At 60.8% G+C, this 57,042-nt stretch carries 55 protein-coding genes and 1 tRNA gene (2 of these 56 running past the window's edge); 45 read left to right on the forward strand and 11 right to left on the reverse strand.

The features are described from left to right. The 24 genes from GTP46_RS17530 to GTP46_RS17645 form a co-directional block, all read left to right on the forward strand. Positions 1-563, forward strand: the 3' portion of a protein-coding gene (locus tag GTP46_RS17530) for an NAD(P)H-quinone oxidoreductase (protein WP_161007931.1). Its footprint begins 418 nt before the window's first position; 563 of the gene's 981 nt are visible here — the last part of the coding sequence; its start codon lies off the left edge, out of view; the stop codon is at positions 561-563. Between the two features lie 126 nt (positions 564-689). Further along, on the forward strand, positions 690-1,448 hold the full coding sequence (gene tpiA / locus GTP46_RS17535; protein ID WP_161007932.1) for a triose-phosphate isomerase: 759 nt from the start codon (positions 690-692) through the stop codon (positions 1,446-1,448). A 62-nt stretch (positions 1,449-1,510) separates the two neighbouring features. Next, positions 1,511-1,885: a preprotein translocase subunit SecG gene (gene secG / locus GTP46_RS17540; RefSeq protein ID WP_161007933.1), complete on the forward strand. Its 375-nt coding sequence runs from the start codon at positions 1,511-1,513 to the stop codon at positions 1,883-1,885. Positions 1,886-2,059: 174 nt separating this feature from the next. Beyond that, positions 2,060-2,144: transfer RNA gene (locus tag GTP46_RS17545), tRNA-Leu, on the forward strand. A 158-nt stretch (positions 2,145-2,302) separates the two neighbouring features. Then, positions 2,303-2,662, forward strand: coding sequence for an NADH-quinone oxidoreductase subunit A (locus GTP46_RS17550; protein WP_161007934.1), 360 nt, complete (start codon positions 2,303-2,305; stop codon positions 2,660-2,662). A gap of 3 nt (positions 2,663-2,665) precedes the next feature. Continuing rightward, positions 2,666-3,142: a NuoB/complex I 20 kDa subunit family protein gene (locus GTP46_RS17555; RefSeq protein WP_008450353.1), complete on the forward strand. Its 477-nt coding sequence runs from the start codon at positions 2,666-2,668 to the stop codon at positions 3,140-3,142. A gap of 17 nt (positions 3,143-3,159) precedes the next feature. Next, on the forward strand, positions 3,160-3,750 hold the full coding sequence (locus GTP46_RS17560) for an NADH-quinone oxidoreductase subunit C (protein WP_161007935.1): 591 nt from the start codon (positions 3,160-3,162) through the stop codon (positions 3,748-3,750). Between the two features lie 4 nt (positions 3,751-3,754). Beyond that, positions 3,755-5,008 (forward strand): NADH-quinone oxidoreductase subunit D, encoded by a 1,254-nt coding sequence (locus GTP46_RS17565; RefSeq protein ID WP_161007936.1) that lies wholly within the window; start codon positions 3,755-3,757, stop codon positions 5,006-5,008. 18 nt (positions 5,009-5,026) lie between these two features. Then, positions 5,027-5,506 carry an NADH-quinone oxidoreductase subunit NuoE gene (gene nuoE, locus GTP46_RS17570; protein WP_160991431.1) on the forward strand — a complete coding sequence of 160 codons (480 nt, stop codon included), beginning with the start codon at positions 5,027-5,029 and terminating at the stop codon, positions 5,504-5,506. Continuing rightward, the gene (gene nuoF / locus GTP46_RS17575; protein ID WP_161007937.1) at positions 5,503-6,798 is read left to right on the forward strand and encodes an NADH-quinone oxidoreductase subunit NuoF; all 1,296 of its coding nucleotides are present in this window, start codon (positions 5,503-5,505) and stop codon (positions 6,796-6,798) included. Before nuoE ends, nuoF begins: the two co-directional genes overlap by 4 nt. A gap of 22 nt (positions 6,799-6,820) precedes the next feature. Further along, entirely contained in the window at positions 6,821-9,139 is a 2,319-nt protein-coding gene (gene nuoG / locus GTP46_RS17580; RefSeq protein WP_161007938.1) for an NADH-quinone oxidoreductase subunit NuoG, read from the forward strand. Continuing rightward, positions 9,139-10,224: an NADH-quinone oxidoreductase subunit NuoH gene (gene nuoH, locus GTP46_RS17585; protein ID WP_161007939.1), complete on the forward strand. Its 1,086-nt coding sequence runs from the start codon at positions 9,139-9,141 to the stop codon at positions 10,222-10,224. Before nuoG ends, nuoH begins: the two co-directional genes overlap by 1 nt. 12 nt (positions 10,225-10,236) lie before the next feature. Then, positions 10,237-10,725, forward strand: a complete 489-nt coding sequence (gene nuoI / locus GTP46_RS17590; RefSeq protein ID WP_161007940.1) for an NADH-quinone oxidoreductase subunit NuoI — start codon at positions 10,237-10,239, stop codon at positions 10,723-10,725. 75 nt (positions 10,726-10,800) lie between these two features. Further along, positions 10,801-11,442 (forward strand): NADH-quinone oxidoreductase subunit J, encoded by a 642-nt coding sequence (locus GTP46_RS17595; RefSeq protein WP_161007941.1) that lies wholly within the window; start codon positions 10,801-10,803, stop codon positions 11,440-11,442. Continuing rightward, positions 11,439-11,747, forward strand: coding sequence for an NADH-quinone oxidoreductase subunit NuoK (gene nuoK, locus GTP46_RS17600; RefSeq protein WP_161007942.1), 309 nt, complete (start codon positions 11,439-11,441; stop codon positions 11,745-11,747). The genes GTP46_RS17595 and nuoK overlap by 4 nt, the downstream gene beginning before the upstream one ends. 36 nt (positions 11,748-11,783) lie before the next feature. After that, the gene (gene nuoL / locus GTP46_RS17605; RefSeq protein WP_161007943.1) at positions 11,784-13,871 is read left to right on the forward strand and encodes an NADH-quinone oxidoreductase subunit L; all 2,088 of its coding nucleotides are present in this window, start codon (positions 11,784-11,786) and stop codon (positions 13,869-13,871) included. A gap of 31 nt (positions 13,872-13,902) precedes the next feature. Then, the gene (locus GTP46_RS17610; RefSeq protein WP_161007944.1) at positions 13,903-15,402 is read left to right on the forward strand and encodes an NADH-quinone oxidoreductase subunit M; all 1,500 of its coding nucleotides are present in this window, start codon (positions 13,903-13,905) and stop codon (positions 15,400-15,402) included. Between the two features lie 19 nt (positions 15,403-15,421). After that, positions 15,422-16,936 carry an NADH-quinone oxidoreductase subunit NuoN gene (gene nuoN, locus GTP46_RS17615; RefSeq protein ID WP_161007945.1) on the forward strand — a complete coding sequence of 505 codons (1,515 nt, stop codon included), beginning with the start codon at positions 15,422-15,424 and terminating at the stop codon, positions 16,934-16,936. After that, on the forward strand, positions 16,936-17,241 hold the full coding sequence (locus GTP46_RS17620) for a DUF2818 family protein (RefSeq protein WP_161007946.1): 306 nt from the start codon (positions 16,936-16,938) through the stop codon (positions 17,239-17,241). Before nuoN ends, GTP46_RS17620 begins: the two co-directional genes overlap by 1 nt. A 33-nt stretch (positions 17,242-17,274) precedes the next feature. Then, positions 17,275-17,826, forward strand: a complete 552-nt coding sequence (locus tag GTP46_RS17625; protein ID WP_161007947.1) for an NUDIX domain-containing protein — start codon at positions 17,275-17,277, stop codon at positions 17,824-17,826. After that, positions 17,823-18,509, forward strand: coding sequence for a hypothetical protein (locus tag GTP46_RS17630; protein WP_161007948.1), 687 nt, complete (start codon positions 17,823-17,825; stop codon positions 18,507-18,509). Before GTP46_RS17625 ends, GTP46_RS17630 begins: the two co-directional genes overlap by 4 nt. Positions 18,510-18,517: 8 nt before the next feature. Then, complete coding sequence (gene ispD, locus GTP46_RS17635) at positions 18,518-19,225, forward strand: 2-C-methyl-D-erythritol 4-phosphate cytidylyltransferase (RefSeq protein ID WP_161007949.1); 708 nt, start codon at positions 18,518-18,520, stop codon at positions 19,223-19,225. 2 nt (positions 19,226-19,227) lie between these two features. Beyond that, positions 19,228-19,716 (forward strand): 2-C-methyl-D-erythritol 2,4-cyclodiphosphate synthase, encoded by a 489-nt coding sequence (gene ispF, locus GTP46_RS17640; RefSeq protein WP_161007950.1) that lies wholly within the window; start codon positions 19,228-19,230, stop codon positions 19,714-19,716. 193 nt (positions 19,717-19,909) lie between these two features. After that, complete coding sequence (locus GTP46_RS17645; RefSeq protein WP_229258999.1) at positions 19,910-20,215, forward strand: hypothetical protein; 306 nt, start codon at positions 19,910-19,912, stop codon at positions 20,213-20,215. On the opposite strand, the gene GTP46_RS17650 is transcribed toward GTP46_RS17645, so the two are convergent. Beyond that, entirely contained in the window at positions 20,212-21,456 is a 1,245-nt protein-coding gene (locus tag GTP46_RS17650; RefSeq protein ID WP_161007951.1) for an MFS transporter, read from the reverse strand. The two genes, GTP46_RS17645 and GTP46_RS17650, sit on opposite strands and share 4 nt — an antisense overlap. Before the next feature lie 100 nt (positions 21,457-21,556). Between GTP46_RS17650 and GTP46_RS17655 the strand changes: the two genes are divergently transcribed. Then, positions 21,557-22,153: a TetR/AcrR family transcriptional regulator gene (locus GTP46_RS17655; protein WP_161007952.1), complete on the forward strand. Its 597-nt coding sequence runs from the start codon at positions 21,557-21,559 to the stop codon at positions 22,151-22,153. 108 nt (positions 22,154-22,261) lie between these two features. Continuing rightward, a complete protein-coding gene (locus GTP46_RS17660; RefSeq protein ID WP_161007953.1) occupies positions 22,262-22,885 on the forward strand; it encodes an FxDxF family PEP-CTERM protein in 624 nt (207 codons plus the stop codon). Here GTP46_RS17660 and GTP46_RS17665 read toward each other — a convergent pair. From GTP46_RS17665 to GTP46_RS17680, 4 genes are all read right to left on the reverse strand, one after another. Then, entirely contained in the window at positions 22,882-23,880 is a 999-nt protein-coding gene (locus GTP46_RS17665) for an FHA domain-containing protein (protein ID WP_161007954.1), read from the reverse strand. The genes GTP46_RS17660 and GTP46_RS17665 overlap by 4 nt on opposite strands. Further along, positions 23,877-25,247 carry a S1 family peptidase gene (locus GTP46_RS17670; RefSeq protein ID WP_161007955.1) on the reverse strand — a complete coding sequence of 457 codons (1,371 nt, stop codon included), beginning with the start codon at positions 25,245-25,247 and terminating at the stop codon, positions 23,877-23,879. Before GTP46_RS17670 ends, GTP46_RS17665 begins: the two co-directional genes overlap by 4 nt. A 15-nt stretch (positions 25,248-25,262) precedes the next feature. Next, positions 25,263-25,901, reverse strand: coding sequence for a GTP cyclohydrolase II (gene ribA / locus GTP46_RS17675; protein ID WP_161007956.1), 639 nt, complete (start codon positions 25,899-25,901; stop codon positions 25,263-25,265). A gap of 99 nt (positions 25,902-26,000) precedes the next feature. Continuing rightward, entirely contained in the window at positions 26,001-26,702 is a 702-nt protein-coding gene (locus GTP46_RS17680; RefSeq protein ID WP_161007957.1) for a pirin family protein, read from the reverse strand. 109 nt (positions 26,703-26,811) lie between these two features. Here GTP46_RS17680 and GTP46_RS17685 point away from each other — a divergent pair, with 109 nt between their 5' ends. The 7 genes from GTP46_RS17685 to GTP46_RS17715 all read left to right on the forward strand — a co-directional run bounded on the left by GTP46_RS17685 (position 26,812) and on the right by GTP46_RS17715 (position 33,962). After that, complete coding sequence (locus GTP46_RS17685) at positions 26,812-27,729, forward strand: LysR family transcriptional regulator (protein ID WP_161007958.1); 918 nt, start codon at positions 26,812-26,814, stop codon at positions 27,727-27,729. Between the two features lie 69 nt (positions 27,730-27,798). Next, the gene (locus GTP46_RS17690; protein WP_161007959.1) at positions 27,799-28,785 is read left to right on the forward strand and encodes an EAL and HDOD domain-containing protein; all 987 of its coding nucleotides are present in this window, start codon (positions 27,799-27,801) and stop codon (positions 28,783-28,785) included. Beyond that, a complete protein-coding gene (locus GTP46_RS17695; protein WP_161007960.1) occupies positions 28,778-30,934 on the forward strand; it encodes a putative bifunctional diguanylate cyclase/phosphodiesterase in 2,157 nt (718 codons plus the stop codon). Before GTP46_RS17690 ends, GTP46_RS17695 begins: the two co-directional genes overlap by 8 nt. 153 nt (positions 30,935-31,087) lie before the next feature. Continuing rightward, on the forward strand, positions 31,088-32,269 hold the full coding sequence (locus tag GTP46_RS17700; RefSeq protein WP_229259000.1) for a hypothetical protein: 1,182 nt from the start codon (positions 31,088-31,090) through the stop codon (positions 32,267-32,269). Beyond that, entirely contained in the window at positions 32,214-32,996 is a 783-nt protein-coding gene (locus GTP46_RS17705; protein WP_161007961.1) for an Ig-like domain-containing protein, read from the forward strand. The genes GTP46_RS17700 and GTP46_RS17705 overlap by 56 nt, the downstream gene beginning before the upstream one ends. A 20-nt stretch (positions 32,997-33,016) precedes the next feature. After that, positions 33,017-33,589: a BPSL1445 family SYLF domain-containing lipoprotein gene (locus tag GTP46_RS17710; protein WP_161007962.1), complete on the forward strand. Its 573-nt coding sequence runs from the start codon at positions 33,017-33,019 to the stop codon at positions 33,587-33,589. Positions 33,590-33,596: 7 nt separating this feature from the next. Continuing rightward, positions 33,597-33,962: a glutaredoxin gene (locus GTP46_RS17715; protein ID WP_161007963.1), complete on the forward strand. Its 366-nt coding sequence runs from the start codon at positions 33,597-33,599 to the stop codon at positions 33,960-33,962. On the opposite strand, the gene GTP46_RS17720 is transcribed toward GTP46_RS17715, so the two are convergent. Both GTP46_RS17720 and GTP46_RS17725 read right to left on the reverse strand, forming a co-directional pair. Next, the gene (locus GTP46_RS17720) at positions 33,959-34,264 is read right to left on the reverse strand and encodes a protealysin inhibitor emfourin (RefSeq protein WP_229259001.1); all 306 of its coding nucleotides are present in this window, start codon (positions 34,262-34,264) and stop codon (positions 33,959-33,961) included. The genes GTP46_RS17715 and GTP46_RS17720 overlap by 4 nt on opposite strands. A gap of 10 nt (positions 34,265-34,274) precedes the next feature. Then, the gene (locus GTP46_RS17725; RefSeq protein WP_161007964.1) at positions 34,275-35,300 is read right to left on the reverse strand and encodes a M4 family metallopeptidase; all 1,026 of its coding nucleotides are present in this window, start codon (positions 35,298-35,300) and stop codon (positions 34,275-34,277) included. Positions 35,301-35,555: 255 nt separating this feature from the next. Here GTP46_RS17725 and GTP46_RS17730 point away from each other — a divergent pair, with 255 nt between their 5' ends. Continuing rightward, positions 35,556-35,735: a hypothetical protein gene (locus GTP46_RS17730; protein WP_161007965.1), complete on the forward strand. Its 180-nt coding sequence runs from the start codon at positions 35,556-35,558 to the stop codon at positions 35,733-35,735. A gap of 101 nt (positions 35,736-35,836) precedes the next feature. Then, entirely contained in the window at positions 35,837-36,475 is a 639-nt protein-coding gene (locus GTP46_RS17735; protein ID WP_161007966.1) for a hypothetical protein, read from the forward strand. Here GTP46_RS17735 and GTP46_RS17740 read toward each other — a convergent pair. Further along, on the reverse strand, positions 36,472-36,678 hold the full coding sequence (locus GTP46_RS17740; protein WP_161007967.1) for a DUF3820 family protein: 207 nt from the start codon (positions 36,676-36,678) through the stop codon (positions 36,472-36,474). The genes GTP46_RS17735 and GTP46_RS17740 overlap by 4 nt on opposite strands. Positions 36,679-36,786: 108 nt before the next feature. Between GTP46_RS17740 and GTP46_RS17745 the strand changes: the two genes are divergently transcribed. The 5 genes from GTP46_RS17745 to sppA all read left to right on the forward strand — a co-directional run bounded on the left by GTP46_RS17745 (position 36,787) and on the right by sppA (position 42,893). Beyond that, the gene (locus GTP46_RS17745; protein ID WP_161007968.1) at positions 36,787-37,044 is read left to right on the forward strand and encodes a hypothetical protein; all 258 of its coding nucleotides are present in this window, start codon (positions 36,787-36,789) and stop codon (positions 37,042-37,044) included. Between the two features lie 32 nt (positions 37,045-37,076). Next, entirely contained in the window at positions 37,077-38,174 is a 1,098-nt protein-coding gene (locus GTP46_RS17750; protein WP_161007969.1) for an aromatic ring-hydroxylating dioxygenase subunit alpha, read from the forward strand. Between the two features lie 85 nt (positions 38,175-38,259). Further along, positions 38,260-39,471, forward strand: coding sequence for an MFS transporter (locus GTP46_RS17755; RefSeq protein WP_161007970.1), 1,212 nt, complete (start codon positions 38,260-38,262; stop codon positions 39,469-39,471). A gap of 46 nt (positions 39,472-39,517) precedes the next feature. Further along, entirely contained in the window at positions 39,518-40,975 is a 1,458-nt protein-coding gene (locus GTP46_RS17760; RefSeq protein WP_161007971.1) for a sodium:solute symporter, read from the forward strand. 19 nt (positions 40,976-40,994) lie between these two features. Beyond that, the gene (gene sppA / locus GTP46_RS17765; RefSeq protein WP_161007972.1) at positions 40,995-42,893 is read left to right on the forward strand and encodes a signal peptide peptidase SppA; all 1,899 of its coding nucleotides are present in this window, start codon (positions 40,995-40,997) and stop codon (positions 42,891-42,893) included. A gap of 5 nt (positions 42,894-42,898) precedes the next feature. On the opposite strand, the gene GTP46_RS17770 is transcribed toward sppA, so the two are convergent. The 3 genes from GTP46_RS17770 to GTP46_RS17780 are packed head-to-tail and all read right to left on the reverse strand — an operon-like array spanning position 42,899 to position 45,334. Next, positions 42,899-44,152 carry a sensor histidine kinase gene (locus GTP46_RS17770; protein WP_161007973.1) on the reverse strand — a complete coding sequence of 418 codons (1,254 nt, stop codon included), beginning with the start codon at positions 44,150-44,152 and terminating at the stop codon, positions 42,899-42,901. After that, entirely contained in the window at positions 44,152-44,880 is a 729-nt protein-coding gene (locus GTP46_RS17775; RefSeq protein WP_161007974.1) for a response regulator, read from the reverse strand. The genes GTP46_RS17770 and GTP46_RS17775 overlap by 1 nt, the downstream gene beginning before the upstream one ends. Positions 44,881-44,893: 13 nt before the next feature. Beyond that, a complete protein-coding gene (locus GTP46_RS17780) occupies positions 44,894-45,334 on the reverse strand; it encodes a Spy/CpxP family protein refolding chaperone (RefSeq protein ID WP_161007975.1) in 441 nt (146 codons plus the stop codon). Positions 45,335-45,575: 241 nt separating this feature from the next. Between GTP46_RS17780 and GTP46_RS17785 the strand changes: the two genes are divergently transcribed. The 5 genes in view from GTP46_RS17785 to GTP46_RS17805 are tightly spaced (at most 52 nt apart) and all read left to right on the forward strand, a layout consistent with a single transcriptional unit that may run on beyond the window. Next, on the forward strand, positions 45,576-46,910 hold the full coding sequence (locus tag GTP46_RS17785; protein WP_161007976.1) for an efflux RND transporter periplasmic adaptor subunit: 1,335 nt from the start codon (positions 45,576-45,578) through the stop codon (positions 46,908-46,910). Next, entirely contained in the window at positions 46,907-50,017 is a 3,111-nt protein-coding gene (locus GTP46_RS17790) for an efflux RND transporter permease subunit (RefSeq protein ID WP_161007977.1), read from the forward strand. The genes GTP46_RS17785 and GTP46_RS17790 overlap by 4 nt, the downstream gene beginning before the upstream one ends. Then, positions 50,014-53,277 carry an efflux RND transporter permease subunit gene (locus tag GTP46_RS17795; protein ID WP_161007978.1) on the forward strand — a complete coding sequence of 1,088 codons (3,264 nt, stop codon included), beginning with the start codon at positions 50,014-50,016 and terminating at the stop codon, positions 53,275-53,277. The genes GTP46_RS17790 and GTP46_RS17795 overlap by 4 nt, the downstream gene beginning before the upstream one ends. Next, positions 53,274-54,707, forward strand: a complete 1,434-nt coding sequence (locus GTP46_RS17800) for an efflux transporter outer membrane subunit (RefSeq protein WP_161007979.1) — start codon at positions 53,274-53,276, stop codon at positions 54,705-54,707. The genes GTP46_RS17795 and GTP46_RS17800 overlap by 4 nt, the downstream gene beginning before the upstream one ends. Before the next feature lie 52 nt (positions 54,708-54,759). Continuing rightward, positions 54,760-57,042 carry the 5' portion of a chemotaxis protein CheB gene (locus GTP46_RS17805; RefSeq protein WP_229259002.1) on the forward strand. Its footprint extends 273 nt past the window's final position, so the window shows 2,283 of its 2,556 coding nt (coding positions 1-2,283); it begins with the start codon at positions 54,760-54,762; its stop codon lies beyond the right edge, outside the window.

The raw sequence follows: 57,042 nt of genomic DNA on the forward strand, positions 1-57,042 counted from the left end.
GCGAGACTTTATTGGTGCAGGGCGGCAGCTCTGGCATCGGGGTGACGGCCATCCAGTTGGCCGCCGCTTTGGGGCACCGCGTGTTCGCCACCGCCGGCACCGATGACAAGGTTGCGGCCTGCGTGGCGCTCGGCGCTGAGCGCGGCATCAACTATAAAACCGAGGACTTCGGCGTCGTCGTGAAGGAACTCACTAACGACCGTGGCGTCGATGTAATTTTGGACATGGTGGCCGGAGACTACCTGCCACGCGAGGTTTCCTGCCTTGCGGACGATGGCCGCATCGCCATTATCGCCACGCTGGGCGGCGGCAAAGCCACGCTCGACATGGGCCAGGTGCTGCGCCGCCGCCTGACCGTGACCGGCTCCACGCTGCGTCCGCGCTCGGCCGAATTCAAAGGTGAGATCGCGCGCAAGCTGAAAGAAAAAGTGTGGCCGCTGATGGCTGAACGCAAACTGAAACCTGTCATCCACACCGTTTTCCCGTTGGAACAGGCCGCCGCCGCGCATGCGCTGATGGAGTCCAGCGGCCATGTCGGAAAAATCATGTTACAGGTGATTTGATAGGCAATCCGTTGTAAAATGCGTAGTAAATTTACGGTTTTAGCTAGCCGGGGATTCGCTTTGCCTGTTTGACCCTGCCTTTTCGGGCGCGGTAAAATGGCGGGTTGATTAATTATTAGGCTAGCTATGCGTCGCAAACTCGTAATCGGTAACTGGAAAATGAACGGCAACCGCGCCGGTAACACGGCACTGTTGTCCGGCATCGTTGCCGGTTTGAACGACGCAGTTGGCAAGCCTTGTGCTGATTGTGCGGTATGCGTGCCGGCTCCTTACCTGGCCCAGTGCCAGGCTGAGCTGGAAGGCACACCGGTGGCGTGGGGCGCGCAAGACCTGTCGGTACACGCCGCAGGCGCGTACACTGGCGAAGTGTCGGCACAAATGCTGGTGGACTTTGGTTCGACCTACGTGCTGTGCGGTCACTCGGAGCGTCGCGCTTACCACGCTGAGAGCAGCGAGCTGGTGGCGCAGAAAACTGTGGCAGCATTGGCGGCCGGCTTGACTCCTGTAGTATGCGTCGGTGAAACGCTGGCGCAGCGCGAAGCAGGGCAGACCGAAGCAGTCATCTGTGGTCAGCTGCAAGCGGTGTTGGATGTGTTGACGGTAGAGCAGGTTGCTAAACTAGTACTGGCTTATGAGCCAGTCTGGGCAATCGGCACCGGCAAGACTGCCACGCCGGAAATTGCACAAGCGGCGCACGCTTTCCTGCGCGCCCGCCTGGCGCAGAAAGATGCAGCGGTAGCACAAGGAATGCAGATTCTCTACGGTGGCAGCATGAAGCCGGAGAATGCAAAAGAATTGATGGCGCAGCCGGATATCGACGGCGGCCTGATTGGCGGTGCAGCGTTAAAGGCGACTGATTTCCTCGGGATTATCCAGGCCGTTTAAAGCACTGAATTTAAGCAGTAGAAACAAAACGATACAAAACTTTTATTTTGGAATGGAATAACATGGGCAGCTTGTTCAATCTGGTTATCGTAGTGCAGGTGGTTTCCGCAATCGCCATTATTGGTCTGGTGCTGCTGCAGCACGGCAAGGGCGCCGACATGGGCGCGGCCTTTGGTTCCGGCGCGTCCGGCAGTCTGTTCGGTGCTACCGGCTCCTCGAACTTCATGTCGAAGTCGACCGGCGTAGCGGCGGCGATCTTCTTCAGCGCCACCCTGGCACTGTCCTTCATCACCACCCACCAGACTAACAATGTCAGCGGCGGCGTGATGGATAAAGCAGTATCGGCAGCCCCAGCTGCAGCACCTGCTGTTGCACCGGCCGCACCTGCGGCACCAGCCGCTTCGACCCCGGCTCCTGCAAACTCGATCCCAAAGTAATATAATTACTGTCGTTATTTAGTGATGTTGGTATTTTTTTAAGTTGTTTGCTCATTGTTTTGGCAGTATCTTAGTGGTCAGCAAAATAATTAAAAGATTTATCGAGTTTCTTCTTGTTTTGACGCAATACGGGATTAACAACCGCGTGAAAACGAAGTAAAATAACGGCCTTATGCCGACGTGGTGAAATTGGTAGACACGCTATCTTGAGGGGGTAGTGGCGCAAGCTGTACGAGTTCGAGTCTCGTCGTCGGCACCAGAATATAGGCCAGCAAGGGTGGTACCAAGCTGGCTTTTTTACGAGGATGTGTCGTTCGATCCTGGTCTTCAGTAATACGATTGGGGCGAACGTTAAGCGCACCGCAAAACACCGCGATGTGTCCTTTCAACTGACCGTTCAACATAAGCTCATCAATCGTGAACCTCGAAAATTATCTCCCCGTTCTCTTATTTATTCTCATCGGTCTCCTCGTGGGTATCGGTCCCCAAGTCCTGGGTCACATCCTGGGTCCAAAAAAGCCCGATGCGGCCAAGCTCTCCCCGTATGAATGCGGCTTCGAAGCCTTCGAAGACGCGCGCATGAAATTCGACGTACGTTACTACCTCGTCGCAATTCTCTTTATTTTGTTCGATCTGGAAACGGCATTCTTCTTCCCGTGGGGCGTATCCATGCGCGAACTGGGCTGGCAGGGTTTCGTGACGATGATGGTGTTCATCGCCGAATTCGTGGTCGGTTTTTGGTATATCTGGAAGAAAGGTGCCCTTGATTGGGAATAAGCCATGGCTATTGAAGGCGTATTAAACGAAGGTTTCATCACCACCTCGGCCGACAAGCTGATCAACTGGGCGCGTACGGGTTCGATGTTCCCGATGACGTTCGGTCTGGCCTGCTGCGCAGTCGAAATGATGCACGTGGGCGCAGCCCGTTACGACATGGACCGCTTCGGCGTGGTGTTCCGTCCATCGCCACGTCAATCCGACGTGATGATCGTGGCCGGCACGCTGTGCAACAAGATGGCCCCGGCACTGCGCAAGGTCTATGACCAGATGCCAGAGCCGCGCTGGGTGATCTCGATGGGTTCCTGCGCCAACGGCGGCGGCTACTATCACTACTCTTACTCCGTGGTTCGCGGCTGCGACCGCATTGTGCCGGTCGACGTGTACGTGCCAGGCTGTCCTCCAACTGCTGAAGCCCTGTTGTACGGCATCATGCAGCTGCAGAACAAGATCAAGCGCACCAACACCATCGCACGCTAACGGGGGCGCTACAAGAAATGACTACTCATCTGGAAAAACTCCAAACCGCCCTCGGCACTGCCCTGGGCGATCGCGTTACTACGGTCGTTGCGCTGGGCGAAATCACGGTCACCGTGAAAGCCGCTGACTACTATGGCGTCATGCAAACGCTGCGCGATGATGCAGCGCTGGGCTTCGATCAAGCGATCGACCTGTGCGGCGTTGACTATCTGAGCTATGGCGAAGGTACTTGGGATGGCCTGCGTTTCGCAGTGGTCGTCCATTTGCTGTCGGTGAAGCACAACTGGCGCGTCCGTGTACGCGCGTTCTGCGCTGACGACGACATGCCGCTGCTGCCATCCGTGACCCCGCTGTGGCGTGCGGTCAACTGGTACGAGCGCGAAGCCTTCGACATGTACGGCATCCTGTTCGAGAACCACAACGACCTGCGCCGCATCCTGACCGACTACGGTTTCATCGGCCACCCGTTCCGCAAAGACTTCCCGGTGTCGGGCTATGTCGAAATGCGCTACGACCCCGAGCAGAAGCGCGTGATCTACCAGCCGGTCACCATCGAGCCGCGTGAAAACGTGCCTCGCGTGATCCGCGAAGAAAACTACGGGAAGTAAGAACATGGCAGAAATTAAGAACTACACCCTGAACTTCGGTCCGCAACACCCGGCCGCGCACGGCGTGCTGCGCCTGGTGCTGGAGCTGGACGGCGAGGTGATCCAGCGTGCTGACCCGCACATCGGCCTGCTGCACCGCGGCACCGAGAAGCTGGCGGAGCAGAAGACCTACCTGCAGTCGGTTCCCTATATGGACCGCCTGGACTACGTGTCGATGATGTGCAACGAGCACGCCTACGTCATGGCCATCGAAAAAATGCTGGGTATCGACGTGCCGCTGCGCGCGCAATACATCCGCGTGATGTTCGATGAAATCACCCGTATCCTGAACCACCTGATGTGGCTCGGTGCGCACGCGCTGGACGTTGGCGCCATGGGCCCGTTCCTGTACTGCTTCCGCGACCGCGAAGACCTGTTCGACTGCTACGAAGCCGTATCCGGCGCGCGTATGCACGCAGCGTACTTCCGTCCGGGCGGCGTGTACCGCGACCTGCCGGATGCCATGCCGCAGCACAAGCCGTCGATCATCCGTTCGGCCAAGGCCATCGACAAGCTCAACGAAGACCGTCAAGGTTCGATGCTGGACTTCATCGAGTCCTTCACCAACCGTTTCCCGACCTACGTCGACGAATACGAAACCCTGCTGACCGACAACCGTATCTGGAAACAGCGTACCGTCGGCATCGGTGTGGTGGCGCCTGAAGATGCGCTGGCCATGGGCTTCACCGGCGCCATGCTGCGCGGTTCGGGCATCCAGTGGGACTTGCGCAAGCACCAGCCGTACGAAGTGTACGACCTGATGGACTTCGACATCCCTATCGGCACCAACGGCGACTGCTACGACCGCTATCTGGTTCGTGTAGAAGAACTGCGCCAGTCGAACAAGATCATCAAGCAGTGCGTTGAATGGCTGCGTAACAATCCAGGTCCAGTCATGACCAGCAACCGCAAGGTTGCCCCGCCTAACCGCGTGGACATGAAGACCAATATGGAATCGCTGATCCACCACTTCAAACTGTTCACCGAAGGTTTCCACGTACCGCCAGGCGAAGCCTACGCGGCCGTAGAACACCCGAAAGGCGAGTTCGGTGTCTACATTGTGTCGGACGGCGCCAACAAGCCATACCGCGTGAAACTGCGCGCTCCAGACTATGCACACTTGCAGTCGCTGGATGAAATGGCGCGTGGCCACATGATTGCCGATGCCGTCACCATTATTGGTACGCAGGACATCGTGTTCGGCAGTATTGACCGCTAAGTGCGAGAGGCAAAAAGAATGTTGTTATCTGAGCAGTGCTACAAAAAAATCGATCGCGAGCTGGCCAAGTACCCAGACGATCAGCGCCAATCGGCCGTGATGGCCGCGCTGGCCCACGCCCAGGTTGAACTGGGCTGGATCTCGCCTGACACCATGCAGGAACTGGCTGACTATATCCGCATGCCGGCCATCGCCGTGCAGGAAGTCGCGACCTTCTACAATATGTACAACCTGAAGCCGGTGGGTAAGCACAAGATCACCGTGTGCACCAACTTGCCTTGCGCCCTGTCGGGTGGCGAGCGCGCGGCGCATCACCTGAAACAGAAGCTGGGCATCGACTACCGTGACACCACGGCAGACGGCGAGTTCACGCTGATGGAAGGCGAGTGCATGGGCGCCTGCGGTGACGCACCGGTGCTGCTGGTGAACAATCACCGCATGTGCAGCTTTATGTCGAACGACAAAATTGACTCCCTGGTGGAGGAACTAAAGAAATGACGTCACTCCACGACCGACACATTGATCCAGTCATTCTCGCCGGCCTCGACGGCGAGAATTGGCATTTGGAAGATTACGTCAAGCGCGGTGGCTACAGCGCGCTGCGCCGTATCATCGAAGAGAAAATCACCCCGGAACAAATCATCGCCGACCTCAAAGCGTCGTCGCTGCGCGGCCGTGGTGGCGCGGGTTTCCCTACCGGCCTGAAGTGGAGCTTCATGCCACGCCAGTTCCCGGGCCAGAAGTACCTGGTATGTAACTCAGATGAGGGCGAACCAGGCACTTTCAAGGACCGCGACATCCTGCGCTACAACCCGCATTCGCTGATCGAAGGCATGGCCATTGGCGCCTACGCGATGGGCATCACCGTGGGCTACAACTACATCCACGGCGAAATCTTCGACGTCTACACCCGCTTTGAAGAAGCGTTGGAAGAGGCACGTGCTGCTGGCTTCCTGGGCGACAAGATCATGGGCAGCGAGTTCAGCTTCCAGCTGCACGCGCACCACGGCTACGGCGCCTACATCTGCGGCGAAGAAACCGCGCTGCTGGAATCGCTGGAAGGCAAAAAAGGCCAGCCGCGCTTCAAGCCGCCGTTCCCTGCGTCGTTCGGCCTGTACGGCAAGCCGACCACCATCAACAACACCGAGACCTTCGCTGCCGTCCCGTTCATCTTGAACATGGGCCCGGAGAAGTACTTGGCGATTGGCCGTCCGAACAACGGCGGCTCGAAGATCTTCTCGATCTCGGGCGACGTTGAGCGTCCAGGCAACTACGAAGTCCCACTGGGCACGCCGTTTGCCAAACTGCTGGAACTGGCAGGCGGCATGCGCGGCGGTAAAAAGATCAAGGCAGTCATCCCTGGCGGTTCGTCCGCTCCAGTGGTGCGCGGCGAGATCATGATGCAAACCGACCTCGACTACGATTCGATCGCGAAAGCGGGTTCGATGCTGGGTTCGGGCGCGGTCATCGTCATGGACGAAACCCGCTGCATGGTCAAGGCGATGGAACGCCTGGCGTACTTCTACTTTGAAGAGTCGTGCGGCCAGTGCACCCCATGCCGTGAAGGCACCGGTTGGATGTACCGCATGATCCACCGCATCGAAAACGGTCAAGGCCGCAAGTCGGACCTGGACGTGCTGAACTCGATCTGCGACAACATCCAGGGCCGCACGATTTGCGCGCTGGGCGACGCGGCAGCAATGCCTATGCGTGCGTTCATCAAGCAATTCCGCGAAGAATTTGAACACCATATCGAGCACAAGCAATGCTGCGTGCCCGCATATATCTAAGCTGCGTCAGGTAACGATCATCATGGTTGAAATCGAAATAGACGGCAAAAAAGTCGAAGTCCCTGCTGGTAGCATGGTGATGGACGCCGCCAACAAATTGGGAACCTACATTCCGCACTTCTGCTATCACAAGAAATTGTCGATCGCTGCAAACTGCCGTATGTGCCTCGTCGAAGTGGAAAAGGCGCCTAAGCCTTTGCCAGCATGCGCCACGCCAGTATCGGCAGGCATGATTGTGCGCTCCGCTTCCGACAAGGCCGTACAGGCACAGAAGTCGGTGATGGAATTCCTGCTGATTAACCACCCACTGGACTGCCCGATCTGCGATCAGGGCGGCGAGTGCCAGCTGCAGGATTTGGCAGTCGGCTACGGCAAGGGCGATTCGCGCTACGAAGAAGACAAGCGCGTGGTAGCTCCTAAAGACGCCGGCCCGCTGGTCTCGATGCAAGAGATGGCGCGCTGCATTCAGTGCACCCGTTGCGTACGTTTCGGCCAGGAAGTGGCCGGCGTGATGGAACTGGGCATGATCGGCCGTGGCGAACACTCGGAAATTACCGCCTTCGTCGGCCAGACCGTGAATTCGGAAATGTCCGGCAATATGATCGACCTGTGCCCAGTTGGCGCACTGACCTCGAAGCCGTTCCGTTACAGCGCACGTAGCTGGGAACTGTCGCGTCGTAAATCGGTCTCGCCGCACGACGGCCTGGGCGCCAACCTGATCGTTCAGGTTAAAGGCGGCAAGGTCAAGCGCGTACTGCCACTGGAAAACGACGCCGTCAACGAGTGCTGGATTTCCGACAAGGACCGCTTCTCGTACGAAGGCCTGGACACCGCTGACCGTCTGACTCAGCCGATGCTGAAGCAGGGCGGCGAGTGGAAAGAAGTCGATTGGCAAACTGCGCTGGAATACGTGGCGCACGGCCTGAAAAACATCAAGCACGAACACGGCGTCAACGCACTGGCATCGGTCGCTACCCAGCACTCGACGCTGGAAGAGCTGCACCTGCTGCAAAAGCTGACCCGCGCCATGGGTTCGGACAGCGTGGAAACCCGTCTGCGTCAAAGCGATTTCTCGCTGGACGTAACGCCTTGGCTGGGCATGTCGATCACCGAATTCGGCGCACTGAACCGCGCTTTTGTGATCGGCTCGTTCCTGCGTAAGGATCACCCGCTGCTGGCCACCCGTCTGCGTACCGCAGTGAAGGGCGGCGCCAAGCTGTCGATCCTGCACGCAACCGACGACGACCTGCTGATGAACGTAGCGAACAAACTGATCGTTGCTCCATCGGAGTGGCTGTCGGCGCTGTCGCAAGTTGTAGTGGCCGTAGCGAAAGCCAAAGAAGTGGCAGCTCCTGCCGGCTTCGACGGCGTGCAAGTTTCGGACGCGGCGACCGCGATCGCTGCTTCGCTGCTGTCGGGCGAGAACAAAGCCGTCTTCCTGGGCAACGCTGCAACCCAGCACCCACAAGCTGCCGCGCTGCACGCAGCCGCACAGTGGATCGCTGAACAAACCGGCGCCAAGCTGGGCTACCTGACCGAAGCAGCCAACACCGTTGGTTCCTACATCGTCAACGCCAACGCCGGCAAGGCAGCTGCCTTCACCGAGCCGAAGCAAGCCTACCTGCTGCTGAACGCCGAGCCAGAACTGGACGCGTACAACCCACAAGCTGCCGTCGCCGCGCTGAAAAAAGCCGAGATGGTGGTTGTGATGTCCGCTTACAAACACGGCCAGGACTACGCTGACGTGCTGCTGCCGATTTCGCCATTCAGCGAAACTTCGGGCACCTTCGTCAATGCTGAAGGCCGCGCACAAAGCTTCAACGGCACCGTCAAGCCGCTGCTGGAAACCCGCCCTGCGTGGAAAGTCCTGCGCGTGCTGGGTAACGTACTGGGCCTGCCGGGCTTCGACTACGACACCTCGGAAGCGATCCGCGACGAAGTGCTGGGCGCCGGCGTGACCGACGTTTCGGCCAAGCTCAACAACGTATCGAAACTGGCTCTGACCGCTGCTACCGCAGTGTCGACCGGCACCGAACGTATTGCCGACGTACCGATTTACTTTGCCGACGCCGTGGTGCGCCGCGCCGAGTCGCTGCAGAAGATGGCCGACGCGGCTGCGCCGCAAGCGCACCTGTCGAGCGCTCTGGCACAGCAACTGGGTGTAGCCGCTGGCGACAAGGTCAAAGTATCGCAAGGTTCCGGCAGCGCGATTCTGGTCGCCGCTGTTGACGCCAAACTGCCAGCCAACGCCGTGCGCGTGGCCGCTGCTCACGCATCGACCGCAGCACTGGGCGGCATGTTCGGTTCCATCACTGTAGAAAAAGCAGGAGAGGTGAAATAATGGCTCTGCCTGAATTCGTCACATCGCTGTACACGCTGGGCGAGACCAGCGTGCTGGCGCCAGTCTGGCCTGTGCTCTGGGCACTGATCAAAGTCCTGTGCGTGCTACTGCCGCTGATGGGCCTGGTTGCTTACGCCACCCTGTGGGAACGTAAGTTCATCGGCTGGATCCAGATCCGCGTCGGTCCTAACCGCGTTGGTCCATTGGGCCTGCTGCAACCAATCGCTGACGCGCTGAAGCTGCTGTTCAAAGAGATCATCACCCCGGCCAAGGCTAACCCTGGCCTGTTCGTGATCGGTCCGATCATGACCATCATGCCGGCACTGGCGTGCTGGTCGGTGGTGCCGATGGGCCCGCAAGCTGTGATCGCTAACGTCAACGCCGGTCTGTTGCTGCTGATGGCGATTACTTCGATGGAAGTCTACGGCATCATCATCGCCGGCTGGGCGTCGAACTCGAAGTACTCCTTCATGGGCGCGATGCGCGCTTCGGCACAGATGATCTCCTACGAAATCCCGATGGGCTTCGTACTGGTGGTGGTGCTGATGGTGTCCGGTTCGCTGAACTTCATCGACATCGTTCAGGGTCAAGAGCGCGGCATGTTCGCTGCCCAAGGCCTGAACTTCCTGTCGTGGAACTTCATTCCGCTGCTGCCGCTGTTCGTGGTCTACCTGACCTCCGGCCTGGCCGAGTGCAACCGTCACCCGTTCGACGTGGTGGAAGGTGAGTCCGAGATCGTTGCCGGTCACATGGTGGAATACTCGGGTATGGCCTACGCCATGTTCATGCTGGCCGAATACGCCAACATGATCCTGATCGCCACGCTGGGTTCGATCATGTTCCTGGGCGGCTGGTCGGCGCCGTTTGCCTTCCTCGAATTCTGGGGCGGTTTCGGTGGCTTCTTCTGGTTGTTCGCTAAAGCGTTCTTCCTGGTCTCCGTCTTCATCTGGGTGCGCGGTACTTTCCCACGCTACCGTTACGACCAGATCATGCGTCTGGGCTGGAAAGTGTTCATCCCGCTGACTCTGGTGTGGCTGGTGCTGGTTGCCGGCTGGATGCAGACCTCCTGGAATATCTGGAAGTAAGGAATAAAGATTATGGAACGTTTAAAAGATTTCGTCGGCAGCTTCATGCTGACCGAGCTGATCAAAGGGATGGCGCTGACGGGCAAGTACATGTTCTCGCGCAAAATCACCGTGCAGTATCCGGAAGAGAAGACGCCGATGTCGCCTCGCTTCCGCGGTCTGCACGCGCTGCGCCGCTATCCAAATGGTGAAGAGCGCTGTATCGCTTGCAAACTGTGCGAAGCAGTGTGCCCGGCGATGGCCATTACCATCGAATCGGAACAGCGCGACGACGGTTCGCGCCGTACCACGCGTTACGACATCGACCTGACCAAGTGCATCTTCTGCGGTTTCTGCGAAGAGTCGTGCCCGGTTGATTCGATCGTTGAAACGCACGTGCTGGAATACCACGGCGAAAAACGCGGCGATCTGTACTACACGAAAGAGATGCTGCTGGCCGTAGGCGACCGTTATGAAGACGATATCGCCGCAGCCCGCGCAGCGGACGCTCCTTATCGCTGACGAAACGCGGGCCGAACTTCGGTGAGGCCCGCAACAGCGATTTGATCAACAAACTGTACGTCTCTTGGGTTAGTTATGGAATTTAAAACTATTTTGTTCTACGTCTTCGCGGCCATCATGGTATTGGCCTCGACGCGCGTAATTACGGCCCGTAATCCGGTGCATGCGGCACTGTTCCTGGTGCTGGCGTTCTTCAACGCCGCCGGCATCTGGATGCTGCTGGAGGCCGAGTTCCTGGCCATCGTGCTGGTACTGGTCTACGTTGGCGCCGTGATGGTGCTGTTCCTGTTCGTGGTGATGATGCTCGACATCGACACCGACAAGCTGCGCGAAAACTTCTGGGGCTACCTGCCGGTTGCCTCGCTGGTTGGCGTGGTAATCGTGCTGGAAATGGCTGCTGTGCTGTGGCGCTCCTTCCTGTCGTTCGACCAGCAGGCAGTCAATGCCGGCAATATCGGCGGCACCAAGGAACTGGGCCTGCTGATCTACACCAAATACATCTACGGCTTTGAAATCGCCGCCGCCATCTTGCTGGTCGCGATTATTGCTGCTGTAGCGCTGACCCTGCGCAAGCGCAAGGACACCAAACACTTCGACCCAGCCGACGCTGTCCGCGTCAAGCGTAATGACCGCCTGAAGATCGTCAAGATCGACCCGGTCAGCGCGCGCGCAGCAGGCGCGGCTGACTCGAATTCAGAAGTTAAGGAGGCACCATGACTTTATCCCTGGCTCACTACCTCGTCCTGGGCGCGATCCTGTTCGCGATCTCGATCGTTGGTATTTTCCTGAACCGCAAGAACATCATCGTCCTGCTGATGGCCATCGAACTGATGCTGCTGGCAGTGAATATGAACTTCATCGCGTTCTCGCATTACCTCGGTGATGCGGCAGGCCAAATCTTTGTCTTCTTTATCTTGACCGTTGCTGCTGCCGAATCGGCCATCGGCCTCGCGATTCTGGTGGTGCTGTTCCGTAATCTGGACACCATCAACGTAGAAGACCTGGATAGCCTGAAGGGCTAAGTTTTAACCTCCGAAAAATAACGATTAAGGTTCATCATGGCGGGTACACTTAACGCTAATCTCTTGCTAGCCGTACCGCTGGCGCCCCTCGCGGGCGCGGCGGTAGCAGGTTTGCTGGGAACACAATTCTTCGGCAACGTGGTCGGTCGCAAGACCGTGACTGCGGCGACCATCCTGGGCGTGCTGGTAGCATTCATCATTTCGGCGTTCACGCTGAATGATGTGATCAACGGCGCAGGCTTCAACGGCACCATCTACAACTGGATGACCGTGGCCGGCATGAAAATGGAAGTCGGCTTCCAGATCGATTCGCTGTCGGCGATGATGATGTGCGTGGTGACCTTCGTGTCGCTGATGGTGCACATCTACACCATCGGCTACATGGCGGAAGACGAAGGCTATAACCGCTTCTTCTCCTACATCTCGCTGTTCACCTTCTCCATGCTGATGCTGGTGATGTCGAACAACTTCCTGCAGCTGTTCTTCGGCTGGGAAGCAGTGGGCCTGGTGTCTTACCTGCTGATCGGCTTCTGGTACACCCGTCCGACCGCTATCTTCGCTAACATGAAGGCCTTCCTGGTCAACCGTGTGGGTGACTTCGGCTTCATCCTGGGTATCGGCCTGCTGCTGGCTTACGCTGGTTCGATGAACTATCAGGAAGTATTTGCCAAGCGCGAAGCGCTGGCGCTGCTGACCCTGCCTGGCACCGACTGGATGCTGCTGACCGTGGCCTGTATCTGCCTGTTCATCGGCGCGATGGGTAAATCGGCGCAGTTCCCACTGCACGTGTGGCTGCCTGACTCGATGGAAGGTCCAACCCCGATCTCGGCACTGATTCACGCGGCAACCATGGTTACCGCTGGTATCTTCATGGTGTCGCGCATGTCGCCGCTGTTCGAACTGTCGGATACCGCGCTGTCGTTCATCATCATCATCGGCTCGATTACCGCGCTGTTCATGGGCTTCCTGGGCATCATCCAGAACGACATCAAACGCGTTGTGGCTTACTCGACCCTGTCGCAGCTGGGCTACATGACCGTGGCGCTGGGTTGCTCGGCTTACTCGGTAGCTGTGTTCCACCTGATGACCCACGCGTTCTTCAAGGCACTGCTGTTCCTTGGCGCTGGTTCGGTCATTATCGGTATGCACCACGATCAAGACATCCGCAACATGGGTGGCCTGCGCAAGTACATGCCGATCACCTGGATCACCTCGCTGCTGGGCTCGCTGGCTCTGATCGGTACGCCGTTCTTCTCGGGCTTCTACTCGAAAGACTCGATCATCGAAGCCGTGGCTGAGACCCACATCGTTGGTGCTGGTTTCGCACAGTTCGCCGTACTGGCTGGCGTTTTCGTGACTGCGTTCTACTCGTTCCGTATGTACTTCCTGGTATTCCACGGCGAAGAGCGTTTCGGCAAAGCCCACGCACACGACGACCATCATGCTCCGGCTGTTGCCGCACATGACGACCACGGTCACGACGACCACGGTCATGACGAAGACCACGACGACCACGCTCACCATGGTCTGGAGCCTGGCCAGAAACCGCATGAATCGCCATTCGTGGTCTGGTTCCCGCTGGTTGCGCTGGCGATCCCGTCGGTCATTATCGGTGCCCTGGCTATCGGTCCTATGCTGTTCGGTGACTTCTTCAAAGGCGTGATCTTCGTCGGCGAAAACCACCACGCAATGGAAGAGCTGGCACACGAGTTCCACGGTCCAGTCGCCATGGCGATCCACTCGCTGACTTCGCTGCCGCTGTGGCTGGCGATCGCTGGTGTGGCATCGTCGTACTACTGCTACATGATCAATCCACGCGTACCAGCATGGTTCTTCGCCAAGTTCCACGCTGTGCACACGCTGCTGGACAACAAGTACTACATGGACAAGTTCAATCAGGCAGTCTTCGCAGGCGGCGCACGTCTGCTGGGTGAAGGCCTGTGGAACTTCGGCGACAAGAAACTGATCGACGGCCTGCTGGTGAACGGCAGCGCCAAACTGGTTGGTTGGTTCTCGACGCTGACCCGCCTGGCGCAGACCGGTTACATCTACCACTATGCGTTTGTCATGATCCTCGGCATTCTGGGGTTCCTGGTCTACTTCCTGCCGTTTTGGCACGCTTAATTAGCTGATACGCAAAGAGATAACGATAACCATGATGCAGTCCACCATATCTACTCTACCTCCGTACCTGAGCCTGGCGATCTGGCTCCCGATTGTTTTCGGTCTGATCGTCCTGGCTGTAGGCCGTGACAGCAACGCGGGCTTTACCCGCGTGCTGACCCTGATCGGTTCCATCGTCAGCTTCGGCGCGACGATCCCGCTGATCACCAACTTTGACAATGCCGCCCACGGCATGCAGTTCGTCGAAAAAGCGCCGTGGATCGAGCGCTTCAATATCTGGTACTCGCTGGGTATCGACGGCCTGTCGCTGTGGTTCGTGCCGCTGACCGCCTTCATCACCATCATCGTGGTGATCTCGGCCTGGCAAGTGATCCAGAAGCGCGTCGCTCAATACATGGGCGCGTTCCTGATCCTGTCCGGCATCATGATCGGCGTGTTCACCGCCACCGACGGCCTGCTGTTCTACTTCTTCTTTGAAGCGACCCTGATCCCGATGTACATCATCATCGGTATCTGGGGCGGCGAGAACCGCGTGTATGCGTCGTTCAAGTTCTTCCTGTACACCTTCTTCGGCTCGCTGCTGACGCTGGTTGCCATCGTCTACCTGTACAACGTGACCGGTAGCTGGGACATCCTGTACTGGCACAAAACGCCGCTGACGATGAAAGAACAGATCTTCATCTTCCTGGCCTTCTTCATGGCGTTTGCCGTGAAAGTACCGATGTTCCCGGTCCACACCTGGCTGCCGGACGTCCACGTGGAAGCGCCAACCGGCGGTTCCGCTGTGCTGGCTGCGATCATGCTGAAACTGGGTGCTTACGGCTTCCTGCGTTTCTCGCTGCCGATCACCCCGGACGCATCGCACTACCTGTCGGGCTTTGTGATTACCCTGTCGCTGATCGCCGTGATCTACGTCGGCCTGGTGGCACTGGTACAGAAAGACATGAAAAAGCTGGTCGCCTACTCGTCGATCGCGCACATGGGCTTTGTGACCCTGGGCTTCTTCGTCTTCAACAACATGGCAGTGCAGGGCGCCATCATGCAAATGATCTCGCACGGTTTCGTGTCGGGCGCAATGTTCCTGTGCATCGGCGTGCTGTACGACCAGGCACACTCACGCAACATCGCCGACTACGGTGGTGTGGTCAACAAGATGCCTAAGTTTGCTGCCTTCTTCATCCTGTTCTCGATGGCCAACTGCGGCCTGCCAGCAACCTCCGGTTTCGTCGGCGAGTTCATGGTGATCCTGGGCGCTACCCAGTACAACTTCTGGATCGGCCTGCTGGCAGCAACGGCGCTGATCTTCGGTGCAGCGTACTCGCTGTGGATGGCCAAGCGCGTCATCTTCGGCAAAGTGGCTAACCACCACGTGGCGGAACTGGTCGACCTGAACGGTCGCGAGTTCTTCATGCTGGGTATCCTGGCTGTTGCAACGCTGTACATGGGCCTGTACCCAGCACCATTCACCGACACGATGCAAACCTCGGTCGCTGACCTGCTGGCGCACGTCGCACACAGCAAGCTGCCTTAAGTAGAACGGAAACACATAAATGATTACACCTAATCCACAAGACGCCGCAAACGTCGTGAACCTGGTCCCGGCGTATGCCGAGGTCGCGCTGCTGATCGGTGCTTCTGCCATCCTGTTGATCGACATGTTCCTGTCCAAGGCACAGCGTTCGATCACCTACGTGCTGTCCCTGCTGACGCTGCTGGTTTGCGCCGGCTTCAGCTACTGTGACTTCGCTTCGGGCTCGACGGTCTATACCTTCCACGGTATGTTCGTCTCCGATCCGATGGCCAACCTGCTGAAACTGTTCACCTACCTGACCGTGGGTATGACGCTGGTGTATTCGCGCCAGTATGCTGACGACCGCGGCATGTTGTCCGGTAACCTGGGCGGCGAGTTCTACGTGTTGGCGCTGTTCGCCATGCTGGGCCAGCTGATCATGATCTCGGGCTCGAACTTCCTGTCGATCTACCTGGGCGTGGAACTGATGTCGCTGTCGCTGTACGCGCTGGTGGCACTGCGCCGCGACAACCACAAAGCGACCGAAGCTGCGATGAAGTACTTCATCCTGGGCGCACTGGCGTCGGGCTTCCTGCTGTACGGTATCTCGATGCTGTACGGCGCGACCGGCACGCTGGACATCCGTGGCGTTTCGGCTGCTGTGGCTGCCGGCACCATCAAGCCGACCATCCTGGTATTCGGTATCGTATTCCTGGTGGCTGGCCTGGCCTTCAAACTGGGCGCCGTACCATTCCACATGTGGGTACCGGACGTCTACGATGGTTCGCCAACTGCGGTGACCCTGCTGCTGGGCGGCGCGCCTAAGATCGCTACCTTCGCTATCTGCATCCGCCTGCTGGTGGAAGGCCTGCTGCCGATGGCATTCGACTGGCAGCAAATGCTGCTGGTGCTGGCTGTGCTGTCGCTGGCGATCGGTAACCTGACCGCTATCGCGCAGACCAACATCAAGCGTATGCTGGCTTACTCGACCATCGCTCAAATCGGCTTCGTGCTGCTGGGCCTGCTGTCGGGCGTGGCTGGCACCACCGACCGTACCGGCATCGCTGCTGCGTACAGCGGCGCCATGTACTACGTGATCACCTATGTGCTGACCACCGTTGGCACCTTCGGCACCTTGATGCTGCTGTCGCGCGCCGGTTTCGACGCCGATAACATCAGCGACTTCAAAGGCCTGAGCAAGCGTAGTGGCTGGTTCGCAGTGGTCATGACCATCCTGCTGTTCTCGCTGGCTGGCGTGCCTCCGATGATGGGTTTTGCTGCCAAGTTCGCCGTGCTGAACTCGGTGCTGGGCACTGGCCAGATCTGGCTGACCGTGTTCGCAGTGATGTTCTCGCTGATCGGCGCGTTCTACTACCTGCGCGTTATCAAACACATCTGGTTCGATGAGCCAGAAGATAACACCCCGCTGGCAGCATACGGTGACGTCAAGCTGGTCCTGAGCCTGAACGGCCTGGCCATCGTGGCACTCGGCGTACTGCCTGGCCCGCTGCTGGCAGCGTGCCTGACCGCCATCAAGGTAACCCTCGCTACCTGATGGATACCTCCAGCGCCGGCTGGTTGGTGATCGCGATTGCAATCGCGGCTGCCAACCTGCCGTTCTTCAACGACAAAGTCTTCGCGCTGCTGCCGGGTAAATGGCAGCGCAAGCCGCTGTATGTGCGGCTGCTGGAAATGGCAGCGCTGTACTTTGTCGTTGGCTTCATTGGCTTCACCCTCGAAGACCAAATTGGCACGCGGTTCCCGCAAGTCAAAGAGTTCTACATGATTACCGTGCCGCTGTTCGTGGTGCTTGGTTTCCCCGGTTTCATCGTCCGCTACCTGCGCAAGGCTCACGGCTGATACACTATCGTTCTTCAACGATGTGGAGCAGTGATGGACAATCTCAAAGAAACGCATGTAGACGGTGAACTGGTCTACCAAGGCCACTTCCTCAAAGTCCAGCGCGACACCATACAACTCCCCGACGGCAAGCGCACTGCGCGCGAATACATCCTGCATCCTGGTGCGGTGGTGATTTTGCCGCTGCTCGATGACGGCACGGTGCTGATGGAGCGCCAATATCGCTATCCACTGCGCGACGTGTTCATTGAATTCCCAGCCGGGAAAATCGACAAGGGTGAAGACACACTGGTCGCGGCCAAGCGCGAGTTGGAAGAAGAAACCGGCTACAGCGGCGGCGAGTGGCAGTTCGTCACCAAGATCCATAATGCGATTGCGTATTCTGACGAGCATCTCGACCTGTATCTCGCTCGCGGCTTGAAGGCCGGCGCTTCCAGGCTGGACGAAGGCGAATTCCTGGAGACCTTCACCGCCACCATCGACGAGCTGCTGGAGTGGGTACGCACCGGTAAAATCACCGACGTGAAAACCGTGATCGGCATCTTCTGGCTGGAGAAGCTGCGCGCGGGCGACTGGAAACTATGAAAACCGTTTTGGCTCTTGTTGGCTTGCTCGCCGTTGGTGGTGTGCAGGCGGCGGAGCGCACGCCGTTCCAGATACGCTGCGAGGACTCGATCAGCAAAACTGTGTCGGTGCTGTCGTCGCAGCAGAACGGTTTCACCATCAACAACCAATTGCCATACCACGCGCTGACCGTTAAAGCCGGTAGCATGGACAACCGCATGGAGACGCTAGGCCTCACCGTGACCAAGGGCCTGTACAAGGTCAAGCTGGGCGGGCCGGTGCTGCAGGATGCGGCCAGCGGCTACGAGTGCATCGCGCCGAAGGTGGATGTGTCGTTGAATTATTCGCCGGTGCTGATCTACGTCGGCAACGAGTTCGCGCCCGGTACGTGCCCCTACAAAGAGATCCTTGAACACGAACAGCGCCATCTTAAAGCCTATATGGACAACCTGGCGCGCGTGGAAAAAGTGGTGACGGAAGCTCTGAATAAACGCTTCGCCGGACAGCCGATGTATGCGCCGTCTGGCACCGCCATGTCGGCGCTGGAACATGAGATCAGCAGCACGTGGTTCCCGTTCATTCAAAGCGAATTCGATAAAGGCAAAATCGAGCAGGCCAAGATCGACACACCGGAAGAATACGCCCGCTTGGGCAAGACCTGTAATGGCGAGATCGCGGACATCATCGCGCGACGCCGCAGATAAAGAAAGTTATGACGAAATATTTTGCACTGCTGCCAGCCGCCGGTGTCGGCGCGCGCATGGCGGCGAATGGGCCGAAACAATATCTGACCGTGGGCGGCAAGCCGATGCTGCGCCACGCGGTTGACGCCTTCCGCGCGTCGCCGCTGGTGGCGCACACCTATGTGGTGGTCAGTCCCGATGATGGCGTAATTGATTCCGTGTTGCCGGCCGATCTGGATGGCGTGACGGTCCTGCGCTGCGGCGGTGCGACACGCATGGACTCCGTGCTGAACGGCCTGCGCGCGCTTGACGGCCAGCTTGCCGATGGTGACATGGTCATGGTCCACGACGCCGCGCGACCCGGTCTGACGCCAGCGCTGATCGCGCGCCTGATCGAAGGTGTTGGCGACGACCCCGCTGGCGGCCTGCTTGCCTTGCCAGTGGTCGACACCATGAAGCGCAGCGCGCCCGGAGCCGAAGGTGCGAGCGTCAGCGCAGCGACCGTGCCACGCAACGGCCTGTGGTCCGCACAAACGCCGCAAATGTTCAGCTACGCGCTGCTGCTGCGTGCCTTGGGCAGCGCCCCCGATGCCAACGCCATCACCGATGATGCCAGCGCCGTCGAGATACTCGGCTACGCGCCACGGCTAGTCGAAGGCCATCCACGAAATTTAAAAGTAACGCTGCCAGCGGATATCCGCATCGCCGAGATGTACCTGGCTAACAAGGAAGACTAAACATGAGCAAACTCCCATTCCGCATCGGCCAAGGCTATGATTGCCACGCGCTGGTGGAAGGCCGCAAGCTGATCATCGGCGGCGTCGATATTCCTCACCACGTCGGCCTGCTGGGGCACTCGGATGCCGACGTGCTGCTGCACGCTATCACCGATTCGATCCTGGGCGCCGCCGCGTTAGGCGATATCGGCAAACACTTCCCGGACACCGATCCTGAATTCAAAGGCGCGGATTCGCGCAAGCTGCTGAAGGAAGCGGCAAAGCGCGTAGTGGCGACCGGCTACAGCATCGGCAACATCGACTGCACCATCATCGCCCAGCGTCCGAAAATGGCGCCGCACATCACGACCATGCGCGCCAACATCGCCGAAGATTTGGGCGTGGACATCAGCCAGATCAACGTCAAAGCCAAAACCAACGAAAAGCTGGGCTACCTTGGCCGCGAAGAAGGCATCGCCGCCGAATCGGTCGCGCTGCTGATTGCCATTTAACCATTCGGGGTCAGCTCTGTCATTTGGACAAGCGTGGACAATCTTTGAGAAATATCAAAACATTTCGTCTAATTCTGGGGCAGATCTCGTAGTCGGATTTGTAGCAGGAGCAGAGCCGAAGGATTTGAGATATCTCAATTGTCGTTCCTGCTTGTCCAAATGACAGAGCTGACCCCGAATTTCTTGAGGAGTTATGATGGCACGCGATATTTATGCTTATCGGCAGTTGGTGGTGGAGTCGGTGGAGGAGGGCGGACGGGTGGTGATGCGGCCGGCGTCTGGCCAGGCTTATGCCACTGATCTGAATGTGCATTGCTCGCGTCACTTGAGTGACACGAGCGTTTATCCGCTTGGGACTGTCTTTCTGGTCAACGCTAAATTAACTGATCGCCTCGGCGGCGATCAGTATCTCTACGTTTGGCATGGCGATGAAATCAAGGTGCTGTCGGACAGTGAGGCCGAGGTGTTTCTCGGCGCTTACCGTCGCGTTCGTCTTTAATGCACGGCGTGCAGTTTGACTGATGGCTGGCCGTCATCTTTGGCCCACACGGCAATCAGTACTGCCATGGCCAGCGCCAGCGCGCCACCCAGTGCCATCGCACCTGACACACCAGTGTGATCGACCGTCATGCCGCCCACCAGCGCACCGCTGGCCAGCGCGATCTGCACGATCGAGACGAACACCGCGCCACCGCTTTCCATCGCATGCGGCGCCGCCTGGAAGATCCAGGTCTGCACCGAGATCGGCATCATGCCAAAGCCCACGCCCCACACCACCACCAGCGCCGTTGCCGCCCACGCATTTGCGCCCAGCAGCGGCAGCGCGCCGATCGCCACGCCCAGCGTGATACCGGTGACGATCAGCGAGGTGCGCACGCTACGCGCCACCAGCGTACCGCCGATCAGGTTACCGACGAAGCCGGCCGCGCCATACGCCAGCAGCAGGGTGCTGATGGTGGTCGCGCCCAAGTGCGTCACCTGGCTGAGGAAGGGCGTGATGTAGGTGTACGCCGAGAACTGGCCAAGGAACACCAGTACGGTCGCCAGGATGCCCAGCCGCGCTTTTGATACGCGCAGCAGTTCCGGCAGCTGGCGGAAGGTGATGGCTTTTTCCGGCGGCAGTTTGGGCAGCAGATACATCTGCGTCAGCAGTACCAGTAGGCCGACCACACCGGCTGCTTCGAAGGCGGTGCGCCAGCCGAACAGTTCGCCGATGAAGGCGCCTGCCGGCACGCCGGCCACGGTGCCGACCGAGACGCCAGCAAACACCACCGCAGTGGCGCGCGTCGCCGCTTCCGGCGATACCAGCCGCGTACTGAGCGCCGGACCGATGGCCCAGAAACCGCCGACACCGATGCCCAGCAGCGCACGTCCGATCAGGATCAGCGGGAAGGAGTGCGATAGCGCGACCAGTGCATTCGACAGCACCAGCGTCGCAGTCAGGCCCCAGATCACGTAGCGGCGATCGGTCTTGCCGACGCCGACGGTAACCAGCACAGCCGCCAGCGCCGCCACCAGGCCGGGCACGGTGACCATCATGCCGGCGATGCCTTCGGTGACACCCAGCTCGGCGGCGATGGCAGGCAGCAGGCCGACCGGCAGGAATTCAGTAGTCACCAGCGCAAAAGCGCCAATGGCGACCGATAGCACGGCTAGCCACGGCGAACCATGCGGCGGACGAACGGGGGTGTTAGTGGGAGAGGACGCTTCCTCGCGGAGCGCATTGTTTTGGTTTTGCATGACGAATTCCTTAGATCGGTAAAAATGCTTGAGTTTTTTACTGGTCGGTTCATAATGTCGGTTGGGAAGTACTTTGTCAATGAATTTTTAACCGAATGGTATGAAAGAGCGAAAAATCGGCCGCCCACGCACCTTTGATGCGGACAATGCGCTGGAAAAGGCCATGAAAGTGTTCTGGGAGAAGGGCTACGAAGGCAGCTCGCTGCCCGAGTTGACCGAGGCCATGGGGATGAACCGTCCCAGCCTGTATGCCGTCTTTGGCAACAAGGAGAATCTGTTCCGGCTGGCCCTGGAGCGCTACGGCGCCACGCACGATCCGCTGTTCGACGCCGCGCTGGAGCTGAAAACCGCGCACGCCGTGGTCGAGCACTTCCTGCGCGGTAACGCCGACGCCCAGACCGAGGAAGAAGCGCCGCACGGCTGCCTGGTCATCAACGGCGCGTTGGTCTGCAGTGATGACGCGCTGCCGATCCGCAATTCTCTGATCGAACGCCGGGCAGCTGCCGAGGTGCGCCTGCGCGAACGCTTCGAGCGCGCCAAGGTAGAGGGCGACTTGCCGGCCGATTTCTGCGCCAGCCAGATGGCGCGCTACGTGATGACGGTGTCCAACGGCATGGCCGTACAGGCCGCCGCCGGTGCGACCCGCAAGCAGCTGCAGGAAGTGGTGGACCAGGTGCTGCGCGGCTGGCCCGCATAATTGCGTTGCTTTTCACATACAAATTTTGTCAATATGAAATTTATATTGCAAATTTGAAATTGAAGGGTACAATGCTTTCATCGTACTCACCTCTTCAGGAAGCCCACCATGAAAACCGCCCGTCTGATTCAAGCTGTCGCCATCGCTGCTTTGTTCGCTACCGGCGCAGCTTCGGCTGCTACCAATCTCATCACCAATGGTGATTTCGAGAGCTATTCGGTCTACGTGCCGAACGGTGGCTACACCATGGTGGGTGCAGGTTCGAGCGCCATCACCGGCTGGATCGTCGGCGGCGTGTCGGTGGACCTGATCAAGAATAGCTACGGTTCGGTTGGCGCCAACAGCACCAGCGTGGACATGCTGGGCACCCCAGGTCCTGGCGTGTTGTCGCAGTCGTTTAACTACGCCGCCAACACTACTTACAACCTGTCGTTTGATGTGAGCCGCAACCCTAACGGCAGCTACACCGCCGTGCAAGTGGATGTGAACGGCGTCAGCAACCTGTACGTGGGCACCAGCACCCCAACCACCTACAGCTTCTCGTTCACCACCGGCGCGACCGGCGGTTCGGAACTGCTGAAATTCAGCAGCGTTGGTGGCGACGGCTACTCGGGCGCAGTGCTGGACAACGTCAAGCTGACCGCCGCCGTGCCAGAACCAGAAACCTACGCCATGATGCTGGCTGGCCTGGGTCTGGTAGGCTTCGCAGCCCGCCGCAAAAAACAGGCTTAATCAGTCGCGCTGTCCTCGTCCTCGTCCTCTGTGTCGGGGACGCCGTTTTTCACGGATTCGCTGCGGGCGACATCGAGCGCAGTCTTCAATTTTCCAGCGTTGGCCATGAACTGGTCGACACTGCGATTCTCACTATGCCGTACTTCCGGCGGCAGCAATACCGACATATAGAGTTCATCGGCCGCACGGCCTGTGCTTTGCAAGTTGGCCATTACCATCAGTCCTGAACCTGCCAGCAGCATCACAGTCGCCGTGATCAGGAAACGGCGTGGATGATGCGGTTTGATCGTCAGCAGGTGGAAGAACACCATGCCGCAGGCGATCGCCAGCGTGACCAGGTTGCCGTAGCGTGTCAGCGATTCGGCCGACCAGGCATAGGCCAGCACCGAACTGGCCGCACGCCACAAGCCTACCGTCGCCAGCGCACTGCCCAAGATGAACAGGTGCCGCCCCATGCGCGCGTGACTGCCAAATAAACGGTTCGCCAGCGCCCACACACCAGTCCACAGCAAGCCTGCCGCAAGGCTGGAGGCCAGCACCAGTAGGTAGCGGATCAAAGCAAACGGCTCGACGTCGGACAGCCAGGTTTCCAGGCAGGTGAACACCGCAATCAGCAGCAGCCCAATGGTGGCGGGCGTTGCGCCTTCCCAGCCGTGCATGGTGGTGTCGGCGATTTCCGCCGCGACCGGGAAATCGTAAGGCCGCACGCGCAGCCGCGTATGGCCGAGGCGCACCACGGTGTTGCCGTCCAGCGTGACGATGTTTTGTCGGCGGCCCTTGTAGACCGTGCCGTTCTTGCTGCCGAGGTCGCGCAGCACCACTTGATTGTGATCGTCCGTTTCAACGATGGCGTGGCTGGCCGCGCTGTGCGCATCATCGAGGATGATCTCGTTATCGTAGCTGCGGCCGATGCGGATCGGCAGCTGCGCCACTTTGTGCCGGTGCAGCACGTCGCCATTGCGGGCCAGGATTTCGATGAAGTAGGGAGCTTTCATTTCCCGCCTCCTTTCTTCGGCGCCAGCGACAGCGAATCGAGGAACACGCGCGACAGGCGCAAGCCGTTTTCATACGACACGCCGCGCGCATCCAGCCGGCTCTGGAGGCTCATCATGCCTTGGTCGGTGCTGGCGGTCAGCAGCGCGAAGTCGTACAGACCGGCGAACTTGCGGTAGGCGCGCACGCACAGCACGGCGCGCAGCGGCAGGTCTTTGTTCTTCACAAAATCTTCGGTGCAGTTAGGACCGGTCATGCGCGCATCCTTGTTGCTGCCGAAGTGTTCGTTCTTGAAGGAGGCGGTGGCCAGTTGCGCAAAGCGCAGCTTGTCGAGGCTGGTGCTGCGCAAGAATTGATGGCGGATGCTGACCTGCCCGGTTTGCAGCGAGCCGCTGACGAAGATTGCGGATTCCATCGCGCAGCTGGCGTCGTCCACCGTGAACGGCTTGTCGGCCTTGACGTTGGAGCGCCCCCAGCAGCGCATCTGTTCGGACTCGCGCACCGGCACCTGATACGGCCCCATCGGCTTCAGGCTCAACGGACTGGCCAGCAGCTGGTTGACCATTGCGGTCTGGTGCTTGAGCAGCTGGCTAGCCACCACGGCGGTGAAGTCGGTCGGCGCTTTCTCTTGTGCTTCGACTTTTTTCAGCAAGTCCTGCGCGTAACGGGCCGGCACCAGGAAGCTGACCAGTTCGCCATCGAGGCGCTTGGAGACGTTGATGCCGGCCACCGAGCCATCGGCCGTTACGCTCGGTCCGCCGCTCATGCCGGAGTTGATCGGGCCGGTGAACATCAGCTGGTCGTAGAAGCTGCGCGCGATCACGCCGTTGTAGGCGCCTTCGGAAATCGCAAAGCCGAGGTCGAGCGGATTGCCCATTGAGTACAGGTATTGGCCTTGGGCCAGGCGCGCCAGCTGCTCGGGCATCTTGAAGAAGCCGGTACCGTTGCGGCTCACGCGCAGCACGGCCAGGTCATGCAGCACATCGACCGCCAGCAGTTCGACATTGCCGCGCTGGCCGCTGGTGTCGATCCATTCGCCGACGTAGGTGGCAGGGTCGAGCGCGAATTGCGATACCACGTGGTAGTTGGTGACGACCAGATTGCTGGTGCCGATCAAAAAGCCGGAGCCGACCGAGGATTGCGTGCGGCCGCTTTTCAGCAGTGAGCGTACTTGCAGGATGTCGTTCTTGGCGGAGGCATACAGATGCTGGGCCGCGCTGGAGGGCGGCGGCAGCGGGGCGGTCTCGCTACCGGCTGCGTCGGCTGACGCGGCCGGCGGCTGGGCTGCGGGAGGAGTCGGGGCGGCCAGCGCGATGCCGGCGTAGCCCCAGGTCAATGCAAGTAGTGCGGCGAGCTTGATGACTTTCATGCAGTCCTTAAAACGTTACAGCGCGCCATCCTCCACCGGCGCCGGCGTCAGCGGCGTCATCATGTGGCCCAGCTTGGCGGCCTTGGTATCCAGATAGTATTGGTTGAAGGCGTTGCGGTTGACTAGCAGGGGGACCCGCTCGGCCACTTCCACACCCAGTTTGGTCATGGCATCGATCTTACGCGGATTATTGGTCATCAGGCGTAAGCTTTTCACGCCGAATTGTTCCAGCATCGGTTTCACCAGGCCATAGGTGCGCTGGTCGGGCTTGAAGCCCAGCTGTTCGTTGGCTTGTACCGTGTCGGCGCCGGCTTCCTGCAGGCGATAGGCGCGGATTTTGTTCAGCAGGCCGATGCCGCGGCCTTCCTGGCGCAGATACAGCAGCACGCCGCGGCCTTCGTCGGCGATTTTCTTCAGCGCGCCTTCCAGCTGGGCGCCGCAGTCGCAGCGCTGCGAGAACAGCACGTCGCCGGTCAGGCACTCGGAGTGCACGCGCGCCAGCACCGGCGCGCCGTTGCCGATATCGCCCAGCACCATGGCCAGGTGTTCCTTGCCCGTGGCCGGTTCCACGAAGGCGTGCAGGGTGAACTGGGCCCACGGGGTTGGCAGGGCGCAGGAGGTGACGTAATTCACTTCGTCTTGGGACTGCGACATGGTTTTGCTCTTTATTCTGTTCTGATCAAGTAAAAAAGGTGCGCCGGGCTGTTCCAACAGACCCGGCGCACCCTTCATGATACCAAAAACGGAAGAAACTTATTTCGGCAAGTCAAATACCAGTACTTCCGCCGCTTTGGCTTGTTCCAGCGTAACCAGCGCTTCGTCGGTGATCTTGAGTGCATCGCCGGCGTTCAGAGCCACGCCGTTGACCGTCACATCGCCACGGATTACGTGGACATACGACTGGCGACCGGCTTTCAGCTCATGCTTCAGGCTATCGCCCGAGGTCATGATGGTGGCGTAGATGGCGGCATCCTGATGGATCAGCACCGAGCCTTCGCGGCCGTCGTTCGAGGCGATCAGGGCCAGCTTGCCCAGTTTGCTCTCCGGCGTGAAGTTTTTCTCTTCATAGCTCGGTGGGATGCCGACCTGGTTCGGTTGAATCCAGATCTGCAGGAAGTGCACCAGTTCGCTACGATCACCGTTGTACTCGCTGTGACGCACGCCGGTGCCGGCGCTCATGCGCTGGACGTCGCCGTAGTGCAGCACCGAGCCGGTACCCATGCTGTCCTTGTGCTCCAGCGCGCCGCTCAGCACGTAGGAGATGATTTCCATATCCCGGTGGCCGTGGGTGCCGAAGCCTTGGCCGCCCTGGACTTTGTCTTCGTTGATCACCAGCAGCGGGCCGAAGCCGACGTGTTCAGGGTCATGGTAGTGTCCGAACGAGAAGCTGTGTTTGGAATCCAGCCAGCCGTGGTTAGCTTTGCCGCGCGATTCAGATTTACGTACTTGCAACATGGTGGGCTCCTTTAATGTGCGATAATTTTGAAAGCGATGGACACATTGTAGACCCGCATTTCCGAATAAAAAAACGGAAAATTTACCCCTCTACTATCGAAAATTTCGAATGCTTAGACTCAGCCTGGAAGCCCTGCAAATCGTGGACGCCATCGACCGGCGCGGCTCATTCTCGGCCGCCGGCAAGGAATTGCACCGCGTGCCGTCGACGATTTCCTACACCGTCAGCAAGCTGGAAGACGACCTTGGCGTGCAAGTTTTCGAACGCAACGGCCCGCGCGTCGAGCTGACCAAGGCTGGCGCCGAATTGCTGAAAGAGGGACGCTACCTGCTGAAGGCTGCGCTAGATCTGGAGCACCGCGTGCGCCGGGTAGCGTCCGGTTGGGAAACCGAGCTGGCGGTGGCGATGGATTCCATGTTCTCGCCGTGCATGTTCCATGACGACGTGCCGGCTTTTTACGAGGTGGCCAAGCAAACCCGGCTGCGCATCGTGCAGGAAGCGCTGTCCGGCACCTGGGAAGCTTTGCTGGAACGCCGCGCCGACCTGCTGGTGGGCGCCGCCGGCGATGGCCCGGCCGGCGGCGGCTATGTGTCCGAGCCGATCGGCAAGATCAACTTCGTGTTTGCGGTGGCGCCTTCGCACCCGTTGGCGGCGGTGGAGGGGACGCTGGGCAGGACGCATTTGCAACACCATCGCGCCATCAGCGTGGCCGACTCGGCGCGCCAGATGGCGCCGCGCACGGTTGGTTTGTTGCTCGGCCAAGACACGCTGACCGTACCCGACATGAAGACCAAATACCAGTACCAGCTGGCCGGCATGGGCTTCGGCTTCCTGCCCGAACCCTGCGCGCGCGCCGCCATTGCTGCGGGTCTGCTGGTCGAGAAGCAAGTGGACGAGCCGAAACCCGCCGAGACCTTCTACCTGGCCTGGCGCAGCGGCGAAAACGGCGCAGCGCTGAACTGGTGGCTGAACCGCATGCGCCAGCCTGGCTTGTTCGAGCGACTGGTCAGTCACCTACCATCATAATATTGACTAAAGCCAATAATTTCGGAGTACCATAGCAGGATAATCGACCGTCTCCCGTTGGAATTTTTCATGACCGTATCGACCGCCATGCCGCCCGTGTTCCTGCATCCTCTGGCCGACCGCAACGGCAGTCCGGCGGCATTGCTGTTTGATGCGTCGCGCCTGCCTGCTGGCGCGGCTGAGTTGCCCGTCGCGCTGCTGGAAGAGCTGGCGGCGGGCAGCATGAATTGCTTCTACCGCGCGGGTACCTCGCAGGAACTGAATGCGGCCTTGGCACAAGCCGGCTGGAAGGTGCTGATGGCCGACAAAGTCCAGCAGGCCGATGCCGCGCTGCCCAAGGACTTGCCGCCAGCGGTGCAGTGGATCGAAGGTGAATGGTTCCTCGCGCTGCCTGCCAAACCAGTCGGCACGCAAGCGGCCTCGCGCGCGCTGGCGCTGCAGCTGGTGCAGCTGGTCTCCGCCGATGCCGATACCCACGAAATCGAAGCGCTGCTGCGGCAAGACCCCACACTGTCCTATCACCTGCTGCGGCTGGTGAATTCGCTGGGCATGGGCACTGGCCGCCGCGTTACCAGTTTTTCGCAAGCCATTTTGATCCTCGGTCGCTCGCAGTTGCGACGCTGGCTGAACCTGATGCTGTTCTCGTCGCGTGAAGGCGACCAGCGCTCGGCTATGCTGCTGTCGCGCGTGGCGGTGCGGGCGCGGGCGATGGAGCTGCTGTCCAAAGCCTGCGGCGAGGACAAGCATCACCAGGAGCAAGCCTTCATGGTCGGCATGTTCTCGCTGCTGGGGGTGTTGTTCGGCATGCCGCTGGAGGAGGTGCTGAAGCCGCTTACCATCAGCGAGTCGGTGCAGCAGGCCCTGCTCTCGCATGAAGGCGAACTGGGCCAGCTGCTGTGCGTGGTTGAATCAGCCGAGCACGAGCACTACGAAGCGCTGGCCGCCTGCCTGGGGGCGCTGCAAGTTGATATCGCCACCTTCAACCGCATCGTCGTCGACGCCAATTTGTGGATGCAGAGCGTGGCGGCGGGCAAAACTGGAAGCCCCCATGCGTGATGCCATCGAGCGTTGTCTTGCCCTGAGCCGCCAAGCCCGGAGTGAACAAGGCGACGCGCTGGCACAGACATTAACCGCACTCGATGCGGCACTCAAGGAAGCACAATCAACCTTACGTCCGGCCGATATGGCGGCACGGGACACCACACTGGCACTGGACCTCACCGGCTACGTCACCGCCTGGAGCGATGGCGCGGAGCAGATGTTTGGCTACACCTCGGCTGAGGTGATCGGCCAGCATGTGCTATTCCTGTACGCGGAAGACGATGACGACGGCAATATCGCCGAGCTGTTCTTCGAGCACAATCCTGGCGATGCGGCAGCGCGCACCGAGGTGCGGCGGCGCAAGAAGAGCGGTGAAATCATCTGGGTCCATCTCGACATCGAACTGCGCCACGAAGATGGCGAGCCAGCCGGCATGCTGGTGCGGCTGTCGCAAGCCAACCAGGCCTTGTCGGATATGGACAAGGTCAACCTGCATGCCCGCATCATCGAAGACAGCGAGCAGGGCGTGCTGATCACTGATGCGCATGAACGCATCGTCTCCATCAATTCCTCCTTCACCCGCATCACCGGCTACACGCCGGCCGAATCGATCGGCAAGACGCCGGACCTGCTGCGCTCCGGCGTGCACGATGCCGACTTCCGCGCCAAGGTGCGCGAGGCCATGCAGGGCGGCGGGCCGTGGCGCGGCGAGATTATCGGCAAGCGCAAGAACGGTGAGATGTTCCCGCAATCGGTGACTATCAGCGCGGTGCGCGACCAGAACGGCAAGATCAGCCACACGTTCTCGCTGTTCTCCGACATCAGCGTGCACAAGGATGCCGAAGCGCGCATGCAGCGCATGGCCAACTACGATCCGCTGACCGGCTTGCCCAACTTGTGCCTGCTGACCCAGCTGGTCGGACAGGCGCTGGCCGAGACCAAGCGTTCGGGCGAGCAGGGCGCCTTGATGGTGATTGAAATTACCCGCATCGGCGCCATCAGCGATACGCTGGGCCATGAAATCGGCAACGAGCTGCTGTGCGAAATCGGCCGCATCTTCCGCGGTTCGCTGCGCGAGGCCGACGTGCTGGCACGGCTGGACGGCCACCGTTTCGCCATCGCGCTGCTGCATGTGGAGAAGCGCGAACACGCAGGCATCGTCGCCAAGAAGCTGTTGGGCGCGCTGGCCGCGCCGATTGCGATTGCCTCGCACAGCTTGCAGGTGGGCGCGCACATCGGCATCACTTCGTACAGCGAGGACGGCCTCGACGTGCCGACCCTGATACGCTGTGCCGACGTGGCGGTGGCTAAGGCGGCGCAAAGCATCGAGTCCAACTTCCTGTTCTACAGCGAAGAGATGAACCAGCGCGCCAAGGAGCATTTGCGCATCGAGAGCGAGCTGCGGCAGGCGCTGGTGAACAACGAGCTGCAACTGTACTACCAGCCCAAGGTGAGCTTGCGCAGCGGCCGCATCGTCGGCGCCGAGGCGCTGCTGCGCTGGCGCCATCCGGTACGCGGGCTGGTGTCGCCGGGCGTGTTCATTCCGGTGGCGGAAGAGACCGGGCTGATTCTCGACCTCGGCACCTGGGTACTGGAAGAAGCTTGCCGCCAGGTGCGCGAGTGGCGCGACACCAATATGATCACGCCGCCGATTGCGGTCAACCTGTCGGCGCGCCAGTTCGATAACGAGCTGCCCAAGCGCGTGGCGGCGGTGCTGGAAAAACATCGCGTGCAGCCGGACCAGATCAACCTCGAAATCACGGAAAGCCTGCTGGTGCGCGGCACCGACAAGGTGATCGCCATCATGAACCAGCTGGTGGCGATGGGCATGGCGCTGGCGCTGGACGACTTCGGCACCGGCTATTCCAGCCTGGCCTACCTGAAAAAATTCCCGATCAGCACCCTCAAGATCGACCGTTCTTTCGTGATTGGTTTGCCCTACGAAGAAAATGATTGCGCCATTGCGCGGGCTATCGTGACGATGGCGCAGCAGTTGCGGCAGGAGATCGTGGCGGAAGGCGTGGAGACGGCCGAGCAAATGGCGTTCCTGCGCGAACTCGGTTGCGACCAGTTGCAAGGTTATCTGTTCAGCCAGCCGGTGCCAGCGGCGGATTTCGCGGCCATGCTGCGCGAAGGGAAGCGGTTGGCGTTCACCCCGCGCTGATCCTGCCTCCTGCCCAAGAGGGAGGGACCGCAGGGACATGCCGTGCTACCTTGGTTATTGCCGATTCCGGCAATAACCGACCAGGAGGAGTACATCATCATGACTGCCTTGGCTTCACTTTCGTTTCGTATTTTAGGCCTCGCCCTTGCTGTCATGGTGACGACGGCCCAAGCCGCGCCTGCGCCGGCCATGCAATCCGCCACCCGGCTGACGTTTGGCGATGACCATACCTTGTTTGTCGCCGACTGGAAGGGCGCGCGCATCTACGCCTTGCCGGTGACGACGCCGGCCAAGGCGGCCGGCAAGCCATTCAACCTGAAGGATGTACAAGCGCCGATTGCCAAGACGCTGGGCGTGGCGCCAACCGCCTTGCGCTTCGAGGACCTGGCGGTGCAGCCGGGCAGCGAGGTGGCGTTTGTGGCGGTGACGGTGCAGGGCGCTAAAGGCAAATCGTCGCCCGCCATCGTTACCATCGACGCCAGCGGCAAGGTGCAGCGGCTGGACCTGTCGAAGGCGACCGGGTCGGCTGCCATCACGGATGCGCCAGCGGCCGACGCCACCTTCTGGCGCGACGTGCCGGTGCAAACCCTGACCGTGACGGATATGCGCTTCTATCAAAACAAGCTGTACGTGGCGGGCCTGTCCAACCGCAGTTTTGCCTCGACCTTGCGGGTGTATGACTATCCGTTCAGCGGTGCGGCGAAGGCCACCACCATCGAGATGTATCACCCGGTGCATAACCAGATCGAGACCCGTGCGCCGATCCGCAGCATGACAGTGATGACCATCGCCGGCGAGCCAACGCTGGTGGCAGCCTACACCTGCACGCCGCTGGTGCTGATCCCGCTGAAGGACTTGAAAGACGGTGCCCACATCGCTGCCAAGACGGTGGGCGAACTGGGCTGGGGCAGTGCGCCGAACGGGCTGGTTAGCTTCAAGCAGGGCGATACGGAATATGCGTTACTGGTCAATTCCAGCCGCTCGGCGGATTTGCTGAGTGCTGCAGAACTGGGCAACGGCGCCGCCGCGCCGGGATTGAACACGCCGATCGAAGTGCCGGCCAAACCGTATTCAGGCGTGAAAGCGCTGATGACGCCGATGGCGGCCACCATGCGTGTCGATAACCTGAATCCGGAACAGCTGCTGGCGCTGCGCCGCGACGATGCTACCGGCCAGGTGCAGCTGGTGTCGGTGCTGAAGGGCGCCTACTTGCGCCTGAGCGATTTTGTGAACGAGTATGACTTTGCCGATTATCGCTATCCGGATGGGGACAGGTACCGTGATTTCCACAAGTACGCCCGTGGCCTTGAAGGCTATCCTGAACTGGCGCGCTAGCGCGCTGCTGCTGGCGTTGCCGCTGATTTCGTCGGCGGCCACGCTGGTAACGCCATCGGGCCCGGCGGTGCCGGAGAATTTGCTGCGCATCGTGCTGCATCTGGACGCGCCGCTGAAAGCACCGCTGGAGATGCGGCACGTGCTATTGTCTGATGCTGATGGCGTGCCCATCGACGGTGCTTTCCTCGATCTGCCACTGGCCGGACGCGATGGCAAGTCGCTGACGCTGCTGCTGCATCCGGGCCGCATCAAGACCGGTGTGGGGCCGAACTTGAAGGTGGGGCCGGCGCTGCATGCCGGGCAAAGCGTGGTGCTGCGCATCGATGATCCGCAGCTGGGCCGGATGGTGGAAAAACGCTGGCAAGTGCAGCCGCCGCTGCGGCAAGCGATCACGCCGCAGCAGTGGACTTTGCAGGCCGTCAAACGCGGCAGCCGGACGCCGTTGCGGGTGGTCTTCCCAACGGCGCTGGATGCCGATGCAGCGCCGCTGCTGGCGCTGCAAGGCCCAGGCGGGACGCGCGTGGCTGGCACGGCGCGGCTGGCCGCCGGCGAAACTGAATGGCGCTTCACGCCGGCGCAGGCATGGCGCGCCGGCAGCTATGTGCTGCGGGTGCATCCGCAACTGGAGGACCCGCAGGGCAATCGCTTGTGTTCGGCATTTGAGCAAGCCGGGCAGAGCGCTCAACAGTGCGACGACGAAGGGCGGCGCGAGTTTATCATCGACTAACAACCTTTTTGGAGACTGTCATGCTTAAACGTACCTTTGCAGTATTGACGCTGGCTTGTGCCGGCCTGGCCATGAGCGGCTGTACCACCACTACCGGCGCGGCCAAGCCTAGCAGTTCGGCCGTCAAGACCGAGATCGAGCAGGGCGCGTACAACACGCTGGAGCGTTTGTACAAGGAAGTCAAAGGCTCGCGCGAGCTGGTGCAAAAGGCCAATGGCGTGCTGGTGTTCCCGAATGTGGTGGCGGCCGGGCTGGTGGTAGGCGGCGAATACGGCAAGGGTGTGCTGCGCACCGGCGGCCAGACAGCCGATTACTACAGTGTGGCCTCGCTGTCGGTGGGCTTCCAGGCTGGCGCACAGTCGAAGGCAGTGGTACTGTTGTTCATGAGCCGCGAGGCGCTGGACAAATTCCGCAATGGCAAAGGCTGGACCGCTGGTGTGGATGGGTCGGTGGCGTTGATTAAAGTGGGCGCCAATGGAGAAATAGATACCAACACAGCCAATAATCCTGTGCAGGCATTCGTCTTAACCAATGCTGGCCTGATGGCCAACCTGAACCTCGAAGGCACCAAAATTTCTAAACTTGATTTATAAGGCAATAATGACCCGTCACATCCTGGACCAAGCCCGTATCCATCCTGCCGCACTGGCGCAGATCAGCAGCTATCACAGCGAGCTGATCGCCGAAGTGGAGGCCGCCATCGCCGCTAACAAGGTGGTGGTGATCGGCATGGGCTTGAATCCTTTTCCGGCCAAGGCGCGCAAGATCCTGGATGCGCAAGGCATCCAGTACAAATATCTCAGCTACGGCAATTACTTCTCGACCTGGCGTCCGCGCCTGGCGCTCAAGCTGTGGAGCGGCTGGTCGACCTTCCCGATCATTTTCGTGAACGGCACCCTGATCGGCGGCGCGACGGATCTGCAAAAGCTGATTGCCAGCGGTGAGCTGGCGCGCTTGCTGGCTTAATCCGGCTTGACTTCGTCGCTGAGCTTTTCGGTCAGCGCCTTGAGGGCCGGCGGCGCCTCGTCCAGATGGTAGCGGACGCAGTGCGCTTGCTGGCCGTCGTCCACTTCCAGGTCGTATTGAAAGTCCCATGACTTGGGCGCTTCCTTGACCAGCTTGGGATGCAGGGCGAAGAAGTCGCTGGCATACAGCAGCTTCTGCACTTCATCGGCCTGGTCGGCCGGCAGCTGGGCCAGGTCGACGGTGCGCGTTTGCGCGCCGGCCGGTCCGGCGAAGCCGCCTGTACATTTCAAAGTCAAACGCATGATGCGTCCTTCACGCTACGCCGACCACTTTCCATGCCGCTTGAATGGCATGCTGCTCGGCTGAATTAACTCCATACAGCAGCGCTGCTGAATCCGAAGTGGCCTTGGCCATGTCGGCAAAGGTGGAGTTGGAGGTCAGCAGCGACAGCGCCTTGTACCAGATCGGCCCGGCCTTGTCCCACGCATTGCCCTTGAGCGCGATGGCCGCTGCGTAAAACGCGTGGTTGGGGATGCCGGAGTTGGTGTGAACATCGCCGCCTTGCACATATCCTGCCATGTTTTTCGGCTGGTCGTCGCCCGACCAGGTGAGCTCCTTGTTGCCAGGATCGGCCATCGAGCGCAGCGCCTTGCCGACGGCCGGCGCCATGATGCCAGCGCCGATCAGCCAGTCGGCCTGCTCGACGTTCTGCTTGAGCGTCCACTGCTTGACGATGCTGCCGAACACGTCCGAGATCGATTCGTTGAGTGCACCGCTCTGGTCGGCATAGACCAGTCCGCCCGGTACCGCATATTGCGTGACGCCGTGGGTGAGTTCGTGGGCAATGACATCGATGGCGCCGGTGAAGCCGAGGAACAGCTTGCCATCGCCATCGCCGTACACCATTTGCTGGCCGTTCCAGAAGGCGTTGTTGAAGTTGGTCTGGTAGTGCACGGTGGAGTCCAGCCGCAGGCCCTTGCCGTCGACCGAGTTGCGCTTCAGGACTTCGCGATAGAAGTCGTAGGTGGCGCCGGCACCGTCGTAGGCCTGGTTGACGGCCTTGTCGCTGGACGGTTTGCTGTCCTCGCCGCGCACCAGTTTGCCGGGCAGGGCGGTTTTGTGCTGGGCGTCATACACCGTGCGGCGCTTTTCGCCGGTGGCTGCGACCAGCCCCATCACCAGCGGCGCGACCGAGCGCTGGCCACGCAGGTGGGCCGACAGTTCGACCTGGTCGAGCAGGCTGTGGCGTTCGCTGGCGCTGGTGGCTTCGTCGGCCAGCTGGCGCAGCATCTTCGACGGGATGATAAAGCAGGTGCAGCCGTGCGCGTGCTCGTCCATGACGTTCTCCAGAAACAATGCAATAACGTATTTATACACGGATTTGCATTGCCGGGATGTCACGCTTGCCGCCCGGTTTGCCGATTTGGCAATCGCATGGCAAGATGCCGAATTATTTAATTAAAACACCATGAAACTAAAGCAATCTTTATCGATTCTACTGGGCTTGTCCCCGCTGGCAGGCTGCATGACCCAAACCAGCACCTTGGGAAACGCCGGCAAGCTTGAGGACAATGAGTATGGCTATGGCTGCTGGTGCCGGTGAAGCCGGGGCGTTATTGGCTGGGGAATGTGCAGGCGGGTTTCTACGGCGGCTACCACGTCGAAACTGAATTGCATGCACCGTATCCGCTGATTACAGTGCGCAAAGGCGAGATCACTTATGCAGGCAGTATTCAGGTGATCTCCAAGCTGGGGCGGAATGTGGAGGGCTAGGTCCGAGGCTGACATCGCGGCCATGAAAAACATGGATGCGCGTGTTGCCAAGCTGCCGGTATCCAACGGCTTGAAAAATAATACACACTAAGAGAGAAATAATGGTTTTTGCCCTGAAGTCCTTGAAATATTGCGCCGCCGGCGTGTTCGCGGCAATCGTGCTGAGTGGCTGTGCCTCGGTGAAAAATCGCACCGGCGATGCCGAACCTTTGGCCGCCAGTGGCACCGGCTATGTGTTTGCCAGTGTGATGGCCCGGAATGAGTCGTCTGATCCGGAGTTGAAGCTGGGGCAAATCGCGCTGGTAAATGCTTTCTTCCATCCGGTGGATGAACCCAAGAAGGTTGAGTTCGTCGTCATGAACGATTTGAATCCCGATATGAAACGCGCCAAGCTTGAGAGCGGCGGGGGCTTCCGCACCTTTGTGTTGTTGGCCGTCAAACCGGGCAAATATAAGCTGGGCAAGGTCATCGGCTCGATGACCGCTTATCGCAAAGAAATCAGCCGTGAGATGGTGGATATGCCGGAAATCGAGGTGCGCGAAGGGCAGGTGTCCTACGTTGGCAGCGTGCGGATCATCACCGGTGTCGGCAAGGGCTGGCTGTTTGGGCAGGCCCTGCCCGCGTCGGCCGGTATTTCCGTGGTCGACGACTATGCACAAGACTTGATGGCGATCAAAACGCTGGATACGCGCTTGAATACCTTCAAGTTCTCGAACGGTTTGACCGGGAAAGTGCGCTAACGGAGCGGGTCGAGCAGCATGCGCAAGTTGTTGTGATCGATTTCGTACATGAGTGCGATTAGCATGCCGAGTTCGCCCGAAGGAAAACCTTCACGGGCGAACCAGCCAAGATAATGGCCCGGCAAATCCGCAATCTTGCGGCCCTTGTATTTCCCGTAGGGCATTTCCCGCGTCAGCAGCAGGGCGAGTTTTTCTGAATTCACTTTGAATCTATTGGTGTGAGAGTTCGATAGGATTTTGCTTTAAAATCACGCTAGAATGCCAGATGATAACCTTTGTTTCTGGAGATTAGTCACCTGAATGGAGCTAACATGGAACAAGAGCATGGTGTGCGGAATGTGAACAAGAGCGCGTTTGGCGACTTTATCGATTTTGACCTGCGGGTAGTCGATTCATGGCGCCAATGCCGCATTTCGGGCACGGCTTTGGTGATGCTGGGAAGCCCCGCCAAGGTATCCGGTTTGAAAGCATTCGAGTTGTATGAAGCGCGCATCGGCCAGATTGCCGCGAGTCTCTCGACCACCCGTGCAGGTGGTGGCCGTCTAGCAATCATTTCCTCTGATATTTGACTTTCGCTCCCTGAGATCCACTGTATTTCCCCATGCTGACTAACCTGTGGTACGTAGTGCTGCCGTCTTCGCAACTGCGGGATGGCTTGAAGTCTGTACAAATGCTGAACCAACATTTTGTCGCTTTCCGCGATGCTGAGGGAGTGGCGCGCCTGCTGTCGGATATCTGCGTTCATCGCGGTGGTGCCTTATCGGCCGGCGCCAAAGTAGGCGACAGTGTGCAGTGTCCTTATCATGGCTGGCGCTTTGGTCCCGACGGTGTCTGCACGCATATTCCGGCACAGCCGCAGCTGCGTATTCCCGCCAAAGCAAGGGTGGATGCGTACCCGACCATCGAGCGTTACGGCTGGATCTGGGCATTCCTCGGCGATTTGCCGGAATCCGAACGTCCACCGCTGCCGCGATTGGATTGGGTCGATGATCCCCATGTGCGGGTGGTGTCCGGGCACTTCGACTGGAATGCCAGTTGGGATCGTGTGATGGAGAACGGTCTCGATTTTGCGCATGCGCCATTCGTCCACGGCAGCACTTTTGGCGACCCGGACCATCCGGAGATGGGCGCGTTCGAGGTCGAACATGAAGCATGGGGTGGCAGCGCGCAGATGACGATGCGCCGCCCGGTACGTAAGGGCTGGCGCCGGCAACCTACCGGCGAGCATGTGGAGGTCGCCACGCGCCCCGGTTTCCATCTATCCGGTCCATGCGCGACGCTGGAAGTCGCGCCGCGTGACGGCTGGAAGATTCATATTGTTTCGGCCCACGTACCGGTGGACGGCCAGCGCACCCGTACTTGGTGGATGATGGGCCGCACCTTCCTGCGCTCGGCGCTGTTTGACCGTCGCGTTATCGCCAGCAACCTGAATATTTTTAAGCAGGACCACGTCATTCTCAGCAAAGTGCGCCCCGAGCGCGTACCGGACAGTTGGCAACAGGAAGTCTCGGTCAAGTCGGATGCCCTGCAAATTGCCTTCCGCCAGAAAATCAAGGAACTGGAACAGCGCGGCTGGCGCATCGACGAAGACCGCGTGGCGCGCGAGTTCACCGGCCGTACTGCCTGCGTGGTGCCCAGCCCGCAGCGCCGGGAAGGGGGAGCGTGGGCCATCGAGGCTATTCCAATTATTGCCTCATAATCAAAGATGTTTTTGGTTTTCCTGTCTTTCTCTCACTAACGAGAACCCGGATACTGCATGACTTCAACTTTTCAGGAGTTATGTCATGCCAATTGCACTGCTTGCGCTGACCATCAGCGCGTTTGCCATCGGGACTACCGAGTTTGTTATTGTCGGCCTGCTGCCGACTATCGCCGCCGATCTGGGCGTGAACCTGCCGTCGGCCGGCCTGCTGGTCAGCCTGTATGCGATGGGCGTGGCCATCGGCGCGCCGGTGCTGACCGCGCTCACCGGCAAAGTGCCGCGCAAGCTGCTGCTGGTGTCGCTGATGGTGCTGTTCACTCTCGGCAACCTGCTGGCGTGGAAGGCGCCCAGCTACGAATCGCTGGTGATCGCCCGCATCCTGACCGGCCTCGCGCACGGCGTATTCTTCTCGATCGGCTCGACCATCGCCACCTCGCTGGTGCCGAAGGAGAAAGCGGCCAGCGCTATCGCCATCATGTTCACCGGCCTGACCGTGGCGCTGGTAACCGGCGTGCCGCTCGGGACTTTCATCGGCCAGCATTTCGGCTGGCGTGAGACTTTCCTTGCCGTGTCCGCGCTGGGCGTGCTGGCAGTTGCCGGTAGCGCGATTTTTGTGCCCTCGACCATCACCCACAACAAGCCTGCCTCGCTGCTGCAGCAAATGAAGGTGCTGGCCGAACCGCGCCTGCTGCTGGTGTATGCCATCACGGCGCTCGGCTACGGCGGTTCGTTCACGGCTTTCACCTTCCTCGCCCCGATCCTGACCGACATCACCGGTTTCAGCGTGAATGCGGTGGGTCTGGTGATGCTGGTGTACGGGGTATCGGTCGCGGTGGGGAATATCTGGGGCGGCAAACTGGCCGACCAGCGCGGTCCGGTGGGCGCGCTGAAGATCATCTTCCTCGGCCTGGCCGCTGTACTGCTGGTGCTGACCTTCACCGCACCGTACAAATGGCTGGTGCTGGCAACTGTACTGGCGTGGGGCGCGGTGGCGTTTGGTAACGTGGCCGGCTTGCAGGTCTACGTGGTGCAGCAGGCTGAACACTTCACGCCGCGCGCTGTCGATGTGGCTTCGGGCCTGAACATCGCTGCGTTCAATCTCGGTATCGCCGGTGGCGCCTGGGGTGGTGGCTTGATCGTCGAACATCTGGGCCTGGTGCATACCGGCTGGATCGGTGCATTGGTGGTGCTGGGCGCCTTCGGCCTGACCGCGTTGAGCGGCCGGCTGGATCGCCTGAATCCCCGCTCGGCCAGCGTTGGCGGCGCCAAGTCGATCCACGCTGTGGCGCACTGATTGAGGTATATTGGCGGCGATTTGATTCACTCGCCGCTAATTGCCCATGTCCGCAGTCTCCCTGTTTTGCCTCGTCTCCGCATATTTCGCCTTGCTGCTGGTGGTGGCGTGGCGCACGTCCCGTAACGCCAATAACGATAGCTTCTTCATCGGTAACAAGAGCAGCAACTGGATGCTGGTCGCGTTCGGGATGGTCGGCACCACGCTCAGTGGCGTGACCTTCATCAGCGTACCTGGCGCCGTCGGCCGCGATGGTTTCGGCTACCTGCAAGTGATACTCGGCTATGTGCTGGGCTATATCGCTGTCGCTTACATCCTGCTGCCGCTGTACTACCGCCTCAAGCTCACTTCCATCTACACCTATCTGGAGCAGCGCCTCGGACCGCGTTCCTACCAGAGCGGCGCGGCTTTCTTCATCATCTCGCGCACGCTGAGCGCATCGGCGCGGCTGTATCTGGTGGTGAACATCCTGCAGCTCACCATCCTCGATAGCATGGGCGTGCCGTTCTGGCTGACCACTGCCGTGATCCTTGCCATGATCCTGCTGTACACCTACGAAGGCGGCGTTAAAACTATCGTCTGGACCGACGCCCTGCAAACCACCGGCATGGTGCTGGGCCTCGTGATCTGCGCCGGCTGGCTGCTGCACGAGATGAACCTCTCGCCACTGGACAGCATCGCGCAAATGCAGGCGCACGGCATGACGCGCGTGGTTACGTTATCGGTCGACAGCCCGGCCTACTTCTGGAAGCAGGTGCTGGCCGGCTTCTTCATCGTACTGGCGATGACCGGCATGGACCAGGAGACCATGCAGAAGAATATCTCCGTCAAAACCCTGCGCGATTCGCAAAAGAACATGCTGCTGCTGACCGCTGTACTGACGGCTGTACTGGTACTGTTCATGTACCTTGGTGGCTTGCTGTACCTGTACGCCCCCACGGCAGGTGTATCGGCAGTGGGCGACAAGATCTTCCCAACTGTGGTGATGGCGCACATGCCCGCTGTATTGCAACTGATTTTCTTCATTGGCCTGATCTCGGCGCTGTTCCCGAGCGCGGACGGCGCCATGACCGCGCTGACGTCCTCGTTCAGCATTGACATCCTCGGCATCCAGCGCCGTAGCGACCTGACGGAGGCGGCGAAGAAGGGCCTGCGCCACCGCGTGCACCTGGTGTTCTGCGCCGTCTTCCTGACGCTGGTGCTGATGTTCAAATGGGTGGATAACGCCAGCATGGTGGGCCTGGTGCTGAAGCTGACCGGTTATACCTATGGCCCGCTGCTTGGCCTGTTCGCCTTCGGCATACTGACCCGCCGCGCGGTGCGCGACCGCTGGGTGCCGCTGGTGGCGTTGGCAGGACCGCTGCTCTGTTATGTCATTGATTGCAATCAGGAAAAGCTGTTTGGGACCTACCGTATTGGTCTGGAACTGCTACTCTTGAACGGTGTACTGGTCTTTACCGGTCTATTGCTTATCTCGAAAAAGCAGTATCATCATTGCAAATAACGCAACCACTGGAGTGTTGATGAGCCAATCGCCGTTTTCCTATATCCGTAACGGTTTCGCCTTTTTCTGGCGTGCGCTGGACGCCGGCCGCCGTACGATCCTCAATCTGATTTTCCTGTTTATTTTGCTGGCGCTGTTGTACGCCATCTTCGGCGGCGGCGCCAAGCCGTTGCAACCCAAGACCACGCTGGTGCTTGAACTGAAAGGCCAACTGGTGGAGCAGTCGAGTGTCAACGCGCGCGATGCGCTGGTGACCAACTTGCGCGGCGGCGACGTGCACAAAATGATCCAGCTGCGCGACCTGCTGGCCGTGCTGGATCAAGCGGCCAAAGATCCCGATATCGGCGCAGCCGTGCTGCTGACCGACGAGCTGCAAGGCGCTGGCCAGGCCTCGCTGCGCGAGGTGGCTGCGGCCATTGATCGCTTCAAGGCGTCCGGCAAACAGGTGGTGGCGTGGGGCTCCAGCTACGACCAGCGCCAGTACCTGCTGGCCGCGCATGCCAATGAAGTCTACCTGCACCCCATGGGCATGGTGCTGATCGAGGGCTTCGGCCGCTATCGCAACTACTACCGCGACGCGCTGGATAAGCTGGGCGTGACGGTCAACCTGCTGCGCGTCGGCACCTACAAGAGCTTCGCCGAGCCGTTCATCGCGAATGGTCCGTCGCAGGCCGCCAGCGAGGCGGAATCGTATCTGAATAATGCACTGTGGAGCGCCTACACCGACAACGTGGAGAAGGCGCGCAAGCTGCCGCAAGGCGCGGTGATGAAAACCATCAACGACCTGCCGGCCCAGGTGGCGGCGGTGAATGGCGACCTGGCCAAGCTGTCGGTGTCGACCAAGTTCGTGGACGGCCTGAAAACCAAAGATGAAATCCGCCAGCTGATGATCAAGCGCGGCGCCGCTGACACTGAGGGCAAGAGCTTCCGCCAGATCGCCTACGAGGACTACCTTGCCCGCGTGCCGCGCAAGCTGACCGGCGACGCCGTCGGCGTGATCGTGGCGCAGGGCGAAATCAGCGACGGTACTGCCGGGCCGGGCTCGATCGGCGGCGATTCGACTTCCAAGCTGATACGCATGGCACGCGAAGATGACAGCATCAAAGCTGTGGTGCTGCGCGTCGATTCGCCAGGCGGTAGCGCGTTCGCATCGGAGCTGATCCGCCGCGAACTCGAATTGACGCGTGCTGCCGGCAAACCGGTGGTGGTTTCGATGGGTAACGTGGCAGCTTCGGGCGGCTACTGGATTTCGATGTCGTCTGATGAAGTGATCGCCGAGCCGACCACCATCACCGGTTCGATCGGCGTGTTCGCCATCTTGCCGACTGCCGACAAGGTGATCGACAAACTGGGCATCCACACCGCCGGCCAGCCGACGACGTGGCTGGGCGATGCGGGCAATCCACTGCGTCCACTGGACCCGCGTCTCGGCCAGGTTATCCAGGGCAGCATCAATCACATTTACGCGGAGTTCACCACCAAGGCTGCCGCTGCGCGCAAGACCACGCCGGAGAAGATTGACGAAGTGGCACAAGGCCGCGTGTGGACTGGCTCGCAGGCCAAGGAGCGTGGACTGGTTGACCGTTTGGGCAGCTACGGCGATGCGTTGAAATCCGCAGCAGCCCGCGCCAAACTGCCAGCCGATTATCGCGTGGTGTATGTGGAGCGTGATGTCAGCAAGTTTGACCGCGTGGTCGAAATGCTTGGCGGCGGTGCAGCGCAGGCGGCCGCGCAATCGACCCTGCAGTCGATCGCGCAAGCCGTGGCAGCGCAGCTGAAGCTAGGCGCTGCCGCCAGCACCGGCCTGCCGCCAAGCGCCGCAAGCGGCATTGCGAACGACTTTGGCTGGCTGTCCGACATCACGGCGCAGAAAAAACCGTTCACCGCGATCACCCACTGCCTCTGCGAATCGCCTTAATCGTCTTAAATTAACGGCAGCGTAATTTCAAAGCAGCTGCGTCCATCTTTCATCAGGGCGCAGCGTGCTTCGCCGCCGTGGCGGCGGGCGATCTGGCGTACCAGCGCCAAGCCCAAACCGGCGCCCGTGTTATCCAGCGTGCCGCGACGGCGGAAGAAGGGCTCGAACACGCGCTCGAATTCCGGGTCCGGTACGCCCGGTCCTTTATCCCACACCCGCAATGTTGCCTCACCACCGGCGCAGCTGATTTGCACGCTGGCCGGCGCCACGCCGTGGCGGTGCGCGTTTTCCAGCAGGTTGCGCAGCAGGCGGCGCAGCAGGCGTGGATCGCCTTGCATCAGGGCCGATTCACCGTCGAGTTCAACGTCGTCGTAGTGCGCGCATTCTTCTGCGGCCAGTGCCAGCAGGTCCAGTTCTTCCGTGTCGGTGTTTTCCTGGATGGCGCCGAGGCGGCTGGCCAGCAGGATTTCATCCAGCAGGTGATTCAGTTCGGCGATGTCCTGTTCCAGGCCTTTGCGGCGTTTCGGATCGATACCTTCCGGGATCAGCTCCAGCGCCAAGCGGATGCGCGCCAACGGCGTGCGCAGTTCGTGCGAGGCGTTGGCCAGCAGCGTTTTATGCGCGCCTACCAGCTGCTCGATCTGGTCTGCCGCGCGGTTGAAGCTTTGCGCCAGCCGCGCCACTTCGTCCTTGCCTTCCACCGGTACGCGCGCCGTGAAGTCGCCAGCACCGAGTTTTTCCACGCCCATTTGCAAGCGCTCCAGCCGCTTGGTCAGGTGGCGCACCAGCGGGAAGGCGGCAACGCCAAGGCCGATCGCCAGCAGCAGCAAGGCGTTGTGCAGCATGGCCTTCGGGCGCGTGAAGCCCAGCGGTTCGCTCGACAGCAGCTTGCGGCCATCAGGCAGCCGCACGAAAGATTCCGGCGGCGGACCGGTCACGCCTTGGCGGCGCCAGTGACGTGCCGGGATTTGGTCGCCGACCACGGCCAGCGGACGCCAGTCGTGCGTGTATAGCGTCATATGGGCGTTGAGGCCAGCGGCGACGCGGACCAGGGCCGCTTGCTGTACTTCGGGCGGTGCGTCGATAGGCGCCAGCACGTTCTGCATCACTTGCGCCAGCGTGTTGTTGGAGCGTTCCAGCGGGCTGCCGCTGCGGTTCCAGATCATCACCACGGCAAAGGTGAACAGCACCAGGATAAACAGCAGCGCGACGTAAAAGCGGAAGTAGAGGCGCGGAAGGCCCATGCTGAAGCGGGCCATCAGTCTTGCACCTTGGCGAACAGGTAGCCGGCGCCGCGCACGGTGATGATGCGGCGCGGCTTTTTAGGATCGTCTTCCACGGCGGCGCGGATGCGCGACATGTGGACGTCGATGGAGCGGTCGAAGGCTTCCAGCGGTTCGCCTTTCAACAAGTCCATCAAGGCATCGCGCGACAGCACGCGGCCGGCGTGCTTGGCCAGCACCAGCAGCAGGTCGAACTGGTAGGCGGTCAGCTCGCACGGCACGCCATCCAGCTTCGCTGCGTGGGCGGCGGGATCGATTTCGAGTCGGCCGAAGCGCAGGAACTCGGTGCTGGCCTGCGTACCAGCGGTGCGCGGTGTATCCAGATGGCGTAGGTCGACGCGGCGGCGCAGGATGGCGCGCAGGCGCGCCAGCAGTTCGCGCGGCTCAAATGGCTTGGGCAGGTAGTCGTCGGCGCCGATTTCCAGACCGACGATGCGATCGATGGCGTCGCCGCGCGCGGTGAGCATCAGCACCGGAATGTCGGAGGTGGCGCGCAGTTTGCGGCACACGTCCAGGCCATCCATATCGGGCAGCATCAGGTCCAGGATCACAGCGTCGATGTCGGCGGCGGCGATGTGTTCCATCGCGGCGCCGCCGGTCGGCGCGTGGGTAACGCGGAAGCCCGCCTGGCTCAGATACTCGGTGAGCATCTCGGCCAAACGGGGGTCGTCTTCAACTAACAGAATGCGGTCTACAGGGTTCATGCGGTTTATTTTATTACATGCCGCTGAATCGGCGTTCGTGTTTGCCCAGATGTTCGGCCAGTTTCTTGCGCTGTTCAGGCGTCAGTACGTCGCCGACATCGGCCACCAGCTGTACCAGCCGCTTCGAGGCCTTGTCGGCCAGCGCCAGGCCTTGCTGGCGCGTGGCTTCCAGTCCGGCGCGGTCGATGGTGGGCGCGCTGGCTTGTTCCAGTAGTTTTTTGTGCAACTCGTGCAGCTGTTCGTGCAGCGGTTTGAGGTCGGCCATCGCGGCTTGCACCAGCGGGTCGATCTTGGCTTTTTGCGCGTCGGTGGCTTGCACTTCGGCGTACAGGCGGCTGATGTGCGAGCCGTGGCCGTCGCCGTGATGGCGGTCGACGGCGTAGGCACCCACGCCCACGGCCAGGGTGGAGCCGAGCAGGAAGGCGGCGATGGTCTGGCGGTTGAAGAAGTTCATGATTGTCCTCGGTGAGTTGACAGTGGAGCCAGTATGCAAGCGGCACGTTGAGGAGCGATGTCGGCCCGGTAAAGATATGTAAAGCTAGATGAAGGATAAGTGCGCAAAGTCCTTGATTTGTAGCGAGTTTGTATCGCTATCGCGGCATAGACAGACATCGCCGGAGGCTTATGCTAGAGTCCTCGCATTGATAGTCATGGCGCGTTTGCCATGGCCACGCACGCCTACAAAAAGGATAACGATGGATTCGCAAGCCAAGCCGACTTTGAATGCCAACCCACCTAAACGCAGCCGCAAGATGGTCGGCAGCGTCATCGCCGTCGCCGTCATGGCGGCACTGGGCGGTTTGGCGTGGTACCTGACGCACCAGCCGGCGGGCGCCGGCGGCGCGGCCAGTGCGCAAGGCGCGGGCGGTCCTGGTCCCGGCGGCCCTGGCGGTCCAGGTGGTCCAGGTGGCGGTGGCCGCCGCGCACCGGCGACCACGGTTGGCGTGGCGACGGCGGAGAAGGCGGATATTCCGGTGACGCTGGAAGCGCTGGGCACGGTCACTGCGGCAGCTACCACCACGGTGCGTCCACAGGTATCGGGCATCTTGCAAACCGTGTTGTTCAAGGAAGGCCAGATGGTGAAGGCAGGGCAGGTGCTGGCGCAGATCGATCCACGCCAGTTCGAGATGTCGCTGATGCAGGCTACGGGTAATCGCCAGCGCGACGAAGCGCAGCTGGAAAACGCCAAGCTGACGCTGAACCGCTATCGCACGCTGTTGGGCCAGGACTCGATCGCGCGCCAGGACGTGGATACGCAGGCGGCGCTGGTCAAGCAATTGGAAGGCACGGTCATGACCGACAAGGCAGCCGAAGGTACGGCGCGCCTGAACCTCGGCTACACCAAGGTGATTGCGCCGATCTCTGGCCGCGTGGGCTTGCGCGCGGTGGATATCGGTAACCTGGTGGGCTCCAGCGATACCAACGGCATCGCCACGATTACGCAGCTGTCGCCAATTGATGTGGAATTCTCGATCCCGCAGGACAGCGTGCCGGAAGTCGCGCAGCGCGTGAACGACGGCGCCAGCCTGCCAGCGCTGGCGCTGGACCGCACCCGCACCAACACGCTCGATAGCGGCAAATTCTACGCGCTGGATAACCAGATCGATACGCAGACCGGTACCGTCAAGGCCAAGGCGCGCTTCGCCAACGCCAAGTTTGGACTGTTCCCTAGCCAGTTCGTGAACGTGCGCCTTGAACTGCGCACCATCAAGGACGCCGTCATGGTGCCGGTAACGGCGCTCCGCCACGGTACCAACGGCGACTTCGTGTACGTGCTGAAGGAAGACAAGACCGTCACCGTGCGTGCGGTCAAGCGCGGTGCGTCCGCCGTGGACAAGGTGCAGATTGCCGAAGGCCTGAAACTGGGTGAGCAGGTGATTACCGAGGGCGCCGACCGTTTGAAAGAAGGCGCGAAAGTGACGCTGCCGGGCCAGGGCGCTGGAAAAGGCGGCAAGGATGGCAAGGACGCTGCCTCGTCGCCGAACGGTGAACATCATCGCCGCAACAAGGAAGGCGCGGCAAAGCAATGAGTCCATCCGCACCATTCATCCAGCGTCCGGTAGCGACATCGCTGCTGATGCTGGCGATCGTCCTGGCGGGTATCGTCGGCTTCAAGTTCCTGCCTTTGTCGGCACTGCCACAGGTGGACTTCCCAACGATCCAGGTCCAGACGCTGTACCCGGGCGGCAGCCCTGAAGTGATGGCGCAAACCGTGACCGCGCCGCTGGAGCGCCAGTTCGGCGCGATGGCTGGCCTGTCGCGCATGAGCTCTACCAGCGCCGCCGGCGTCTCCATCATCACCCTGCAATTCGCGCTGGGGCAGTCGCTGGACGTGGCCGAACAGGAAGTGCAGGCGGCGATCAACGCCGGCAACTCGCTGCTGCCGACCGACCTACCGGCGCCGCCGGTCTACGCCAAAGTCAATCCGGCCGACGCGCCGGTGCTGACGCTGGCCATCACCTCCGACACGATGCCGCTGACGGAAGTGCAAAACATCGTCAACACGCGCCTGGCACTGAAGATCAGCCAAGTCTCAGGCGTCGGCCTCGTCACACTGAGCGGCGGCCAGCGTCCTGCGGTGCGGATCCAGGCCGACACCAACGCGCTGGCGTCCTACGGCCTTGGTCTCGACACGCTGCGTACCGCCATCACGGCCGCTAACGCCAATGGCGCCAAGGGTTCCTTCGACGGCCCAACCCGCGCCTACAGCATCAACGCCAACGACCAGCTGGTGACTGCCAAGGATTACAAAGAACTGATCCTGACTTACAAGAACGGCGCCCCGGTGCGCTTGGCCGACGTTGCTCAAGTAGTGGACAGCGCCGAGAACGTGGAACTGGGCGCTTGGTCCGGCACCTCGGCCGGTATCAGACAAGCCATCATCCTCAACGTGCAGCGTCAGCCTGGCGCCAACGTCATCGCCACCGTGGACGGCATCAAGGCGCGCCTGCCGGAGCTGCAAGCAGGCCTGCCAGGCGCCATTCATATGGAAGTGCTGAGCGACCGTACCACCGGCATCCGCGCCTCGGTCGAACACGTGGAGATTGAACTGGTGCTGGCGGTCGTGCTGGTGGTGCTGGTGATCTTCGCTTTCCTGCATAGCTTGCGCGCGACCGTGATTGCCTCGCTGTCGGTGCCGATTTCGCTGATCGGCACCTGCGGCGTGATGTACTTGCTCGGTTATTCGCTGAACAACCTGTCGCTGATGGCGCTCACCATCGCCACCGGTTTCGTGGTCGATGACGCCATCGTCATGATCGAGAACATCGCCCGCTACATTGAAGAAGGCGAAACGCCGATGGCTGCCGCGCTGAAAGGCGCCAAGCAAATCGGCTTCACCATCATCTCGCTGACGGTGTCGCTGATTGCGGTGCTGATTCCGCTGCTGTTCATGGGCGACGTGGTGGGCCGCCTGTTCCGTGAATTTGCAATCTCGCTGGCGATTACCATTTTGATTTCCGCCGTGGTGTCGCTGACGCTGGTGCCGATGATGTCGGCGCGCTGGCTGAAGAACCACGCCGACGAAAAGCCAACCCGCTTCGCACAGCGCTTCCAGCAATTCTTCGACTGGGTGATCCATCACTACGATACCTCGCTGACGTGGGTCATCAAGCATAGCGGCCTGACGCTGCTGGTAGCACTGGGCACCCTGGTGCTGACGGCGGTGCTGTACATTGTGATTCCAAAAGGCCTGTTCCCGACCCAGGACACCGGCCAGCTGCAAGCGCGCGTTGAAACCAGCAAAGCTGTTTCGTACGACAAGATGGCGGACCTGCAGCAGCAAGCTGCCAAGGCAATCCTCGAAGATCCGGACGTGAACAACCTGAGCTCCGTGGTGGGTGTGGATGCGGCCAACAACACCATGCTCCATACCGGCAGCATGCTGATTAACCTGAAGCACGAGCGTACCACCAGCCAGCAGGAGACCATGGACCGCCTGCGCGCACGCGTGGCCGAGATTCCGGGCCTGATACTGTACGTGCAGCCGACGCAGGACTTGACCATCGACGCTGAAAGCGGACCGACCCAGTTCCGCGTATCGATCGAAGGTGCGGACAACGCCACCGTCAACGAATGGGCGACCAAGCTGGCGGCGCAGATGCGCACCAAGCACCAGATCCGCAACGTGGTGTCGGACGTCGGCGCCAGCGCCAATGCGGCTTACGTCAGCGTGGACCGCGACACGGCTTCGCGCCTGTCAGTGACTGCCGCCGCGATTGACGATGCACTTTACAGCGCGTTTGGCCAGCGCATCGTTTCGACCATCTTCACCGAGACTAACCAGTACCGCGTGATTCTTGAAGCGCGCCGCGACGACATCAGCACGCCGGCCGATTTGGGCAACCTGCAGCTGAAGACCGGCTCCGGCAAAGCCACGCCGCTGTCGGCGGTGGCCACGGTAACCGAACGTCCGGCGCCGCTGCAAGTCACGCACGTGGCGCAGTATCCAGCCACCACGCTGGGCTTTGACACCGCAGCCGGCGTCTCGCTGGGCACCGCCGTGGACAGCATCCGCGAATCCGCCGCCGACATCAAGATGCCGGCCTCGGTGACCATGACCTTCCTCGGCGCAGCCGGTGCATATCAAAACTCGCTGTCGAATCAACTGTGGCTGATCCTGGCCGCCGTGATTTGCGTCTACATCGTGCTGGGCGTGCTGTACGAAAGCTATATCCACCCGCTGACCATTTTGTCGACGCTGCCGTCGGCCGGCGTAGGTGCTTTGCTGGCGCTGCTGATTACGGGGCAGGGACTGGGTGTGATCGGCATTATCGGTATCATCCTGCTGATCGGTATCGTGAAAAAGAACGCCATCATGATGATCGACTTCGCGATTGAAGCGGAGCGTGATGAAGGCAAGCCGCCGCGCGAAGCGATCCACCAGGCCGCGCTGCTGCGTTTCCGTCCGATTCTCATGACCACGCTGGCCGCGCTGTTTGCCGCCGTGCCGCTGATGCTGGGCTTTGGCGAAGGCGCGGAGCTGCGCCGCCCACTGGGCCTGGCCATCTTCGGTGGCCTGATCCTGAGCCAGATGCTGACGCTCTACACCACGCCGGTGATCTACCTCGGTTTCGACAGCCTGGCGCGCCGCCTGCGCGGCAAGCCTGTGGCGCAAGCTGAAGGTGGTGCGCTGTGAATCTGTCGTCTCCATTCGTCAAGCGCCCGATTGCGACCGTCCTGCTGACGGTCGGCGTGGCGCTGGCCGGCATCGGCGCGTTCTTCGTGCTGCCGGTGGCGCCGCTGCCGCAGGTGGATTTCCCGATCATTTCGGTGAACGCCACGCTGCCGGGCGCCAGCCCGTCCACCATGGCGACCAGCGTCTCGACGCCGCTGGAGCGCCATCTCGGCACCATCGCCGGGGTCAACGAAATGACCTCGCAGTCCAGCACCAGCACCTCCAACGTCATCTTGCAGTTCGACTTGAACCGCAATGTGGACTCGGTGGCGCGCGAAGTGCAGGCCGCAATTAACGCCAGCCGGGTCGACTTGCCGGCTACGCTGCGCAGCAACCCGACCTACCGCAAGGCTAACACCTCGGGCGCGCCGGCCATGATCCTGGCGCTGACTTCCAAGACCCGCACGCCGGGCCAGATTTACGATTCGGTGTCCAACATCGTGCTGCAACGCCTGTCGCAAGTGACCGGCGTAGGTGACGTGGAACTGGGCGGCAGCTCGCTGCCCGCCGTGCGTGTGGAACTGAACCCGTACGCTTTGAATAAGCAAGGTTTGTCGATGGAGGACGTGCGCGCTGCCGTCCAGGCTACCAACGCCAATCGCCCACGCGGTGCGATCCAGGGCGATGGCCGCCGCTTGCAGATTTACTCTGAATCGGCCAACGCCGTGGGTGGCCGCAGTGCTGCCGACTACCGTAACCTGATCGTCGGCTTCCGTAATGGCACGCCGATCCGCCTGCAGGACGTGGCGGAAGTAGTGGATGGGGTAGAGGACAATAATAACCTCGGCCTGTTCAACGGCGAACCGGCCATCATCGTCATCCTGCGTTCACAGGCCGGCGCCAATGTGATCGAAACGGTGGACAGCGTGCGCGCGCAGCTGCCGCTGTTGCAGGCGCAGTTGCCGCCGGATGTGACGATTCAAGTCGCCAGTGACAGCACCAATTCGATCCGCTCCTCGCTGCACGAAATTGAAGTCACGCTGATCATCTCGATCCTGCTGGTGGTGCTGGTGGTGAGCGTGTTCCTGCGTAATGTGCGGGCCACGATTGTGCCAACGGTGGCGACCATCGTGTCGCTGCTGGGTACTTTCGGCGTGATGTACCTGCTGGGCTTCAGCCTGAATAACCTGTCGCTGATGGCGCTGACCGTGGCCACCGGCTTTGTGGTCGATGACGCCATTGTGGTGCTGGAAAATACCACGCGCCATATCGAGGCCGGCATGGACCGCTTCAAGGCGGCCTTGCTGGGCGCGCGCGAGGTGGGCTTCACGGTGCTGTCGATCAGTCTTTCGCTGATCGCCGTGTTCATTCCATTGCTGTTCATGGGCGGCCAGTTTGGCGCACTGTTCAAGGAATTTGCCATCACGCTGTCGGCGGCGGTGATGATTTCGCTGGTGATCTCGCTGACTACCACGCCGATGATGTGCGCGTGGCTGCTGTCGCCGGATGCGCATGAAACCAAGCCGCCGGGCCGCATTGCGCGCTTCTTCGAGCGTGGTTTCGACATGCTCCTCAAGGGTTACGAGCATGCGCTGGACTGGGCGCTGCACAGCGTGTGGCTGGTGATGCTGAGCCTCGTATTCGTGATCGGCCTGAATTTCTACCTGTTCGCGGCGATTCCGAAAGGCGGCTTCCCGCAGCAGGACACGGGCCAGATCAGCGGCGGCATTCGCGCTGACCAGAGTATCTCGTTCCAGGCCATGCAGGGCAAGCTGCGCCAGCTGGTCAACATCATCAAGGAAGATCCGGATGTGGCCACGGTGGTGGGCTTTACCGGCGGCCGTCGCGCCGGTGGTGGCTTCATGTTCATCAACCTGAAGCCGGCCAACCAGCGCACGGTGGCAGGGCAGGCGGTGATTGCGCGGCTGCGGCCGAAACTGGCCAAGGTCACCGGCGTGAGCTTGTTCCTCAGCCCTGTGCAGGATCTGCGCGCGGGCGGACGTTCGGCCAACGCCAACTTCCAGTACACGCTGAAGTCCGACAATCAGGCCGACCTGAAAAAATGGGCCACGCGTCTGGCGGAAGCGATGAAGAGCCAGAAGGCGTTGACCGATGTCGACTCCGACCAGGCCGACAACGGCGTGGAGACCTTCGTCACCATCGACAAGCAAAGCGCGTCGCGTCTCGGCGTGTCGACCAAGGATATCGACAATGCGCTGTACAACAGCTTTGGCCAGCGCCAGGTAGCGACTATCTACGATGAGCTGAACCAGTATCACGTCATCATGGAAGTGCCGCGCTGGTTCGCCAAGAGCCCGGAAGCGCTGAACGATGTGTATGTGCCGTCAAAAGGCCTGCCTTCGCCATCGGCTTCCAATCCGAGTGGTGCGCCGACCGTAACTACGACCACCACCAGCGCTTCCGGCGCTACCACGACCACCGCCACGGCGGCCAACGTGGCGGCGCCGGCGGTGAAGGATGCGTCGTCCGGCTCCGCGCTGAGCACCACGGCCACCACCATGGTGCCGTTGTCGACGCTGGCGTCGTTCGCTGAAAGCTCGGCCGCCACCTCGATCAACCACCAGGACGGCGAACTGGCCACCACCATCGCTTTCAACCTGGCCGACGGCGCCAGCTTGTCCGACGCTGCCGCGCAAATCGCGCAGGCGGAAGCGGAAATCGCCATGCCGAATAATGTACGCGGCAGCTTTGCTGGTTCGGCCAAGGCGGCGCAGGACAGCAACAAGTCCTTGCCGCTGCTGATCCTTGCCGCCATCGTGGTGATTTACATCGTGCTGGGCATCTTGTACGAAAGCCTGGTGCATCCGGTGACGGTGCTGACTACCTTGCCATCGGCAGGCGTGGGCGCGGTGTTGGCGCTGTTGATTTTCAAGATGGAGTTCTCGACGATTTCCCTGATCGGCATCTTCCTGCTGATCGGTATCGTCAAGAAGAACGCCATCCTGATTATCGACTTTGCGCTGGAGACCGAGCGTTCACGCGGCCTGCCGCCGCTTGAAGCCGTGCGCGAAGCCTGCATGCTGCGCTTCCGTCCCATCCTGATGACCACCGTGGCCGCCGCACTGGGCGCGCTGCCGCTGGCGATTGGTTTCGGCGAAGGCTCGGAACTGCGCCAGCCGCTGGGCGTCGCCATTATCGGCGGCCTGATTGCCAGCCAGTGCCTGACACTGCTGACCACTCCCGTCGTCTACATTTTGATGGACAAGCTGCGCCGCCGCAGTCCGTCCGAACAACAACTGAGCCGCATGATCACACCATGAGCAAATACGCACCAACTCCCCGTTATCCCTTGATCGCGCTGGCCGTGGCGTCGGCGCTGCTGACCGCCTGCTCGGTGACGCCAACCTACAAAACGCCGGATGCACCGCAGCCGTCGGCCTACAAGGAAGCGCCGGGCGACGCCGATCGCGCCGCCGCCGGCTGGACCGCCGCTGCGCCGGCCGACACGCTGGAACGCGGCCCATGGTGGCAGTTGTTCGGCGATCCGCTGCTGAACCAGATGGCCGATACCATCGAGGTGAATAACCAGAACGTGGCCGCCGCTGTGGCCTCGTACGCGCAAGCGCGCGCCATCGTCGCCGAGCAGCGCGCCACGCTGTTCCCGAGTGTGGACCTGAACGGCAGCGCCACCCGCTCCGGTGGCGGCGGTGACACCAAGACCGCCAACCAATACCGCGCCAACATCGGCGCCAGCTGGGAACCTGACGTGTGGGGCAAGCTGCGCGCCGGCGTAGGCAACGCCAACGCCAGCCTGCAAGCCAGCGCTGCCGACCTGGCCGCAGCGCGCCTGTCGGCACAAGGCGAACTGGCCACCAACTACTTCTCGCTGCGCCAGACCGACGCCGAGAAAGCGCTGTTGGACGCCACGGTAGACGGCTACGCGCGCGTGCTGCAAATTACGCAGAACCGTTTCGACGCCGGCATCGCCGCCAAGTCCGACCTGCTGCAAGCGCAAACGCAGCTGGCCAGTGCGCAGATCGACCAGATTACGCTGGTACGCCAGCGCGCCACTTACGAACACGCCATCGCCGTCTTGCTGGGCAAAGCGGCCGGCGACTATGCGTTGGCGCCGGCCGAGTGGAAGATCGTGGTGCCGGACGTGCCGACCGGCGTGCCATCGACGCTGCTGCAGCGCCGTCCTGACATCGCCGCTGCCGAGCGCCGCGTGGCTGCCGCCAACGAGCAAATCGGCATCGCCCGCAGCGCCTACTTCCCGAGCCTGAACTTGACTGGTTCCTTCGGCTACGGCGCGGCGTCCACCGGCGGCTTGTTCAACGCTTCCAATAATTTATGGTCGCTCGGTTTGTCGGCGGCGCAGACGCTGTTCGACGCCGGCGCCACCAAGGCCCGTGTCAGCGGCGCTGAGGCGGCGCGCGACCAGGCCATCGCCAGCTATCGCCAGACCGTGCTGACCGCGTTTGCCGATGTCGAGAACCAGTTGACCGCGACCCGCACCTTGGCGCAGCAACAGGACCTGCGCAAGACTGCATCCGAAGCGGCCGACCAGGTCGAGGTGCAGATGCTGAACCGTTATCGCGCGGGGCAGGTCAGCTACAGCGATGTGGTGACCGCGCAAACCACGGCGCTGAGCGCGCGTCGTTCGCTGGTGCAGGCGCAGGTCGACCGCCAGACTACGGCGATTGCGCTCATCCAGTCGCTGGGCGGCGGCTGGCATGCGCAGAAGGACTAAGCTGCAGGAGTAGGCTGATATAATCATCTGGCAAGATTAATGATATGCCACGATGACCAAAAAAAGCGCTCCTTCTGCTGCCGCAACGCTGATGCCCATCGTAGGCATCGGCGCCTCTGCCGGCGGGCTCGATCCGATCTGTGAGTTCCTGGTCAGCGTACCGCCAGCAAGCGGCTTCGCCTATGTGGTGGTGCAGCACCTGGATCCACTCCACAAATGCATGCTGCCGGAACTACTGCAGCGCATGACCACCATGATCGTGTGCGAGATCGAGGATGGCATGGCGGTTGAGGCCAATCGCGTCTACGTCATCCCGCCCAACCACGACCTGAGTGTCGAGCACTATCACTTTGCGCTGCACCCGGCCAGTGGCCGGCGCGGGCACCACCTGCCGATTGATATCTTCTTCAAGTCATTGGCTGCGCATAGCCGCGATATCGCGGTCGGCATCGTGTTCTCCGGCATGGGGGCGGACGGCTCGCTGGGCATGAAGGCGATCCGCGACAATGGCGGCCTGACGCTGGCGCAGCTGCCGTCGTCGGCCCGTTTCGATCCCATGCCGTCCAGCGCCATCGCCGCGCGCGCGGTGGACATCGTCGATCTTCCGGGCCAGATGGCGACCCGCATCGCCGAGTGGTGGAGCACGCAGGAATCCGGCCTGCCGGAGCAGGCGATGATCCAGCGCGAGGGCTTGCAGCAGTTGTTCCAGCTGCTGCTCAAGCAGACCGGCGCCAACTTCTCCGACTATAAACTGAGCACAGTCCTGCGCCGTATCGACCGCCGTATGAAGCTGCGCCAGTGTGGTTCGCTGGCCGACTACGTGAAGTTCATGCGCGCCAATCCTGCCGAGGTGGAGCTGCTGTTCAAGGAATTGCTGATCGGTGTGACCAACTTCTTCCGCGATCCCAAAGTGTGGGAATACTTGATGAACAGCGCACTGCCGCAGCTGATCGCCGAGCATCCGGAAGGCGCTTCCTTCAAAGCCTGGGTAGCGGCTTGCTCGACCGGCGAAGAGGCATACTCGCTGGCGATCGCCTTCAACGAGGTGCTGGAACGCCTGCGGCCGACAGCGCGCTACACGCTGCAAATCTTCGCCACCGACCTTGACGACGACGCGGTTGACCAGGCGCGCCAAGGCGTATTTGGCGCCGACATTGAGGCCGATATCGCGCCAGATATGCTGCAGCGCTACTTCATGCTGGCCGAGAAGGGCGGCTATCGCATCCGCAAAGATGTGCGCAACATGATCATCTTCGCGCGCCAGAACGTGATCTCCGATCCACCGTTCACCAAGCTTGATATCCTGTGCTGCCGCAACCTGCTGATCTACTTCACGGCCAAGCTGCAAGAACAACTGATCCCGCTATTCCACTATGCCCTGCGCACCGGCGGCCTGCTGATGCTGGGTAGCGCCGATACGCCGGGCCACTTCAGCGAATTGTTTACGCCGATGGCCGGGGCAGGGCGCATCTACCGGCGACTGGACGCATCCATCCATCGCGTGGCAAACTACTTCCCAACGCGCGTTAGCAGCGCGTCGACGCCTACTGTTATTGAACCTATCAATCCTTCCATGAACGGTAATCTCCAAAACCAGGTCGAGCAGCAGCTGCTCAAGAAGCATGCACCGGCTGCGGTGTTGCTGAATGCCCACGGCGACATCCTTTACATCCATGGCCGCACCGGGGCGTATCTCGAACCTGCGGCGGGCAAAGCCAATTGGAATATCCATGCGATGGCGCGTGATGGGCTGCGCCACGAGATGGCGGAGCTACTTAAGCGCGCCACGCAGGAGCAGGGCATGATTGCGGTGCGCGGCTTGATCCAGCGCGACGAAACCGGCAAAGGTTCGCACGCGCTGGACCTGACGGCGGAGGCGATGTCCGAAACCGGCCCGCTGCCCGGCACTGTGCTGCTGACTTTCGCCAGCGTGCCGCTGCCGCCGAAGAAGCGCCGCACCCGCTCCACCAATCCCTATGTGCTGGAGCTGGAGCAGCAACTGGCGCAATCGCGACTGGAGATCCAGGCGGTGCGCGATGAGATGCAGGCCTCGCGCGAAGAACTCAAGTCGGCCAACGAGGAACTGCAATCGACCAACGAGGAGCTGCAGTCCACCAATGAGGAGCTGACCACTTCCAAGGAAGAGATGCAGTCGCTGAACGAGGAGCTCTACACCGTCAACGCCGAGCTGCAATCCAAGGTGGACGACCTGTCGCTGGTCAACGGCGACATGAAAAATCTGCTCAACAGCACCGACGTCGCCACCATCTTCCTCGACAGCGAATTGCGGATCCGCCGCTTCACCGACCAGACCACGCATATTTACAAGCTGATA

Origin of the sequence: Duganella flavida, assembly GCF_009857445.1 — a bacterium.
Classification (GTDB): domain Bacteria; phylum Pseudomonadota; class Gammaproteobacteria; order Burkholderiales; family Burkholderiaceae_D; genus Rugamonas; species Rugamonas flavida.

Coding starts and splice junctions, on each gene's coding strand:
- GTP46_RS17655 (WP_161007952.1), top strand. CDS start 21,557: ATGAAAGAGCGAAAAATCGGCCGCCCACGCACCTTTGATGCGGACAAT.
- GTP46_RS17800 (WP_161007979.1), top strand. CDS start 53,274: ATGAGCAAATACGCACCAACTCCCCGTTATCCCTTGATCGCGCTGGCC.
- GTP46_RS17780 (WP_161007975.1), bottom strand. CDS start 45,334: ATGAACTTCTTCAACCGCCAGACCATCGCCGCCTTCCTGCTCGGCTCC.
- GTP46_RS17680 (WP_161007957.1), bottom strand. CDS start 26,702: ATGTTGCAAGTACGTAAATCTGAATCGCGCGGCAAAGCTAACCACGGC.
- GTP46_RS17630 (WP_161007948.1), top strand. CDS start 17,823: ATGAAAACCGTTTTGGCTCTTGTTGGCTTGCTCGCCGTTGGTGGTGTG.
- ispF (WP_161007950.1), top strand. CDS start 19,228: ATGAGCAAACTCCCATTCCGCATCGGCCAAGGCTATGATTGCCACGCG.
- GTP46_RS17755 (WP_161007970.1), top strand. CDS start 38,260: ATGCCAATTGCACTGCTTGCGCTGACCATCAGCGCGTTTGCCATCGGG.
- GTP46_RS17645 (WP_229258999.1), top strand. CDS start 19,910: ATGATGGCACGCGATATTTATGCTTATCGGCAGTTGGTGGTGGAGTCG.
- GTP46_RS17715 (WP_161007963.1), top strand. CDS start 33,597: ATGACCCGTCACATCCTGGACCAAGCCCGTATCCATCCTGCCGCACTG.
- GTP46_RS17745 (WP_161007968.1), top strand. CDS start 36,787: ATGGAACAAGAGCATGGTGTGCGGAATGTGAACAAGAGCGCGTTTGGC.
- GTP46_RS17695 (WP_161007960.1), top strand. CDS start 28,778: ATGCGTGATGCCATCGAGCGTTGTCTTGCCCTGAGCCGCCAAGCCCGG.
- sppA (WP_161007972.1), top strand. CDS start 40,995: ATGAGCCAATCGCCGTTTTCCTATATCCGTAACGGTTTCGCCTTTTTC.
- nuoH (WP_161007939.1), top strand. CDS start 9,139: ATGGCTCTGCCTGAATTCGTCACATCGCTGTACACGCTGGGCGAGACC.
- GTP46_RS17700 (WP_229259000.1), top strand. CDS start 31,088: ATGGTGACGACGGCCCAAGCCGCGCCTGCGCCGGCCATGCAATCCGCC.
- nuoG (WP_161007938.1), top strand. CDS start 6,821: ATGGTTGAAATCGAAATAGACGGCAAAAAAGTCGAAGTCCCTGCTGGT.
- GTP46_RS17785 (WP_161007976.1), top strand. CDS start 45,576: ATGGATTCGCAAGCCAAGCCGACTTTGAATGCCAACCCACCTAAACGC.
- GTP46_RS17735 (WP_161007966.1), top strand. CDS start 35,837: ATGGTTTTTGCCCTGAAGTCCTTGAAATATTGCGCCGCCGGCGTGTTC.
- GTP46_RS17720 (WP_229259001.1), bottom strand. CDS start 34,264: ATGCGTTTGACTTTGAAATGTACAGGCGGCTTCGCCGGACCGGCCGGC.
- GTP46_RS17660 (WP_161007953.1), top strand. CDS start 22,262: ATGAAAACCGCCCGTCTGATTCAAGCTGTCGCCATCGCTGCTTTGTTC.
- nuoE (WP_160991431.1), top strand. CDS start 5,027: ATGTTGTTATCTGAGCAGTGCTACAAAAAAATCGATCGCGAGCTGGCC.
- GTP46_RS17670 (WP_161007955.1), bottom strand. CDS start 25,247: ATGAAAGTCATCAAGCTCGCCGCACTACTTGCATTGACCTGGGGCTAC.
- GTP46_RS17565 (WP_161007936.1), top strand. CDS start 3,755: ATGGCAGAAATTAAGAACTACACCCTGAACTTCGGTCCGCAACACCCG.
- GTP46_RS17775 (WP_161007974.1), bottom strand. CDS start 44,880: ATGAACCCTGTAGACCGCATTCTGTTAGTTGAAGACGACCCCCGTTTG.
- GTP46_RS17690 (WP_161007959.1), top strand. CDS start 27,799: ATGACCGTATCGACCGCCATGCCGCCCGTGTTCCTGCATCCTCTGGCC.
- GTP46_RS17685 (WP_161007958.1), top strand. CDS start 26,812: ATGCTTAGACTCAGCCTGGAAGCCCTGCAAATCGTGGACGCCATCGAC.
- GTP46_RS17650 (WP_161007951.1), bottom strand. CDS start 21,456: ATGCAAAACCAAAACAATGCGCTCCGCGAGGAAGCGTCCTCTCCCACT.
- GTP46_RS17665 (WP_161007954.1), bottom strand. CDS start 23,880: ATGAAAGCTCCCTACTTCATCGAAATCCTGGCCCGCAATGGCGACGTG.
- GTP46_RS17555 (WP_008450353.1), top strand. CDS start 2,666: ATGGCTATTGAAGGCGTATTAAACGAAGGTTTCATCACCACCTCGGCC.
- tpiA (WP_161007932.1), top strand. CDS start 690: ATGCGTCGCAAACTCGTAATCGGTAACTGGAAAATGAACGGCAACCGC.
- nuoK (WP_161007942.1), top strand. CDS start 11,439: ATGACTTTATCCCTGGCTCACTACCTCGTCCTGGGCGCGATCCTGTTC.
- ribA (WP_161007956.1), bottom strand. CDS start 25,901: ATGTCGCAGTCCCAAGACGAAGTGAATTACGTCACCTCCTGCGCCCTG.
- GTP46_RS17620 (WP_161007946.1), top strand. CDS start 16,936: ATGGATACCTCCAGCGCCGGCTGGTTGGTGATCGCGATTGCAATCGCG.
- nuoL (WP_161007943.1), top strand. CDS start 11,784: ATGGCGGGTACACTTAACGCTAATCTCTTGCTAGCCGTACCGCTGGCG.
- GTP46_RS17725 (WP_161007964.1), bottom strand. CDS start 35,300: ATGGACGAGCACGCGCACGGCTGCACCTGCTTTATCATCCCGTCGAAG.
- GTP46_RS17750 (WP_161007969.1), top strand. CDS start 37,077: ATGCTGACTAACCTGTGGTACGTAGTGCTGCCGTCTTCGCAACTGCGG.
- nuoI (WP_161007940.1), top strand. CDS start 10,237: ATGGAACGTTTAAAAGATTTCGTCGGCAGCTTCATGCTGACCGAGCTG.
- GTP46_RS17560 (WP_161007935.1), top strand. CDS start 3,160: ATGACTACTCATCTGGAAAAACTCCAAACCGCCCTCGGCACTGCCCTG.
- GTP46_RS17760 (WP_161007971.1), top strand. CDS start 39,518: ATGTCCGCAGTCTCCCTGTTTTGCCTCGTCTCCGCATATTTCGCCTTG.
- GTP46_RS17790 (WP_161007977.1), top strand. CDS start 46,907: ATGAGTCCATCCGCACCATTCATCCAGCGTCCGGTAGCGACATCGCTG.
- GTP46_RS17770 (WP_161007973.1), bottom strand. CDS start 44,152: ATGGCCCGCTTCAGCATGGGCCTTCCGCGCCTCTACTTCCGCTTTTAC.
- GTP46_RS17710 (WP_161007962.1), top strand. CDS start 33,017: ATGCTTAAACGTACCTTTGCAGTATTGACGCTGGCTTGTGCCGGCCTG.
- secG (WP_161007933.1), top strand. CDS start 1,511: ATGGGCAGCTTGTTCAATCTGGTTATCGTAGTGCAGGTGGTTTCCGCA.
- nuoN (WP_161007945.1), top strand. CDS start 15,422: ATGATTACACCTAATCCACAAGACGCCGCAAACGTCGTGAACCTGGTC.
- GTP46_RS17595 (WP_161007941.1), top strand. CDS start 10,801: ATGGAATTTAAAACTATTTTGTTCTACGTCTTCGCGGCCATCATGGTA.
- GTP46_RS17610 (WP_161007944.1), top strand. CDS start 13,903: ATGATGCAGTCCACCATATCTACTCTACCTCCGTACCTGAGCCTGGCG.
- GTP46_RS17625 (WP_161007947.1), top strand. CDS start 17,275: ATGGACAATCTCAAAGAAACGCATGTAGACGGTGAACTGGTCTACCAA.
- ispD (WP_161007949.1), top strand. CDS start 18,518: ATGACGAAATATTTTGCACTGCTGCCAGCCGCCGGTGTCGGCGCGCGC.
- nuoF (WP_161007937.1), top strand. CDS start 5,503: ATGACGTCACTCCACGACCGACACATTGATCCAGTCATTCTCGCCGGC.